Consider the following 57,671-nt stretch of genomic DNA (forward strand, 5'->3'; position numbering starts at 1 on the left):
CAATGCTTCAAGTGCATCATCAACTACAACAACGTCTTCTGTAGTGGAAAGTACGACCTCATCAGAAGTATCATCAACAAAAGAATCAAGTACGGAGCCTGAAAGCACTACTCAGACAGAATCAGTAGTAGCAAGTACACCACAAAGTACTACTGTACCAGAGGAAACAACGCCTTCGACAACGTCTACTTACCAACAAGAAACACAACCAACTAGCACGGTAGAAGAAGCGACAACACCATCCTCTTCGGCTGCTGCAGATGGATCAACAGTGACTGTTCAACCAGGTGACGGACCTAAACAAGTAGCTGAACGTGCCGGGATCACTATTGATCAATTATTTGCATTAAATGGTTTAGATCCAAATAATTATATGATTTATCCTGGACAACAATTAAAAGTTAAATAATCTTAGCCGCGATCTGCGGCTTTTTTTTTGAAAAGGGAGTTATAGCATGACACAAATCAGTATTGCAATAGATGGACCTGCTTCGTCAGGTAAAAGTACTGTTGCAAAAATTTTGGCAAAAGAATACAACTATATTTATACCGATACAGGCGCCATGTATCGTGCCATTACGTATCTAGCGATAAAACATCAAGTACCTTTTGGAGATGAAGAGCAACTCGTAAAGCTGATCCAAGCCTATCCAATCTCTTTTATCCAAGAGACAGACGGTCAACACGTTTTGGTGGCAGACCAAGATGTAACTACAGAAATTCGTCAGCCAGATGTGACCAAGGCAGTTTCTGAAGTTTCTGCTCATCAAAAAGTACGTGAAGCACTGGTTTCGATCCAACGTAAAATTGGTGAACATGGTGGGGTTGTAATGGACGGCCGAGATATTGGTACTTCTGTTTTACCTCAGGCAGAAGTGAAAATATTTTTAGTAGCAAGTGTAACAGAACGGGCACAAAGACGCTATAAAGAAAATATTGAAAAAGGGATACCAACAGAGTTGGAAACTCTTACGAAGGAAATCCAAGAGAGAGATCATTATGATTCTACAAGAAAAGTATCCCCTTTAAGACAAGCGGATGATGCCATTCGAATCGACACTACTGGAAAATCGATTACGGAAGTTGTCCAATCCATCAAAAAAGTGGTCACAGAAAAAGGCTATCTTTTGTAAAAAGGGAAAAACTCAGGATTTTTAGGGTAAACCAAACGAAATCGCTTTATTTTTTTTTAATAATCAATTAAACTAAAATTAGTACCGTTGTTACGGCAGAATGTTGGTTAGGAGGACAAATGTTATGACAGAATTTGAACAAAATCAAACAGAAAACAGTCAATCAATGGAAGATGCAATGAATAGCGTCCAAGAAGTAAACGTTGGAGACGTTGTATCCGGCGAAGTTTTAGTAATCGAAGATAAACAAGTTGTGGTAGGAATCGAAGGTGCCGGAGTTGAAGGCGTCGTTCCTGCTAAAGAATTGTCTACTTCACCTGTTGAAGATATCAACGAGGTAGTAAAAGTAGGGGATACTCTAGAACTTGTAGTTATCAGTACTATCGGAAAAGATAAAGAAAACGGTAGCTATTTGCTTTCAAAACGCCGTTTGGATGCCAAAAAAGTTTGGGAAGATATCGAAAAAGATTTCCAAGCAGGTAATATCATCGAAGCACCTGTGACGAATGTCGTAAAAGGCGGCTTAGTCGTTGATGTAGGTGTTCGTGGTTTTGTACCAGCTTCAATGGTGGAAGATCATTTTGTTGCTGATTTTTCAGAATACAAAGGTCAAACATTGGCGTTCAAGATCGTTGAGATCGAACCTTCAGAAAACCGTTTAATTCTTTCACACAAAGCAGTTGTGGAAACGGAAAAAGAAGAAAAGAAAAAAGAAATTCTAGCCAATATTCACGAGGGAGACGTTATCGACGGACGAGTAGCTCGTATTACTGATTTTGGTGCTTTCGTTGATTTAGGTGGAATTGATGGATTGGTCCATGTTTCTGAGATCTCACATAGCCATGTGGCGAAGCCTAGTGATGCTTTAGCAGTTGGGGATGAAGTAAAAGTAAAAGTTCTTTCGATTAATCCTGAACAAGAACGTGTTTCTCTTTCAATTAAAGACACGTTGCCTGGGCCTTGGACTGATATTGAAGAAAAAGCCACTGTTGGTTCAGTTTTAGATGGAAAAGTGAAACGTTTGACAAGCTTTGGTGCATTTGTAGAAGTATTCCCAGGGGTAGAAGGTCTGGTTCATATTTCTCAAATCTCTCACAAGCACATCGCTACACCTCATGAAGTACTTCATGAAGGGGATGAAGTGCAAGTAAAAGTTTTAGAAGTACATCCTGAAGAACATCGTATTGCCCTTAGTATCAAGGCTTTAGAAGAAAAACCAGCATCGGAAGTAGAACCAAAAGATGTTGAAACCTATGAATTACCAGAAGAAAATACTGGTTTCACAATGGGTGATCTTTTAGGTGATGCTTTGAAAGAAGAAGTCGAAGAAACGACTACTGATGATTCAGAAAAATAAAATTTTGAGTGTTCATTTTAAAAAGACTGAAATGAGACAAAAAGATCAATCAATGTTTACAACATTGATTGATCTTTTTCTGTTATTATCATTAGAACTAGTTAAACTCACAAATTGAGTGAAAGATAAAACCAACTGCTGTGAGAAGGGCTAAGGAATACCTAATAAAGTACATCGTTTAGACCATACCCAATGGCTGTGCAAATGCCATATTGTATTCACAATTGGAGATATTAGATAGATGATTTGCTTAAACTATTTATCAGAGCTGGAGATTTCTGTCAAACTACTATCAAAACTCTATCATTGTTTAATTAGAAGCTATTTTTTGGGCTAGCCCTAAACAACCGATAATTCCAGCTTGATCTCCTAATTTTGGAAAAACAATATATTCTTCTATTTTCGGATGAGCAACATAATTCTGATTAAGTTTTGAAAATTCACGATGAATTTTCTCTTGTAAGTGTACTTGTTTCATTACACCGCCACCTAGAATGATAATATCCGGTGAAAACATCATTGTAGTATTATGAATGCATTGGGCAATGTAAAAAGCTTCCATGTCCCAAAAAGGATGATCTTCCTTTAAATCTTGGCCTTTAATTCCTATTCTCTTTTCGATAGCAGGTCCTGCTGCCATACCTTCTAAACAATTTTGATGATAAGGGCAGTTACCCTTAAAGTGATCGTCAGGGTGATTACGTACAATCATATGTCCCATTTCCGGATGACTGAATCCCTCGATAAATCTTCCATTTTGCAGTGCACCACCACCTATACCTGTGCCAACTGTATAATAAACAACTAATGAATGGTCTTGACCATGTCCAGCTATATATTCTCCATAAGCTGCAGCATTGACATCAGTTGTCCAATAAAAAGGAATTTTCTCAAAATTTCTTTTTAGATAACCAATAAAATCAAAATTTCTCCACGGTATTTTAGGTGTTGAGGTTATATATCCATATGTTTTCGATTCAGGATGGATATCAATAGGTCCGAAAGAACCAACAGCAATGCTGGACAATTCTGTTTCATATTTTTTGAAAAAAGAAACAACTTGTGGCATTGTTTCTCCTGGATTCAAAGTTTCAAAACTCACTCTCTCAATAACCTCTAATTGTGCATTACCAACTGCACAGACAAATTTTGTTCCTCCTGCTTCAATTGCACCGTATAGCATAAAACATTTCTCCTTATAGTTAAAGATGATTTCATGGGCAGTTATGCATTTAACCAATTTATTGTTCAGATTTTTAAAGAATTTCACTCGTTTATTTGTTATTTTCTTTTGAAAAATCGCTATTATTCCAGTTAATACATACATCAGATCGCGCATTGCCCTTTAAATTATCCGTTTATTGATGTTTTGGTTAGAAAGAATAATCAGTACTATTGACTATTACATTATTCAACTTCAAGTAACTCAGTAGTAGCGGTAACTGTTCCTTTAATAAGTGGTGTCACTTTTGAATAATCTGCGGTATTTGTCACAATAACCATTGTTGTATCATCAAGTCCTGCTTCTTTAATTAGCGTACGATCAAACGTTCCAAGGATATCTCCTTTTTTTACTTTTTGATTAGCAGTAACTTTTTGTATAAATCCTTTACCGCCCATCGATACGGTGTCAATACCAATATGAATCAGTATTTCAGCGCCGTCATTCGATTTAAGACCGTAAGCATGTCCAGTCTCAAATGTAACTTGAATAGTACCATCTACTGGAGAATAAACAGTGTCCCCAGTTGGTTTAATCGCAATACCTTTTCCCATAGTCTCTGAAGAAAATACTGGATCATTTACTGAATCAAGTCCAATCACTTCACCAGCAAGGGGACTAACGATTGTTTCTGAAGAATGATTTGTTTTAGTAGGTTCTCCAGAAGTAACTGTGGATTGTTGGGTGTTTTCTGAATGATTCATTACTGTTTGATCCGTAAGAGCTTCTGCTGCAAAGATGCCTGAAGCTTTTGTTTTTCCATAAAAGTAAGTAATTGCAAAAGCAATCGCAAAGCTAATTAATTCACATAGTAAATAAAATGGGATAGAGGTTGCATTAATTGAAAGAAATCCAAGAAAACCTGCTGAACCAAGTGATACAGCAACTACTTTCAGTAGACCTGCTACTGCAGCGGCAACTCCGGAACCAATTAAAGCACAGAAAAATGGGAAACGATATTTTAAATTGACACCAAACAGAGCTGGTTCAGTAATTCCAAGAAGAGCTGATACCCCTGCAGAGGAAGCAAGACTTTTTGTTTTAGCATTTTTAGTCAAGAACCAGATAGCAAATGTTGCAGCACCTTGGGCAACGTTCGCCATAGAAGCAACTACAAATATAAAGTCTCCATGTCCAATACCATTAGTCCATGCTGAAAGTAACTGCGTTTCAATTGCAGGAAATGATTGATGAAGACCTGTCATAACGATTAACGAGTAAGTTCCACCAAAAATACCCATTCCAATAAATCCGGTTGCATTATATAGCCAAACGATCGCATCTGTAATCCCGTTAGAAAGTAATAACATGACAGGGCCGATGACTGTGAAGGTTAGAAAGCCGGTAATGATTACAGATAATAAGGGGGTAAATGTAAAGTCAACGGATGATGGAAGTTTTTTGTGAAAAAACTTTTCCAGTATTGATAATAGCCAAACAGCTGCTAACACAGGAATGACTTGATAAGCATAGTTAGTTTGTGAGACATGATAACCAAAAATATTCCAATATTCCATAGAACCACCAAGTTGTGGTGTTGTCATAATCATTCCAATTGCAGCACCGAGGAACTGGTTGGCTCCAAAACGTTTAGCAGCGGAAATACCAACTAGAATAGGCAAAAACATAAATGGTGCAGCGGACATCAGTTGGATCATTGAGGAAATACCTTCAATCGCAGGATACATTTCTTCAATTGATTTTGGTCCAAAAAGTCCAGCAGCTGTTAAAAAGTTTTGTAATGCCATTAATAAACCACCTGCAACAAGGGCAGGTATAATTGGAACAAAAATATCTGATAATAATTTAATTAATGCCATAATGGGGTTGAATTTTTTATCTTTACTAGCAATTTGTTTTAAATCATCTGTTGAAATTTCTGAAAGTCCAGTTTTTTTGATAAGTTCGTCATAAACGAAATTAACATCACCTGCACCGATAATCACTTGATATTGCCCATCAATTTTAAATGTGCCTTTCACATCTGGATTTTCGTCTAAAGCTTTTTGATTCACTTTCGTGTCATCTTTTAGTACGAGACGAAGACGTGTAGCGCAGTGTGCAGCTGCAATAAGGTTATCTTTTCCGACCGCTTGTATGACGTCGGAAGCTACTTTACTGTAATTCATTCGAATCACTCCTTTTTTATTTTTACGTGAAAACGGTTCACTGAAATGCAAATTTATTTTAGCATATCTTAAAAATATGTCAAACGTTTGTCATATAATTTATTTTTTTAAATGAAATGATTGATTTTTCAACGGAAAACGTTTACCATACTAGTTGTAAAAAGATAAATTGAAGGAGTAAAATATGAACTTACCTCGAGAAATACGATATCGTGCTTATTCTGATTGGACTAAAGATGAGATGGATAAAATTAAGGATAATGTAAAACGATCACCTTGGCGTGCTAGCTATCATATCGAACCTAAAACAGGATTGTTAAACGATCCTAATGGTTTTTCTTTTTTTAACGGAAAATATACGCTTTTTTATCAAAATTGGCCATTTGGAGCTGCTCATGGTTTGAAAGAATGGGTACACACTGAATCAGATGACTTAGTTCATTTTCATGTAACAGGAGCAGAACTTCTTCCAGACACAAAACGAGATAGCCACGGCGCTTATTCCGGTTCTGCATATGAAATAGAGGGGAATCTATTCTTACTCTATACAGGAAACGTTCGAAATGAAAATTGGGAACGTGATACACTTCAAATCGGAGCATGGATGGATAAAGACTACAACATTACGAAAGGTGAGAATGTTCTTATTCATCCACCTGCTGATGTAACTGATCATTTTCGTGATCCACAAATGTTTAATTATGAAGGACAATTGTATGCGATTGTTGGAGCACAAAATTTAGAAAAATCAGGCTTTATCAAACTTTACAAAGCGACTGACAATAACGTGGAAACATGGGAAGAAGTTGGCAACCTTGATTTTGGCGGCACTGGTTCAGAATACATGATTGAGTGTCCAAATCTGGTATTTGTAGACAAAAGACCTGTTCTTATTTATTGTCCTCAAGGGTTGGATAAATCTGAGCTAAATTATGGGAATATCTATCCGAATACTTTTAAGATCTGTCAATCGCTTGACATAGAAAAAGTAAAACTTGTGGGTGCTTCAGAAATTCAAAATCTTGATTATGGATTTGAAGCGTATGCGACTCAAGGATTCAATACTCCTGATGGTCGTGCTCTGATTGTCAGTTGGATTGGACTACCTGATATCGATTATCCAACTGATAAGTATGATTATCAGGGAGCAATGAGTCTTGTAAAAGAACTTTCAATAAAAGATGGTAAACTTTACCAATATCCAGTAGAAGCTATTACATCATTACGTGCTAGTTCTGAACAATTTACAGCAAAAGCAGAAACAAATAATACTTATGAGCTTGAACTAACGTTTCCTCCAAATCAGAAATCGGAGTTACTTCTTTTCTCTGATAGTAAAGGAAATGGACTTAGCTTGATTGTAGATACCAAAGAAGGAAAAATTATTTTAGATCGCAGCAAAGCAGGCATTCAATATGCCACTGACTTTGGTACGATTCGTGAATGCTCAATTGATACTAAAGAAACAATTGCTAACATTTTTGTAGATAATTCAATCATTGAGATTTTTATTAATAAAGGAGAAAAAGTATTTACTAGTCGCGTATTCCCTGAGAAACACCAAAATGGTATTCAACTTAAATCAGGTGAACCGACTGGAAAATACTTTGAATTAAAATATTAATATGGTAGCAAAATTATCTGATGTCGCTGAACTAGCTGGAGTTAGCCCAACTACCGTTTCACGTGTCATTAACAATAAGGGATATCTATCGGAAAAAACAAAACAAAAAGTTCATGAAGCTATGAAAACTCTTGGTTACAAACCTAATAATCTAGCACGTGGACTTCAAGGAAAGTCACCCCAACTTATTGGGCTTATTTTTCCTAATATCAGTAATATCTTTTACTCTGAACTGATTGAGTATCTGGAAATCGAATTATTCAAACATGGCTATAAAACAATTATTTGCAATAGTCAGAACGATCCTGCTAAAGAGCGGGAATATATTGAAATGCTTGAAGCGAATCAAGTTGATGGGATTATCTCATCTAGTCATAATCTTGGAATTGCTGATTATGAGCGTGTGGGAGCACCTATTGTCGCTTTTGATAGAAACTTAGCTCCCAATGTTTCCATTGTTTCTTCAGACAACTTTGAAGGTGGAAAACTGGCTGCTAAAACGTTACAAAAAAATGGTTGTCAAAATAGTATTATGATTACAGGAAATGACAATACGGATTCTCCAACAGGGTTACGTGCGCTTGGTTTTTCTTTTCAAAATCCAAATGGCAAAGTTTTCAAAATTCCTAATAATCTCTCTACGATTCGTCGAGAAATGGAAATCAAGTCGACGATCCTAAGTCACAAACCAGATGGTATTTTTGTTTCTGATGATCTAACAGCCATTCTTACTATGAAAATTGCTCATCAGCTTAAACTTAATATCCCAGAAGATCTAAAAATTATTGGCTATGATGGAACATCTTTTGTTGAGAAATTTTTCCCACAATTGACCACAATCAGACAACCAATTGATGAAATCGCAAGTCTAATTGTTGATGTTCTTCTGAAAAAAATGAAGAATGAAAAGACAAGCAAGGATTACATTTTGCCAATCTCATTACTTCCTGGAGGGAGCATTTAACGTCAAATTCTTTTCTTGATGTTTATCACATTCGTTCAAAAAAATTTGGAGCTGATCGCTTCTTTCATGACCTTATCCACATGGTTCAAGAAGTTGCTTTGACAAAAAATTGCCGAAGAATACCAAAAATAGGAGGAACTATTTTTGGATTCTTTGGCTTATTTCTCATAGCTAGATATGGCACAACCTTTCCGACTGTAGATTAATGAAATATGCATGTCCAGTTTTACAAGCTATTTAAAAGAAAAAGGGCGTTAATAATTTCTAATAAGCATGGAAATGTTAATTTGAGTTTGAAAATCAACATTTTTGGGCATCAGGCTATATTGTAGGCACAGTGGGACTAATGAAGTGACCATAAGAAAATACAGGCTAGAATAAGGAATTAGGATATTGCGCTAGATAAACTGAGAGTTTGAGAATATGAAGATCGTGGAAAGAATGAGAGTGAAGAAAAGAGCTTTCACATATCATGAAACAATAAAAAGAGTAGAAAATGAAAACGAGAGAAACAAATTATGCTATAATCAAATGTCACTGATCGATTTTAAGTTCAGTAGTGTGTGAATATTTAGGCTAACGCTCATCTAGCGGTTCTGAATATGGTTTTTAGGGTTATTCGAACAATGTAGTTCTTTAACCAAAGAAACAAGAATAAAAGATGGTTTCCTAGGGTTCAATATTCACTTTGATGTTTTATGAAAAAAAGTTGTCCAATGAATAAATACTTGCGTAATTTTAGCGAACAATGCTTGAAAGTTCGCAAAGCTTTCGTTACACTAAGTAAGATTGGAAACTTGTGAGGAGGAAAAAATATGGCAAATCCAACAATTGCAATCGTTGGCCGCCCGAACGTCGGTAAGTCTACGATTTTTAACCGCATCGCTGGCGAGCGTATCTCGATTGTCGAAGATACTCCAGGAGTAACTCGCGATCGTATTTATGCTAAAGGCGAATGGTTAGGTCGAGAATTCAGTGTGATCGATACAGGTGGGATTGATTTAGGTGACGAACCATTCATGGATCAAATCAAGCATCAAGCAGAAATCGCGATTGAAGAAGCAGATGTCATCATCTGTGTTGTCAGCGGACGTGAAGGAGTCACCGATGCAGATGAAGTAGTAGCAAAAATTTTATACCGCAGTAATAAACCTGTGATTTTAGCAGTTAACAAAGTGGATAATCCCGAAATGCGAAACGATATTTACGAATTTTATTCATTAGGATTGGGTGATCCATATCCAGTGTCAGGGAGTCACGGTTTAGGGATCGGCGACGTATTAGATGAAGCAATTAAACACTTTTCAAATGATGGGGAAGAAGAAGAGGATGATACGATCAAATTTAGTTTGATCGGCCGCCCAAATGTTGGGAAATCTTCATTGATTAATGCGATTCTAGGAGAAGAACGAGTGATCGTTTCGGATATAGAAGGAACGACTAGAGATGCTATCGATACTCACTTTGTATCTGATAACGGTCAGAAATTTTTAATGATCGATACTGCAGGAATGCGTAAGCGTGGAAAAGTATATGAAAATACCGAAAAATACAGTGTGATGCGTGCGATGCGTGCCATTGACCGTTCCGACATCGTTTTGATGGTTTTGAATGCTGAAGAAGGAATCCGTGAGCAAGACAAACGGGTAGCTGGATACGCACATGAAGCAGGACGTGGTGTGATCATCGTGGTAAACAAGTGGGATCTTGTCAAAAAAGAAACCAATACGATGCGTGATTTTGAGCAAGAAATTCGTGAAGAATTTCGTTATTTAGATTACGCGCCAATCGTCTTCGTATCAGCAGTCACAAAACAACGTTTAGAACGTTTACCTGAAATGATCGAAGAAGTAAGCATGAATCAAAACTTGCGTGTGCCGTCTGCTGTCTTGAATGATATCATCATGGATGCAGTAGCGATCAACCCGACTCCAACAGATAAAGGGAAGCGTTTGAAGATTTTCTATGCTACGCAAGTGGCTGTAAAACCACCAACCTTCGTCGTTTTTGTTAACGAAGAAGAGTTGATGCATTTTTCTTATGAACGTTTCTTAGAAAATCAAATTCGTAAAGCATTTACTTTCGAAGGAACTTCGATCCGAATCATTCCAAGAAGACGAAAATAGGCATTTTACCACATCGGCAGATTTTTTTCAAAAAAAATAGGTGGTTTTGTTTATTACGTTTTTATGACTAAAAAAAGCACGTGAAAAATGGTAAAAACCTTGCTATTAAGCGGTTTATATGATATCGTGATAACAGAATATTGAACTAGATCAATATTTCTTTTAAACTTCTGGACCACTCAGAATGTTTTTAACTAAACTGATGTTTTACATCATATCTCTTGTGGAGGAGGTGAATCTATCCATGGCAAACAAAGCAGAATTAATCGAAAAAGTTGCTTCAGCTACTGACTTAACTAAAAAAGATGCAACTGCAGCAGTCGATGCTGTATTTTCAACTATTCAAGATGCTTTAGCTAACGGCGAAAAAGTTCAATTAATCGGTTTTGGTAACTTTGAAGTTCGCGAACGTGCTGCACGTAAAGGACGTAATCCACAAACTGGTGAAGAAATCGAAATCCCAGCTAGCAAAGTACCTGCATTCAAACCAGGTAAAGCATTAAAAGACGCTGTTAAATAATACGGCTCATAAAAAAGCGCTTGTGGCTTTAAGCTGCAAGTGCTTTTTTATATTTCCTATTGTTTTGAGTTTTAGAGTGAAGAAATTAGGAGACGAAGGGTACTTTGCGTCTCCGTTATTTATGAATCTGAGATATAAATCTTATTTTTTAGTTTAAAATGAGTAATGGTCTACAAGAAGCAACTTCTCAGCAATAAGCGATGATTTTCTAAAATAGGAGAAGCTATTTCAAAAAATCTTTTCTCATTGTCATCGAAGCTCCCGATGCTTGCAAAACCTCTGATTTACGCTCTTTTCACAACCTTACTTTAAACAATAATAAAAAAATCTGAGGCAGAATACGGTTCATTCTGTCCCAGATTTTTTAATACAAAACTTATCAGTCATTATTGACGAAAAGCTATTTTTTCAAGTTATCCTAATGAATAAGATAGTCGTTATTTTTACAACCTCTTATTTATTCAAAGTTGCTTGCTTCGCTCATTGTCTCATTTTTCTATCTGGCTGTTTAGAAAAAATCTTTTGCTCATCGGTTATTGCGTGCGTTTGTTTTTACTGAAAAATTTGCATCGTTTGCTCATATAGTAAGCAATGATGATACCCACTGTTAATATTCGGATATAAATAGCTGATCTGAATAGTTTACTTGGTTTATATCCTACAATAATTTCATTTGTACCAATCTTTGGAGAAATTCTTAGAGCGCCTATTGAAGTCAGTGAATATTGTGCTTCACTTCTAGATTTTCCATTGATTATGAGGGAACTATTGTGGTAAATGATTACTGGTAAAGTTATTTTATTTGTATCTTTAGCAGTGAAAGTTAGATGTATATTCCCTTGTTTGTCAATTGATCTTTTAAGAGGGATAGAATTGTGTAAAACGTCCTCTTTATATGCTTTGTAAGGATCTTCCAATTGTCCACCACTAGCAGGTAAATAGTCAGCCATCGGTTTTCTGTGTATTTGTAAAGCAGCAGATAGATCAACATTGCCTCCAAATAGGTGACGAATATTACTTGCATTACTTTCTAAGGTTTCAGCAGCACTGGTGTCTTTAGAAAGTGGGGCATCACTATTCCAGATAGCTGCTGTATCCGAAATTAAAGCATAGCCACCTGTTAAATTTAACAATGAAAAAGTCAGTAATAGTGGCACACTGATTTTTAAAACCGATTGTTTCTCTAAAGTTACAAAGGCTTTTTGAATGGTAAAACCGAACCCTAGTATTAATAAGATACATGCGATGCAACCCAGTCTTTGTGGAAATTGCATTTTGCGAACAAATGTAAAATAATTGCCGATATCATTCCAAGGAATGTATTTAGAAGAGACAAGTAAAAAGAATGCTCCGACTAAGTTGATTGTTTTTTCCAACACATTGAGTTTATTAAAGTGGACGATAGTAAACACAAGTTGAAAAACAAATATCATAGAAAGGATTAGTCCAAAGTTTGTCCAGCCAATTGAACCAAACGAAAGTGAAGTACTATTCGATAATAGATCAGTTACTGCGTATGGTGGAATCAAGGTATCATTGGACAAATCCAGAAAAGCAGTAAACGTATTGAAAGAAAGACCGATAGCGATCACCACTGCTAGCAGAGCCTGTTTGATTATTACTAGTTTTTTGTTCGAGTGAAGAAAACCCACAAGGAAAAAGGGAATCAAAGCGGCTACGGCTAGTAAGGTTGAAAACATATGGACAGATAGCAATAATGAAATGGTTCCTCCTAGCACCACAGGTTGGATTGGGTTTTCCCGATTTCTTATCATTCTAACAGCTGGAATAAAAATAAGAGGTAAAAAGGCAGCACCCCAACCAGAAAAATTTTGGGCAAGAGTATAGTAAAAAATGGTAGGTGTACCCATGTATAAAATAGCCATCCCAGTAGCGATTTTTTGCTCTAAATGGCAGTACCGTCCAAGGAAATACATCGATGTACCGGCAGTGAAGTAACACAGAAAAGTAGATACAAGTTGGAATCTGAACCAAGTTTTAAAAATTAAAAGTAACAGTCCATGTAAATAGGCAAAGTCGGTTCCATAAAGGGCATTGATGACTCTTCCCGATTGGCTAAAACCGTAGATGGATTGGAAATAATTAAACGTGCCATTTTTTAATTGCATAGCCGTGTCATAGAAACGGTTCATATGAAATACCCAGTCATTTGAAACAATGAGTGCATGTTTATAAATTTGAGGTGAAACCATAAAAAAAGCACATAGGGAGATAATTAAAATTGCTGTAACTGATTTTTTATTTATTTTTGACAAAACTTATCCCTCATTTTTGATGAAATTTAGTTGAATAAAATTGCTTAATCCATTTCTCCGTTTTATAAAATGAAAAGCAAAGTCCTATATAATCTTTTACTTCGTATTACAGTATACCATGCCCGATTTATTACACAAGAATTCTTTAAATAGGTGCTCTTAAATGTAGGTGAATTACGAAGTTTTTCTATATTCTCCCAAGAATTTACCCTATTCTTTTCCGATTTTACTTACTAATGGTAAAATAAAGAAAAGGAGGGGTGCTTATGGAAATCGACTATCAAGGACAAGAAGAACAAACAAAAATCTATTATGGGGAAACGTTGGTCAGCCAGCTGAAAACAATAACGATTGATCAGCCTGTTTTATTTTTGACGAACCAACGGTATTACGATTTGTTTGTTGAGAAAATCAACCAACAGTTTCCTAACCCAAGTGAGATTGATTGGTATATCTGTGCCAATACTCAATGTAATCACTTAACAGAACTAAGTAATCTTGTGACATTTGCAAAACGATATCCTGAAAACCAATCCTTACTTATCATTGGGTTTGGGAATGAGGGAATCATGGATTTAGCAGGTTTTTTCCAGAAGCATACCTCACTTGCATCAACATTATGGCTAATTCCAGTATCGATTCGTTCAATGGCCCGGGCATTAACTCCTCAACGAAATATTTTACAATTGCCAAATCAAGTCGTCTTGCGAACGACCAACCTTCCAGAACGAATCGTTTACGATCAAACAATCAGTGAAAAACAAGGAGAAGGGAAACAAATAGATTTTTTGACTTTGATAACATGTGGTTTAGTTTGTGATTATCATTTTTTACAAAATCTCTATAAAAACTATCCGCAACCAAGGCAGTTATCTCAGCGGGCTTTTACGGGGATGCTGGAAGAAATGATTAGTTTTTACCAAGTAGATGCGGAAAATCTCTCAAATTATGGTAAACTATTTGAACAAGCTTTTTACCTAACAGAAAATGGTCATTTGTTATCAGCTAGTATGAAAAAACTATTAGGAATGCTTTTTCATCTTACTTGGAATGTAGGACTAGCGGATATGTCCTTTCAATTGAAAAATTTTTTTATCTGGTTGAAACATCTGGGTTATCCTATCGATTGGCCAGAACAATTATCAAAAATTGATTATTTAGAAAATGTCTTGCTTCTAGCGGAAAAAAGCAAAAAAATTCTTGTTTTGAAAAAAATTGGTATAATAGAGAAATATCAATCGCCAAAGGAACAAGAATTAATACAAACAATGAAATCTTATGACGAGATTATTAGTGAGATTAGAGGGATTTAAATGAATACAAATAGTGAAAAAATGTTACAAGCATTGTCAGAGGAAGATTTGGCGCAAGCTCAGTTATATCTGACACAAGCTTTGAAAGAAGATCCGGCCGATGTTTTGGCTGAATTAGGGGAAGAACTCTTAGCGATTGGTTTTTTAGAAGAAGCAAAGCAAATTTTTGAACAGTTAGTGAAACAGTACCCCGAAAATGATGAGTTGTTCATTCCATTGGCGGAAATTGCGATTGAAGATAATGAAATCGATCAAGCATTTGAATATCTGGAAAACATTTCAAAAGAAAGTGACTACTATCCTCAAGCTTTATTAGCAATTGCTGATTTATATCAAGTAATCGGTATTCCTGAAGTCAGTGAAGCGAAATTGAAGGAAGCAGCTGCGTTGTTGCCTGATGAACCATTGATCCAATTTGCTTTAGCCGAACTTTACTTTTCAGTCGATCGTTTTGCCGAAGCTGCAACGATCTATCAACTATTATTATCAAGTAATATTGATGAGATTTCTGGTATCTCTATGCAGGAACGTTTAGGACAATCTCTAAGCATGCAAGGAGAGTTTGAAGTAGCAATCGAACCATTGGAACAAGCATTGCAAGAAGAACGGACAGATGATCGCTTATTCCAGTTAGCTTTTACCAATCTGCAGCTAAAAGAAAATGAAAAAGCGATCAATTATTTACAAGAATTGAGAGAAGTAAATCCCCAATATCAATCTCTTTATCTTTATTTAGGTCAAGCATTGCAAGAAGAAGAATTGATTGAAGAAGCGCAGAAAGTTCTTGAAGATGGGATCAAAGAAAATCCTTATCAAGTAGAACTCTATCACTTAGCTTCTGAAAATGCGTATCGCCTACATGACAAAGAAAAAGCAGAAAAACTATTATTAAATGCGTTGGAATTAGGTGAAAAACAAGACGAAACATTATTAACATTAAGTAATTTGTATTTAGATGAAGAACGTTACGAAGATGTAATCAAGAGTATCGATCAAATGGAAGAAACTGCAAATCCATATGCGGAATGGAATTTAGCCCATGCCTATAATGAATTAGAGGACTTCACGCTAGCAGCTGTTCATTATGAACAAGCGTATCACGAATTGGAGCATGAACCTGATTTTCTAAAAGAATACGCCTTATTCTTACGAGAAGAAGGACAATTGACAAAAACAAAAGATCTACTTACTCATTATTTAGAATTGGAACCTGGAGATTTGGAGGCATTGTCAGTATTAGACGACCTAGCAGAGAGGTGAGTAAAATGCTAATAGATGTAAAGGAAAAAAAGAATTTCTTAACTTGGATGGTCAATCATGTTTCATTTAGTCGCAGAGAGGTTTTTTGGATTTTGAATTACTTGGCTAATCATGAAGCAATCTTAAGTAATGTTCATTTTGTTGAAGGAGCGAATCAAGCAAATCGGGGATTACAAATCAGTGACCTTTCTTTCGATGGAGAACCAATGAAATTATTTCTCGAGGGGAAAGAGTTTACCGATACTGATCAAATTTTTCATGAAATTCGATTAAATTGGAAAAGACCGCTATATGTAGAATGCCTTTTTGAAAATGCTTGGCAGACGAAAGAGTATTTAATGGTTTTAGAAGAGAACCCCTTTGCATCTTGGAACGACTCTATTAGTGAAGAAGATCTTGAACTAGTCGAGCAATATCTCAAAGAGAAAGAACAAGCAGCCCATCTCAAAATGCTTTACTTACAGATTGATCAAGCGCTTGAAAAAGGGGATAAAGATGCTTTCCTGGAATTGTCCGATGAAGTTAATCGTGAAATATTAAGCAAGAACCAAGTAAAAGGCGAACATGCAGGAAAGAATCCTAACTAAGGATACTTTTATCTAACCGTTTATTCGTTTTTAAAGATACTAAAAGAGACTGAGGCAAGTTGATATGCTCCCCCTATATAGGACACTGAAATATAAAAGTCCTGTATAGGGGGATTTTGTATGCCAAAAAGAAAGATGAAACTCACTCCAGAAAAACGAGTAGAACTAGGAGAGAGCTATATTCGCTTAAATAACTTAGACTGTGGTTTAAGATAAGTGAATCCTTCTCCTTCGACCTCATGGACATTGATGATCGATAGAAAGGCTTTTTCATCGATTTCATGGACGATTCGTTTCACTTCATTCAATTCACTCGAACTAACCACCATATAGATAATTTTTTTAGAATGACCAGAAAACCCACCTTCACCACTTAAAAAAGTAACGCCACGTTCTAATCCAGTCATCAGCAGTGGGGCAATTTCTTCATTTTTGTTTGAGACGACTAAAATCCCTTTAGCTGAGTAACCGCCATCTAAGATTGAATCAATGACACGGCTGAAAACATAAGAAACAATTAACGTATACATCATGCGTTTCAAGTCAATGTAAGTCAATGAAGCCAACAAAACGATAACATCTAATACCAGTAAAGATCGACCCATTGAGATCCCATAATTCTTTTCTAATATACGAGCAATGATATCACTTCCACCGGTAGTTCCACCCATCCGATAGACCAGACCACTTCCAGTTCCGGCAATTAAGCCAGCCAATAATGAAACGATCAGTAAGTCATGTTGAAGATTGATTTGTAAAGGAACACGTTGCCAAATCCATAAAAAGGCAGACAACGAAACTGTTCCTAAGACGGTATAAGCGAGTGAACGTTTTCCTAAAATTTTTCCCCCAATCAAAATCAAAGGTATATTGATCAAAAGTGTAGAGTAGGCAGGATCAATCCCAAAAAGTGCGCGTAAGATCAAAGTGATCCCTGAAACGCCACCTTCTGCTAAATGATTCGCAATATTTAAATAAACGAGTCCAAACGCATAAATACTTGTACCAACCATAATCATTACGACTTCTTTAACTGTTTTCATTGAGATCATCAAACCACTCCTTCGATAAACCGACTAATATTTTCGCAATATTTCATTCTTTTTACATCACATTACTCAATGTAGCACGTAATCTTTATTTTCTCAATCGCTCTTGCCTAGGATTTGGACGTAGTTTTTGGTAAGATAAATAGGAAAGGTGGAGAAGAAATGACAAAAGAACGTTCTTTAAGAAGTATGCAACAGGAAGTAGATGACTATATCCAACAGTTTAAAGTAGGCTATTTTTCTCCATTAGCTCAAATGGCACGCTTAACAGAAGAAGTCGGGGAGCTGGCTCGAGAAGTCAATCATACATACGGTGAAAAAGCGAAGAAAGAAACGGAGCCCAACAATTCTGTAGCAGAAGAATTAGGTGATGTTTTATTTGTCACTATGATCATGGCAAATTCCCTGGAAATCGATTTAACGGATGTATTTGAAAAAAATATGGAAAAATTTAATCGCAGAGATCACAATCGCTTTGAAAGAAAAGAAGCAAATAAGGATGATAAAAAAGCGTAAGCCATCAAGTTGGAAGAGGGAAAACAATGAAACTAAAACAATTACCAAGAGAATACCAAAAAGCGATTCCTGTCTTGAATAAATTGGAGCAAGCGGGTTTTGAAGCTTATTTTGTCGGGGGAAGCGTCAGAGATATCTTGTTGGATCAACCCATCCATGATGTAGATATCGCAACAAGTGCATTCCCAGAAGAAATCAAACAACTTTTTCCGAAAACCATTGATATCGGCATTGAACATGGCACCGTTTTGGTCTTGGCTGAAGAGGAACAATATGAAATCACGACCTTTCGGACAGAATCGACCTATCAAGATTATCGTCGTCCAGATCATGTCGAATTTGTCCGTTCACTTGAAGAGGATCTAAAAAGACGTGATTTTACGATCAATGCATTTGCATTAAAAGAAGATGGTCAAATCATTGATTTATTTGACGGGTTAGCTGATTTAGAAAACCAGATCCTTCGAGCAGTAGGCGATCCACAGGAACGGTTTCATGAGGATGCTTTGCGTATGATGCGTGGGATTCGATTTGTTAGTCAAATTGGGTTTACACTCGAGCAAGAAACAGCTGCGGCCATTCAGGCCAACCATTCATTATTAGGAAAAATTTCTGTCGAACGGATTAATGTGGAATTTATCAAAATGTTATTAGGGAAAGAGCGTTCTACAGGATTGAGAACATTCGTTGAGACGCAATGTTATATTTATTGTCCAGGTTTAAGAGACTATGGTGAAGCCTTGTTACGTTTTGCCGATTTACCAGATGAACCATTGCAAACTGAAAGTCAGGCGTGGGTATTGCTGATCGATCAGTTAGGGCTTCAAGAAAGTGAGATCCGACCTTTCTTAAAGGAATGGAAATGTTCCAACCAAATGATTCGAGAAGTTCAAATGATCGTTCATGGATTGATTCAACGTAAAAGACAGATGTTGGAACCAATGGTACTCTATTGTTTGGGAAAAGAGAACGCTTTGAAGACAGAAGAACTCATGATTTATTTTGGTGAAACACCTCAACTAGAACAAGTAGCAAAGCGCTATGATCAATTACCGATTACATCCATGCGAGAGTTAGCAATTGATGGGAAGAAACTTCTTAGTGTGAGTGACAAGAAACCAGGGAAATGGGTCAGTGATGCACTTCAAGCTGCAGAAAGAGCAGTGGTAGAGGGAAATTTAGCAAATGAAGCAAGTGCCCTTGTTGATTATCTCCAGCAAAATAACCATTTATAGATTTCGATGAATGTCGGAGTCGCGCTTTAATAGAGATTCTGAAAGAAGCAATCAGCTCTGAGTAATAAGTGAGGAATTTAAAAACTTCTCCTATTTAGAAAATCCTCGCTTATTGCTGGGGAGTTGCTTCCGGATTTTTTTGTCAATAGTGGAACGCTTCTAAAGTTTCACATCTTTGAAAAAACTTTAGATGTGACCTTCACGTGGGATGTGTGCTAAACTAAAAGGGAACCAGAATAAATGACGTCAAAAGGGGATTTTTTTATGAGTAAAGAAATGACAGCGCTAAAATTTTATTTCCGAAACGGCGAAACGTGGACGATCAATCGTCGCCATATTGGTGATTTGTGGATCAAACAAATAACAACGAGTTTTGGACGAATCAATGGTAGTGAATTTATGGAAATCCATCCTTGTGCTGGATTTAAGATCGAAATTTTTCACGAAGGTGATTCCGTAGCAACTCACGACATCAACTTAGGTGGATTAGAGATGGGTATGTTCAACCGTGCATTAAAATATGAAGATATTGAACGGATGGAGATCCTTTATCGCAATGGTACACCTGACCTAGTTTATTTCCCTTATCTTGATAAAGGAACAGAAGGATTGGATAATCAATACCAATCAACTAAAATCAGTGAAAAAACAGGTAATTTATACATCGTGATCAATCCGGATCAACGTGTTGAAGATATCTATGGCGAGTTTTTTGAATAAAACCAAAGTTTAATGGATAGCTGAGAAAGGAGCGGAAATGGTTTCCCAGCTCCTTTTTTGGTGTGTTTTCCGCACTTGATATTTTCTTCCATTTGGAATAGAATGAGTTTCTGAAATTCAAGCAAACTTATTCTTCGAATCCAGCTGAACTTGTCTAATAAAGGGGAATCCTTTTCCTTTTAACGTTCAGTGTTTCATGAAGATCAAGTTTGCATTTAGGAGATCTTAAAAATGAGGAAGAGCTTTGAAGAACAAAAGAAACTGTTGCATGATCGTTATGGTGCGTTTTCAATGGAAGATCGTCGGCAAATCCTTTGTAAGCTGCGGAAGAAAAATATCATCATGTACCGTCAGCTTGAGCGATTGAAACATGATTTGCTACGTTTAGAATCAAAGCGAGTACAGTGTGAATTAGAAGGTAACAATGTACAAGCAGAAGTGGTAGAAAACAAAATATTGAAGAAAAAAGAACAATTTCTAAAGGTACTCGCTCAAAATAAAAAATAAAGGGGACGGACCATGGAATTTGCTGAGTTAGTGATCGTATTTGCTGTAACGATCACCTTATCTAATATAGCTAGCCGCATTTTACCTATGATCCCAGCTCCACTGATCCAAATATTTCTTGGTATCATCTTAGGCTTAACAGAATGGGGCCAATCGATCAACTTTGAACCAGAACTCTTTCTAGTGATGATCATTGCGCCGTTGCTTTTTCGTGAAGGAGAAAAAGCCGATGTATCCTCGATCCTGAAAAACTTTGATACGATTTTATTTCTGGCTTTTGGAGGGGTAATCCTGACATTAGTCGGGGTTGGTTTCACGCTGTCGTTTTTATTACCCAGCGTGCCATTAGCTGCTTGTTTTGCTTTTGGAGCGGCTCTTGGACCAACCGATGCTGTCGCTGTCAGCTCGCTCTCTGGACGGGTGAATATCCCAAATAAAGCGATGCATATTTTAGAAGGCGAAGGATTATTGAATGATGCTTCAGGTGTTACCGCCTTTCAATTTGCATTAGCTGCATTGATCACAGGTTCTTTTTCTGCAGTCAATGCAGGATTTACACTTGTGTTTTCTAGTATAGGAGGAGCCGTCGTTGGCTTTTTACTTGTCTGGGTCAAACGAAAAGTGATTAATCTGATTGAGAAGGCTTCTGCCAGAGATGTGACAGGTTACTTGTTAATTGAATTGCTATTACCGTTTTTAGCGTATGTTTTAGCAGAAGTATTTGATGTTTCAGGGATTATTGCCGCAGTAGTAGCTGGGGTGTTGCAAGCTTCGGGATTTAGAAAAATCTCGGTGTTTGATGCGGAGTTATCAAGTTTGTCCGATAGTACATGGACAACAATCACATTTACGCTGAATGCGTTAGTTTTTATCTTTTTAGGAATTGAATTAACCCAAGTATTTTCTCCAGTTTGGGGAGATGGGCTTTATTCAAACTGGTTGCTGTTAATCACGATTTTGTTGATCTCAATGATCTTATTTATGATTCGCTTTGTTTCGATCAGTCTTTTTTATTTATTTAAATATAAAGGAAAAGAATTCAAGGAACAATTGAATGAGATTTTGATTTTAACTTTTGGTGGTGTGAAAGGAACGGTTAGTTTAGCAACGATTTTCATCTTACCTTTTACGATTAACCAAATGATTTTTTATCAGCGCTCTTTATTATTATTTTTGACGGCAGGAGTTATTTTGGTAACACTGATCGTAGGAATCGTGGTTTTACCCCTGTTGACAGAAACGGAAGAGGTAGTGAAAACAGATTTGAATGCTTTAATGATCCTAGAAGAAGTCATTGAAGTATTGAAATCTGAAATCAAAACGTTAGATAAAGATTCAAAAGAATATTTAGCAACTGAAGCAGTGATCGAAAACTATCAAGAGCGTATCCGTGATCTTTATTTAAAAGATCTTTCTGATGATGAAAAGCAAGAAGTACAAGAAATTCAAGCATTGATTTTATCCATCGAACGTGATGGATTAGATAAAAGTTATCGTTCTGGTAAGCTTTCCTCAAATGGCTATCGTTTTTATTCACGATTTCTTGCTAATTTTGAACACTCTATTACTAGTCAGGTACTGTCGTTTGTCGGCTTCTGGTTTATTTTTGTTCGACGGTTGATTCGGATCATCTTACATCCCAAAATGTTCTGGCAACGACAAAAATCAGATCGAAAGACACTGATTTCCGAAAAAGATATTCAAGAAATTCGGGAAACCTATCAAAAAAACACACAATTGATCATTGAGAGTTTAGAAAACCTAACCGATGTCTATGATGAAACAATGGTCAACTTTTTCATCCAACAACGAAAAATGGAAGGCATCAAAATGGCTTCAGGAAATTTGATCTCCTCTTGGATGATCCAACAAGACAGTCTTTATTCCAAAAAAATGTTGCGTGGCTATTACTTAGAGCGCAAAATCGTTGATGAGTATGAAGAAGCTGAGAAGATCACGACTTTTTCTGCTAATAGTTATCGGAAAAATATTAATTTACTGGAATCCTATACTATGAATAAGCCAGTTGATGATTTTTCATTTAAATTCGCATTGCGGGCAAGAAAACGTTCGCTTCCGGCTAAAAAAGTTGAGTAAGTGCTCAGCGTGATCAAATCTGGGTCAGAATGAACCTCATTCTGTCTCAGATTTTTTGTTATTTCACGTTGATTCATTGATGGTATGAATGATAACTCATGGTATAGTTTACTCTTGCAGCAAAAAGGCATACCAGTAAGTTTGTCCTTAGGTAGAGTCCAAACCCCAACAACATCTGTGATCTATCAATTGCAAGAAAAGATCAGGAACGTAAAAAAAAACCTTACTTTGAAGGAAAAGCCCAGATAATCGCTTAAAACGGAGAGTTTTGTGCCAAGCTTGATCCGAATGAAACTCAAACCACACAAGAAGCATTTGAAGCGTATTTAAAAGAAAATGGCTTTCAATTAGCAAACAGCTTTAGTGATAGTAGAAGAGACTGAGGCAAGTTTTGTCCCAGTCTCACAAATGACAATAGATTCTTCAATTTAATTAGCTAACTAGTTTTAGGCCAATCACAGAAAATAAAATAATAATCATGGAAGCAAATTGTAGCCAGTTCATTTTTTCTTTAAATAAAAATACTCCAAGGATCATTGAACCAATGGAACCAAAAGCTACCCAAATACTATAGCTAACCCCAGCTTCTAATGTATTCATTGAATGCGATAAAAGGAGTAAACTAGAGGCTGCAGAAATAATAGTTATAATACTCCAATTTATTTTTTTAAATCCGTGTGAATTTTTAAGAGAAAAGACCATTATGATCTCTGCTATTCCTGCTAGTATAAGATAAAGTATATCCACAGATTATTCCTCCTTTGTTGTGATTTTTAGACCCAAAATTCCTATAACTAATAATGCAGAAAACAATATTTTTTGCACAGATACACTTTCTTTCAGAAATAAAATACCAAAAATGATTGTTCCGACTGCACCTATTCCAGTAAACACTGTATATGCTGCTCCAGTAGGTAAGCTTTCCATACCTTTAGCAAATAAATAAAAGCTAATAACAACGAGCAAAATCGTCAAAATGGAATAGAAAAAATGATGGAAATTCTCTGATTTTTTTAAACAAAGTACCCAAAAAATTTCTAAAAAACCTCCGAAGATAACGTAAAACCAGTTCTTCTCCATTTCGTACCTCCTTAAGAAAAATTAGATATCAGAAGACAAAAAAGGGATTGGATAAGAGTAATCTTATCCAATCCCTTAGGATCCTCCGATATTCGAAAAAATTGTAATATATTTTTCTATTAATGTAAAGAAGATATTTCTTCTAGTCTCGAAAAATCAAGTAAAGTATACTATGTTGGACTTCCACATTATAAAATCAATAGGATAAATGACAGTTATTTTTCAAGATTTTCTTCACCTTTCTAATCGTTGTAAACTGATAGAAGCATCGTTCTTAACGTTTATCCTTTATTTAATGACATAATTCATTGATTGTCCATCAGACTATCACTATAAAAAATAAATTCAAAAATCATCAAAAAAAAGTAAAATAGAAAATTTTTTTTAGTTAATATTAAAACTTAGATAATCATTCAAGGAGTTGTTAGACATTGAAATTAGTTGACTTAAGTATAACTATAGAAAATGATTTGCCCAGTGATCCAGAGGAAATGATACCTAAAATTTCATACATTGATCATGAACAAAGCGTCAACGATATGCTTCGTTTCTTTGGAACAGCAAAAAAAGAACACTTGCCTGCTGGTTTAGCATGGGCGATCGAAAAAATTCACTTGACTACGCATTCAGGTACTCATTTAGATGCTCCTTATCACTACCATCCAACAATGGATAAAGGTAAGCCAGCTTGGACAATTGAGCAAATTCCTCTTGATTGGTGTTACGGTAATGGTGTTGTATTTGATTTTTCAAACAAACCAGACGGATATCGATTAGAAATCGAGGATTTTAAAGAAGCTTTAGATGCGATGGACTATCGATTAAAAGAAAAGGACATTGTTTTAATTCGGACTGGAGCAGATCAATATTGGGGAACATCAAATTACTTAATCAGTGGGTGCGGTGTAGGAAGAGAAGCAACTTTATGGCTACTCGAACAAGGAATAAAAGTGGTAGGTACCGATGCTTGGTCATGGGACAGACCTTTACCATTCATTGCAAAAGAATTTGATAAGACCGGAGACCCTTCACTTATTTGGGAAGGGCATTTTGCAGGAATCGAGAAATCTTATTGTCAGCTTGAAAAATTAACCAGTCTTGATCAATTACCTTCCACGGGGTTTAAAATCAGTTGTTATCCGATAAAAATTAAAAATGCTAGTGCTGGTTGGGTTAGAGCAGTAGCTATAATCGAATAATTAACATCTTTCTAATTATTTTTTATAATAGGAACGTTATAGATAGTCAAAACATAAAATTTTTTTTATTTTATAGATACAAAAAAAGCACACTCCTTTGATTTTTGTTTAGGCACTTTAATCATACAAGGTTGTGTGCTTTTTGTGTACCTTAAAAAAATGAGGCAATAATCAGATTTTTTCTAACTATTATCCCACTCTAATGAAAAAATCAACACTATCTTATTTTCTCCCTTTATTTTGTCTAAGATGACAATAGAAAAATATCCGTAATTAAATTATTTTATGATACAATAACCAAGATGAGGAGGGAATGGATTGAAAGAATTAAAAGTAACTGACCTCAATAAAACGTATGGTGAAAAAGAACTATTTAACCAGATTTCTTTTTTGATCCACGAAAAAGACCGAATCGGTTTGATTGGAACTAATGGAACTGGAAAAACAAGTTTATTAAATATTTTAGCAGGTATCGACAGTGGGGATGGAGATCGACCAACAGTTTTTTATCCGAATGATTATCGAATTGGATATTTGTCACAGACAACCGAATTTTCTGATGAATTGACTGTACTTCAAGCGGTTTTTCAAGGAAATAGTCCATTAATCCGTACCGTGAGAGAATATGAGGAAGCTTTGCTTGTATTAGCTGAGAATGGCGAGGACGAGAGCGTTCAGAGACGTTATGCCAAGGCAGAAGAACAAATGAACAAAGAAGATGCTTGGACCACAGATACAAATGCTAAGATTATCTTACAAAAATTAGGCATCAGTGAATTAGACAAAAAGATTGGCGCACTGTCAGGTGGACAAAAAAAACGTGTAAGTTTAGCACAAGTCCTAATCGATGAGCCTGATTTATTATTATTAGATGAACCCACGAACCACTTGGATTATGAAGCGATTGAATGGTTAGAAAATTACTTAAAACAGTATCGTGGATCGTTATTAATGGTCACCCATGATCGTTATTTCTTGGATCGAGTGACGAATCGCATTTTTGAACTATCATTTGGACAACTACACGAGTATCGAGGGAATTATGAAGCTTATATTTTAGAAAAAGCTGAAAGAGATCGCGTGGAAGTGGAACAAGAAGAAAAACGAAAGCGCCTGTACAAACAAGAATTAGCCTGGATGAGAGCTGGAGTTCAAGCACGCGGAACGAAGCAACAAGCACGCATCAATCGTTTTGAGGATCTTAAAGAAAACTTGTATCAAGTCAATCATGAAGCAGACCTCGAATTGAATATCGCAACGAAACGTTTAGGAAAAAAAGTATTAGAGATCAAAGATGGAACATATGCTATTGAAGGGAAACTGCTGATCAACCATTTAGATTTGTTGATTCAATCACGAGAACGTTTAGGGATCACTGGGAAAAATGGTGCCGGTAAATCAACCTTACTGAACATTTTAGCGGGACGTATTCCTTTAGATAATGGTACGTTTACGGTTGGTGAGACTGTTCGTATCGCCTACTATACACAAGAAAATGAAGAGATGAATCCCGAAAAACGCATGATTGCTTATTTGCAAGAAGCAGCTGAAGAAGCTCAAACGGCAGAAGGTATGCAAATTGGTGTGGCTGAATTATTGGAAAGATTTTTATTTCCTCGATTTATGCATGGCACATTGATCAAAAAATTATCTGGTGGCGAAAAACGTCGACTATATCTATTGAAATTGCTGATCCAACAACCTAATGTTTTACTCTTGGATGAACCAACGAATGATTTAGATATCGCCACACTGACCATTTTAGAAGATTATTTCAAGAGTTTCCCAGGTGCCGTGATTACTGTATCACATGACCGTTATTTCTTAGACAAAGTAGCAGAAAAATTATTAGTTTTTCAAGGAAATGCTAAGCAAGAATTATATTATGGGGATATGTCGAGTTATTTATTGACACAAAAAGATACAGCGCCTTTAGGTAAAGAAAAAATGAATGAACCAACGAAGCCGGCTGCTGACGGTAAAAAGGAAACAAAAAAGAAACTTTCTTATTTAGAGCAAAAAGAATGGGAAACGATCGAAGATGAAATCGCTGAATTAGAAGAACAGATTTCAGAGCTGCAAGAAGAAATGAATCATCAAGGAGATAACTTTACTCGTTTACAAGAATTACAAGCAAACGTTTCACAAGCAGAAAGCAAATTAGATGAGAAAATGGCTCGTTGGGAATACTTAAGCGAATGGGTAGAAGACTAGGAGGAAAAAAATGGAGCAAGCATATCTTGATTTAGGCAGGAAACTACTAGAAGAAGGACATGAAAAAGGCGACCGAACAGGCACCGGTACACGCAGCATTTTTGGCTATCAAATGCGGTTCGACCTACAAAAAGGATTTCCATTATTAACAACGAAACGGGTTCCTTTTGGGTTGATTAAGAGTGAATTGTTATGGTTTTTAAAAGGGGATACGAATATCCGTTATCTTTTACAAAATAACAATCATATCTGGGATGAATGGGCGTTTGAACGATATATCAAAAGTGATGAATACCATGGGCCAGATATGACTGATTTTGGCCATCGAAGCATCTCTGATCCTGAGTTTAATAAACAATATCAAGAACAAAGTCAGCTATTTTGTGAAAGAATTTTAACTGATGACGCATTTGCTGAAAAATATGGCGATTTAGGTCACATCTATGGGTACCAGTGGCGCCATTGGGAAACGAAAGATGGTGGGTTTATCGATCAAATCAAGGAAGTGGTCGAAGCAATCAAAAAAACACCTGATTCAAGACGCTTGATCGTGTCTGCTTGGAATCCAGAAGATGTTCCTAGTATGGCGTTACCGCCTTGCCACACGATGTTTCAATTTTATGTTCATGATGGGCGTTTAAGTTGTCAATTGTATCAACGGAGTGGTGATGTATTTCTAGGTGTGCCTTTCAATATTGCCAGTTATGCTTTGTTAACCCATTTGATTGCGCATGAAACTGGATTAGAAGTTGGTGAATTTATCCATACTTTAGGTGATGCTCATCTCTATTCAAATCATGTGGAACAAATGAAAGAACAACTTTCAAGAGAAATGCGTGCGTTTCCTAAATTAGTTTTAAATACAGAAAAAAAATCTGTGTTTGACTTTGAAATGGATGATATCAAGGTTGAAGGCTATGAACCTCATCCAGCAATCAAAGCGCCAATCGCAGTATGAACACAGAAAGGATGATGAAATGTTAGCTGCTATCTGGGCACAAGATGAAAATGGGTTGATCGGTAAAGAAGACCAACTGCCTTGGAGATTACCCAATGATCTGAAGTTTTTTAAACAAATGACTGAAGCGAATACTTTAGTTATGGGAAGAAAAACATTTGAAGGTATGGGAAGTCGTCCGTTGCCTAACCGTCAAACAATCGTGATGACAAGAGATCGTGATTACCAAGCTGACAATGTCATGGTTATGCACGAGATTGAAGAAGTATTGGATTACGCAAAGGAAAACGATGGTATTTTGTTCGTTGCGGGAGGATCAGCTATTTATAAAGAATTTCTTCCTTTTTGTTCGGTGCTGTATCGCACAGTCATCCATCATTCTTTTACAGGGGATACTTATTTTCCAGAAGTTGATTGGGATCAATGGTCATTAATCAATATCAGCCAAGGGGAGATGGACGAAAAAAATCCTTATGCCCATCAATTTGAAACATATCAACGAAAAAGAAAATAAATAACCGATGAAAAAAGGTATTTCCTGAAAGCTTGTTTAGCACATTTTGGGAAATATCTTTTTTAATAAAGTTGAAAGGATCAATACCACATCTTTGGATGAAAACGGAATCGTTCGTAGAGGTATTTAATGAAAAAACGTCTGTTGTCTGTTATACTTAAAAAAGAAATTGCCTTTATTAGTACTTGTTGTAAACCAAAAGGCATCTTGTTAAAGGAAGAGTGAGATAGTATGACAAATGTAAAAATCGTAACAGATTCTTCTTGTACAATGGAAAAAAGTGTGCGAGATAACTTAAATATCCAGGTGATGCCGCTAGCTATCATGATCGATGGCGTGGTCTATCCTGATGACGATCAATTAGGTGGAGAAAAATTCATGGATATGATGGCTCAAGCTAAATCATTACCAAAAACGAGTCAACCGCCAATCGGTGAATTTATTTCAACCTATGATCAACTTGGCGAAGATGGCAGTGAAGTTATCTCGATCCATATGACTAAAGGTTTGAGTGGAACGGTTGAAGCGGCCCGTCAGGCAAGCAATCTGACTAAAACGAAAGTGACTGTCATCGATAGTGATACAACCGATCAGGGGCTGTCCTTCCAAGTAATCCGTGCTGCTGAACTTGCACAAGCAGGAAAAAGTGCTGATGAGATTCTTGAAGAAATCAAAAAAGTACAAGAAAATACAAAATTATATATTGGGATCTCTACATTAGATAACTTAGTCAAAGGTGGGCGCATTAGCCGAGCAACTGGTTTATTGTCAAGTGTATTGAACATACGTGCTGTGATGAATTTCACTCATGGAGAGTTGATCCCAGTTGCTAAGGGTCGAGGAAAGAAAACTTTTGACAAATGGTTCAATAATTTGAAGAAAGAATTAAAAGAACTACCAAATGTTCGTCAAATTGGGATCTCTCATGCAGATGCTCAAGAGCTTGCTCAAGAATTTAAAGAAGGACTACAAGAATTATTTCCTGATATGACGATTCCTGTTCTACACACGAATCCAGTTATTGCAACACATACGGGGAAAAACGCCTTTGCAATCATGTATTACGTTGACTAAATCAAGAGGATAAATCATTGGTCAGTTAGCCATTGATTTTATCCTTTTTTTCTTTATAATAATTCTTATTTTTTTCAGAAACACTACCTTTTTATTTTAATTTTTGATAACATAAGAAACAATCGAATAATATGAGGTGAATGATATGAAATTAACAAAACGACAACTATTGCTCGTTTTGTTCCCATTACTTATCGCTATATTTGTATATTTAGGACTATCTTTATCGATTCCAAAAGCTAAACCGCTATTAAAACCAGCAGCGACAGTTAGTCAAAAGACGGATCAAAAAGAAAAAATCCATTATGTAGCTATCGGCGATTCGTTAACTGAAGGAATAGGAGATCAAACGAAGCAAGGTGGTTTTGTTCCATTAGTAGCCAACGATTTAAAAGATCGCTATGATCTGACTGCTGTTGAAATTGAAAACTATGGGGTAAACGGTGAACGGAGCGATCAAATTTTAAAACGGCTCAAGAAAAATTCAGAGATTCAAACAAACATTAAATCAGCTGACTTTATCACTTTGACAGTGGGCGGAAATGACTTAATGAAAGTGATTCAAAACGATCTATTTGGGATCAGTATCCAATCATTTAAGCGACCATTACAAAAGTATCAGAAAAATGTTGAACAATTGATCGAAGAAATTAGGAAGTTAAATGGTCACGCACCGGTTTACATCTTAGGTATTTATAATCCATTCTATTTGAACTTCCCTGAGATTAAAGACATGCAGACGATTGTGAACAACTGGAATGCTGGGACTGAGTCTGTTGTCAAAAATGCGGACAACTGCTATTTTATCCCAATCAATGATTTGCTATATCAAGGGTTAAACCAAAAAGTTGGCGTAACTGAAGAAGGAACGAATCAGTCAAGTACTAGCGAAAGTACGTCAAATAGCAAAAATAATGTATTGTATGAAGAAGATCATTTTCATCCTAATAACTTAGGCTATCAATTGATGGCAAATGCTGTACGAGATGAATTAATTGAAACGCAAGACCAATGGTTGCCAAGGGAGGATCAGAAATAATGGAAAAACGCTCAAAAAAGGTTTCGACACAAACGAATACTGAAATTCAAAAGAAAAATTATTGGAAATGGGCTTTTTTGATCCTTTTAGGAGTTGTTCTTGGATCAAGCATCTTTTTAGGCACTCGGATTTTTGCGAATCGAGAACCGGATTTTGCTAAGGTGCCAGCGATCACCCAAAGACAAGGAGATCCAGTCTTGACCATCAACACCAATAAAGAAAAGGTCAATCAAATGATCAGTTTTTTCTTGACAGATTATCAAAAAGACCAAGGTATTCAATATAAATTTTATCTTGAAAATGAAGCGATGTTGAATGGTACGTTTGAAGTATTAGGATTTCCAATCAACTTTTATCTGTACTTTGATCCATATGTGATGGAAAATGGAAATGTCCAATTAAAAGCGAAGAGTCTTTCGATCGGCACATTGAGTTTACCGATCAAAGATATCATGAATATGATCAAGCGAAATTATAAGTTGCCTGATTGGATTGAAATCAATACGGATGATTTGACGATCATGCTACGTTTAGATCGCTTCCGTATGCAAAATGGTATGTACATCAAAGCAGATAAAATTGATTTAGTGAATGATGACATTCGTTTTAGTCTATATCTACCTAAAGAAACTGGTGAAAAGACAACGAGCAATAAAACGACAAAGAATACTGATACCACCGACACGAGTGTAACGAAGTAAACAGTGGGTCATTGATGGGAGAGAGAAGGATGGAAAGAGCAATTTTTGCTGGAGGATGCTTTTGGTGTATGATTCAGCCCTTTGATACGCTACCAGGGATTCATACGATCATGTCTGGCTATACAGGTGGACATGTGCCATCTCCAACCTATGAACAAGTCAAATCTAAAACGACTGGTCATACAGAAGCGGTAGAGATCATCTATGATCCAGAGAAAATATCATATCAAGAATTAGTGGAAATCTATTGGCAGCAAACCGATCCAACGGATGCATTTGGGCAATTTGAAGATCGTGGCGAGAATTATCGGCCGGTTATTTACTTTACGACAAATGAACAGAAGAGAATCGCGGAAGAAAGTAAAAATCGATTAGCGGCTAGTGGTCGGTTTACAAAACCGATCGTGACCACGATTGAAAAAGCACAACCATTTTATTTGGCTGAGCCAGAGCATCAAGATTATTATAAAAAAAATCCTGAAAATTTTGAGCGAAACCATGCAAGAAGAGCGGCTTTCGTCAAAGAAAACTGGGAGGAAAGAATGTGAATCAAAGCTTCTATCATTATTTAATGACTCTTCGTGGCGGTAAACAAGCAGATCAACAATCTGTTTTCGCCACAGAAGCAGGGAAAGATATCCAGTTTCCTAAACATAGTACGAGTTATGAAGAAATTTCCGATTATCTAGAATTGAATGTGGATTATTTGTCATCTATGGATATATTTGATGAGGTGTGGGAAAAATATTTAGAAAACAGCCATTGATTCTGCGTTTGTTTTCTTCATTTTTTAGAAAAGATCAAAAAGGAAACATCTAGTCGCATTTTTTGTTTTTTTTTTCTATAATAGAGAAAGAACGATAACCTTGAGAGTGGAATGATGGATATTGACAAAAAAACAACGCTATATCGACCGTTTTTGGCTTATAATCAAATATGTACTTTGCTCCATCTTGATCGCTTTTATTTTAAGAGGATTTCTTCTTATTCCAGTGCCAGTGGAAGGTAATTCGATGGAAAACGTCTTGAAACAAGGTGACATGGTTGTAATGGAAAAATTTTCTGAAATCAGACGGTTTGACGTAGTTGTTTTTCAATTGGCTGATGGAACGATTTATATCAAACGAGTGATCGGGTTGCCAGGAGAGACAATTAGCTATGAGAATGATCAGCTGAAAGTGAATGGAAAAGTGGTCGAAGAACCTTTTCTAACGAAAAATAGAAAGTCAGATCATGAAAGTAGTCCTTATACAACGGACTTTACTCTGGAAGAATTAACGAATAAGACAAAGCTGCCAGCCGACAGTTACTTTGTTTTAGGGGACAATCGACGTGTTTCGAAAGACAGTCGCTCCTTTGGTATGATTACAGGAAGCGAAATATTGGGTAAGGCTCGCTTTGTTTACTATCCTTTGAACGAGATAAAATGGATTGGGTAAAGAAAAGAGATCATTCAGGATGATTTCAAGGCGCTAATGCCACCGCTTATTTGTTTTAGAGTGAAGAGGGAAGCGACCTCCAAAAGTTAGATTTTCTGTTCTAACTTTTGGAGGTCGCTTTTTTACTTGATTAAAAGAGTACAATTAAGATATAAAATGATCTAATTTCTTGCCATTTTATGTTCTAAAAGAGATGATAGGAGAAAAAGTAAGAAGGGATAAAAGTGCGCTATCATATCATGGAAAGTTTAGATATTCGGAGAAATCTAGCAACAGAGGAATATCTTATGAACAGTTTTGACAGTGATGAACCTTTGTTTTTACTATATATTCAAAAACCTTGTGTGATTATTGGACGAAACCAAAATAGTTATGAAGAAATCGATCTCAAGTATTTAAGGGAAAAAAACGTGACACTCACTCGGCGAACCTCAGGTGGAGGAGCTGTATATGATGACTTAGGAAATCTAAGCTTTAGCTTTGTGACCAGCAAAAATGCAATGAAATTTGGTGAATATGAATCCATTACCTCGCCTATTATCACAGCATTAAGAAAAATGGGCGCAACCAAAGCAGAAGTTGGTGGACGTAATGATATGTATATCGAAGGAATGAAATTTTCTGGTAATGCCATGTATACGAAAAAAAATCGGTTATACTCACATGGTACATTAATGTATGATGTTGATTTGTCCGTTCTTGATAAAATTTTGACGGTTTCCAAAGAGAAAATTGAGTCTAAAGCAACGAAATCAGTAAAAAAAAGTGTGACGAATCTGAAACCATTTTTAAAAGAAAAATATCAATTTGAAAAAACCGCTGACTTTAGAGATGCACTGATTTGTGAAGTCTATCAGGTCGATGATCTGCAAAAAATTGAAGATAAAAGGATAGATTTGACGAAGAAAGATGAACAAAACATTGAACAAATCGTCCAGAATCGTTATGCTAATGATGATTGGGTCTATGGTGAAACACCAAGGTTTTCGGTGAAACGCAGAATCAGGCTCCCAAAAGTTGGAATTGTGGATGTCCGTTTGTCGACACTGCATGGGAGAATCAATGAGATTCGTTTTTATGGTGATTTTTTTGGACAAAAAGATGTAAGTATTCTTGAACAACAATTACTTGGTCAAAAATTTATTTATGAAGAAATAAAAAACGCATTAAATGATATGACTGTTTCAGATTATATCTTTCATTTTAATAACGAAGATCTACTAGCACTACTATTTTAGTTAAACAAGCCAAAATAAGTGCATAGGAGACCAAGATAATTTATCTAAAAAAGCCTTCCATCTGTTTTTCTAATGGAGGGCTTTAAAAAATTTACATTTTCATCCAGACAGGTTCTAATGTATTTCCATCTAAATCTTGGACTTCAAGTGAAAACATTTCTTCTTCAGACATGCCCATATCGACTTCATGGTAGCTTCCGCCATTTTCTTTCGCCGTATTCGCAAACTTTTTAACTTCATCCGCATTTGCTACGCTAAAAGAAATCAAAGCACCACTCGTTTTTTTATTGTCTGCAATTTCTTTGTCTTTTAAGAATTTTTTGTAAAAACCGTGAGAGAGTAACATGATCCAAAATGTGTCGTCCCAAACCACAGCGCTTGCTTCGTCAGTTGAAAATTCTTCATTTTTCTTAAAGCCCAATTTTTCATAAAAAGCAACAGACTTGTCTACATCTTCAACGGGGAAATTAACAAAAACCATACTGTTCATTTGTACCTCTCCTTTCTTTTATCCTATCATCTATTAAAATGTAAACGTTGTCAAAAGATGCGTGCTGAAAGAATTCTTCTTTACAGTTTTATAAACGTTCATTGAATATATTTATCGGCAGAATACTAGAAAAAACGATTAAACCCAATCGAATGTCGTTCATCATTAAAGACAGGAACATTCTTCATTTGAAGAAGCAGGGTACACCTGGATAGGGAGGAAGTATTGAAATGTTTCCTATCTCTTGCAATCTTCTTGCGAAAAAGTGCAACCTCATGGAAAGGAATTGAATATGGTATGCGTACGGCTTAAACTGAGAGTATCAAAGCAAGGAGGAGAAAATTTGAGAATAAAATTTGGAATTGATAATCACATTGCACAGGATACAGTGAAGGTAACTACCCATTCTTCTTGCGAAAAAACGTGGGGGAGAATAAAAGAAGCTATTCTGACTACGGAGCAAACAATCGTAGTAATTGATGCAAAAACAAATAAGAAAGTTTCCAGGCTATTAAGTGATGTCTCCTCAATCGAGTCAAAAGAACAGATGTGTCATGTCGTTTTTACATCAAATGAGAGGTATCTATTAGCTGTACGGTTAAAAATAGTTGAGAAGCAATTTACAAGTTACGGATTTGTGCGGATCAACATTAGTACGCTGGTTAATCGATCTTTTATTAAAGCTTTTCGTTCTACGGATAATGCACGGGTTGAAATTGAAATGAAAAATGGTTCTAAATTTATTGTGAATCGTCACTATGTAAAAAAATTTAAGGAGATGTGGGTATGAGTAAACAGATAAAACATAATTTTTTTCAAACGTTCTCGTTAAGCAGCATCTGGTTGATATTTATAATAACAAGCTTCTTTGCGAAAGGACAGATGATCCATGTTTATTTTCTTTGGCACGTAATGGGTGCTAGTCTAGTTTGTGCATTAGTCTTTGGTGTGATGTATGATGTGCTTTGGAATCATCTTACGCTGAAACCAGTCAGTAATATTTTGATTGCGACTATTGGAAATACAGTTGCGGGTTTAGCGATTTTCAATTTGCTTTCATTCAAACTGCCTTTGGCAATTTCACCAATTAATCTTTTGACAATTTATCTTATTTTAAATTTGATCTTACACACCATTGCTTTTTATCTATACGCAAAAAATGAGAGCAAAAAGCAAGCAAGAGTGTTAAATAAAAAAATAAATAACTCAATCGATTAAACGTTAGAAAGCAAGTTGGAAGTTTTCCACTCATTTTTAACTGAAAAAGGATAATCGATAGTTGATGATTCCAAAACTCAGAATCGATAATAAAATGAAAAAATATCTAAAATTATATTGAGTAATGGATCACGAAGAAGTCTTAAAGGATGTGTTATCTCACCAATTTGTAGCATGGAGGAATCAAGAACCCAGAGAACGGAAAATGCCAAAATGAGAGTGCGATTAGTAGGGAAATATGATAAAATACGGAACAGACACCTTTTTGTTATTTATAATGATGTATTTTCTTTTTATTAATAGTAATAAAAGTACAAAACATGTTTGATAAAGAAAAATACCCTAAGGCGTTGAGATTTAGTATCATGATAGAAGGATTATTCTGCCGAACCACTGATGAATAAAAAGCGGTATCCACTTTAAAAAATTGTAAAGTCAGGATAAATGCATAAAAATAATCGCTGATCTTAGGTTCATGGTAGTATGGATAGTTGCAGAGCTGCTTTTGAAAGAGTCTACCCAATAGTTGTTTTGAATAATATAAGGAAAATGAGCCTAATCAACTTACTTGATGGTAGTAGACTTGTATGCATAGATTTACTAAGGTTAAATATGATAATGTAAGAATAAGGTTTGAAATCCTTATATGAAAGGAATGAATTTATTCTATGACGATCCAATGGTTCCCAGGGCACATGGCAAAAGCCCGTCGTGAAGTTTCTGAGAAAATGAAATATGTCGATATCGTCTTTGAATTAGTCGATGCACGATTACCTTTGTCTTCACGTAATCCAATGCTTGATCAGATCATCCAACAAAAGCCAAGGTTGGTATTATTAAATAAAGCTGATCTAGCAGACCCCCAACAAACGAAGTTATGGCAAACGTATTTTCAACAACAAGGTCATCAAGCATTAGCGATTACCGCTCAAGAAAGTAAAGGGATCAAAGCGTTGATTCCAGCAGCCAAAGAAGCACTGAAAGAAAAAAGAGCACGTGATGCCGCTCGAGGGATCAAACCACGAGCAATCAGAGCCATGGTTTTAGGTATTCCAAATGTCGGGAAGTCAACATTGATGAACCGCTTAGTGGGAAAAAAAATTGCGCAAACAGGTAATAAACCTGGTGTGACAAAAGGACAACAATGGTTGCGCCTAGGTAGCGAATTAGAGTTATTAGATACGCCAGGAATCTTATGGCCTAAATTTGAAGATGAAGAGATCGGTAAAAAACTAGCACTAACCGGAGCCATTAAAGACCAGTTAGTTCATTTAGATGATCTCGCTATTTATGGCTTAGATTTTTTCGCTCGTTACTATCCAGGAAGAATCGCAGAGCGCTATCAGTTGCCAGAAGAAGCAGAACAACAATTAGCACCTGAATTATTGATGACGATTACTGCAAAGCGTGGCTATAAAGATGATTATGATCGTGGTAGTGAAGTGGTAGTCTTCGATATCCGTCAAGGAAAACTTGGGCGCTACACGTTAGATCGATGTGAAGAAATGGGGAAAACAAGCGATGAGTGAATCGATCCAAAGTATCAAGGAACGATTAAAAACAGTGACGTCGTTAACTGATCCCTTCATTGCCGAACTAAAGCAAGATCAGCGAAAAGGGGTACAACAAGCGCTTCGATCCTTTGAGAAACAAGTAAAAAAAACGGCATTGATCCAAGAAAAATATTTGGAAATGTCATTATTTGAGAAGCAGGCATATGAACAAGGATATGAATGGATTGCGGGGATTGATGAAGTAGGGCGTGGGCCTTTAGCAGGGCCAGTAGTAGCGGCCGCTGTCATCCTACCTAAAGACGAACCGATCCTTGGATTAAATGACTCGAAACAATTATCAGAAAAAAAACGAGAACTGCTTTATGACCAAATCCAACAAAAAGCACTTGCTATCGGTATCGGCATCATTGATGAAAAAAAGATTGATGAGGTCAATATTTATGAGGCAAGCAAACTAGCAATGATCCAAGCTGTAGAAAAGCTGGCGATACGTCCAAATTATCTCTTAATTGATGCCATGACACTGGATTTGCCAATCCAGCAAGAAAAATTGATCAAGGGAGATGCTCGTTCAGTTTCTATTGCGGCAGCAAGTATCATTGCAAAAGTTTATCGTGATGATTTAATGAAAAAATATGATGAACTATATCCAGGTTATGGGTTTGGCCATAATGCTGGTTATGGAACGAAAGAACATCTACAAGGCTTAGCAACACAAGGAATTACCCCTATTCATCGGCGCTCTTTTGCACCGATAAAAAATTATTTATCTTAAGATGTTTGACCGTCTCTTGCGTATTTTATTTAAAAGTAACTTCGAGAGGCGGTTTTCGTTCATGGATCAGATTGAAGGATTTTTACTTAAATTAGCTTATGCGAAAGGAATTAGCAGTCAAGGAAAATGGGCGGTTGTCCAGGCTTTATTGGAAGCTCAAACAAGCGAGTTGTCTTCTTATGAAATCATTGAAATCGCAAAAATTGTTCGTCATCGAGAAAAATTTCAAGAAAGTTGGCGGCAAATCAATCAAAATTTTGCGAAATTGAAAACAGCTCAGTCATTCATTACTTGTCTTGACCCGTGCTATCCCCCGCAACTTTTTCATCTTGCGACACCACCGATTCTTTTATTTTATTCTGGTGATCTTTCTCTACTAAAACAAAAGATGCTCAGTGTGGTTGGGGGCAGGAAGACCTCGGTCTTGGCAAAAAAAGTTGTACATGAACTTTTAACTCCGGTCATAGATGCTAACTATGTCATCGTTAGTGGCTGTGCCAAAGGAATCGATACATACGCACATTTGGCTGCGATTAAAAATACTGGAAAGACGATTGCGGTAATCGGTACAGGAATTAAAAAAGCCTACCCAAAGGAAAACCAATTTCTTCAAGCAGAAATTGGAAAGAATCATCTTTTACTTAGTGAATATCCACCATATGAAGGACCAAAACAATACCGCTTTCCCATGAGAAATCGAATCATTGCTGCTTTGTCACAAGGCACTTGTGTCATTGAAGCAAAGCAAAAGAGTGGTTCTTTGATAACAGCACAACAAGCGTTAGAAATCGGTCGAACTGTTTTTTCTGTACCTGGAAATATTTTGACACAATACTCAACTGGCTCCCATCAACTAATTCAAGATGGTGCTGTTTGTGTGATTTCTGGTGAAGATTTATTGTTCGAGTTGAAAGAATAACAGGAACTTCTCATTTGATTTTCTTGACAAACGTTTTCTGAATGGATATGATAAGCTACGATTTGTATGAGTCCGCTTAATATAGTAGGAACATGTCAATGGAAAGGAGTCCATTCAGTAATGGCATATAAATATTTAGTGATTGTGGAATCACCTGCAAAGGCCAAAACCATTGAAAAATATCTTGGTCGTAATTATAAAGTAATGGCCAGTGTCGGTCATATACGTGATTTACCTAAAAGTAAAATGGGAATTGATGTCGAAAACAACTATGAACCCCATTATATTTCAATTCGCGGAAAAGGCGATGTGATCAAAAGTTTAAAATCAGCAGCAAAAAAAGCGCAAAAAGTTTATCTTGCAAGTGACCCGGATAGAGAAGGGGAAGCAATTGCTTGGCATTTAGCCTATTTACTAGGTTTAGATTTATCAGAAAAAAATCGTGTGGTTTTTAACGAAATTACTAAGGAAGCGGTAAAAGCAGCCTTCAAGGAACCAAGAACGATCGACGTGGATTTAGTGGATGCCCAACAAGCAAGACGGGCGTTAGACCGCTTGGTGGGCTACTCCATCAGTCCAATCCTATGGCGCAAAGTCAAAAAAGGATTAAGTGCTGGAAGAGTACAGTCTATTGCATTAAAAATTATCATTGATCGTGAAAAAGAAATCCGTGATTTCATTCCAGAAGAATACTGGAGCATTGACGGTAATTTCAAAAAAGCACGTAAAAAATTTAAAGCAAACTTTTGGGGAATTGATGGCAAGAAAAAGAAATTGCCTGATGCCCAATCCGTAAAAGAAGTTACTGATCGTATTGATGGACCAGATTTCACCGTTCAAAAAGTTGAAAAGAAAGAACGGAAACGAAATCCAGCAAACCCATTTACTACGAGTAGCCTACAACAAGAAGCTGCTAGAAAATTGAACTTTAGAACACGGAAAACGATGATGGTTGCACAACAATTATATGAAGGAATCTCCTTAGGTAAGCAAGGGACTGTAGGTTTGATCACTTATATGCGTACCGATTCAACACGGATCGCTGAGACTGCGAAAGCAGAAGCGGCTACCTTCATCGAAGAAACTTACGGGAAAGAATTTTCTAGTCATGCACAACGTAAAATCAAAAATGCGCAAGGTGCGCAAGACGCCCATGAAGCAGTTCGCCCGACAAGTGTCCTACGTACTCCTGAGGAAATCAAACAATATTTAGACAAGGACCAATTAAAACTCTACACCCTTATTTGGTCACGATTTGTTGCTAGTCAAATGACACCAGCGATATTAGATACCATGAAAGTTACCTTAGAACAAAATGGCGTACTTTTTATTGCTAATGGCTCTAAAGTTAAATTTAAAGGGTTCATGCAAGTCTATGTTGAAGGCAGAGATGATGGGAAAGAAGATAAAGAAAATATCTTACCAGAACTAGCACAAGGGGACATTGTTCAATCAGTGGACATTGAACCGAAGCAACATTTTACGCAACCGCCAGCAAGATTCAGTGAAGCAACTTTAATCCGTGCTTTGGAAGAAAATGGTGTGGGACGCCCTTCCACTTATGCGCCAACGCTGGATACGATCCAACGACGTTACTATGTTAAATTGACACAAAAACGCTTCGAACCAACTGAATTGGGTGAAATCGTCAATTCTTTGATTTGTGATTTCTTCCCCCAAATCGTCGATATCCATTTTACCGCTGAAATGGAAGGTGATTTGGATAAAATTGAAGAAGGAAAAGAAGCATGGATCGAAGTGGTGGATCGTTTCTACAAACCATTTGAAAAAGAATTGACCAATGCAGAAGAAAAAATCGAAAAAATTCAAATCAAAGATGAACCGGCTGGATTTGACTGTGATATTTGTGGGCATCCGATGGTTATAAAATTAGGAAAGTATGGTAAATTTTATGCATGTAGTAATTTTCCTGATTGTCGAAATACGAAACCAATTGTTAAAGAGATCGGTGTGACTTGTCCAGTTTGTCATGAGGGTCAGGTGATTGAACGCAAGTCTAAGAAAAACCGAATCTTTTACGGGTGTTCACGTTTTCCAGACTGTGACTTTACTTCTTGGGACAAACCAGTAGGTCGAAATTGTCCGAAATGTGACCAGTATTTAGTTGAAAAGAAAGTCAAAGGCGGAAAACAAGTCGTATGTATCAATGGCGACTATGAAGAAGACATTCAAAAATAAAATGAGAAGAGGTCTTTATTTGAAAACTGTTAATGTAATAGGTGCAGGATTAGCTGGAAGTGAAGCAGCTTGGCAAGTCGCTCAAGCAGGTGTTCCTGTTCGTTTATACGAGATGCGCCCAGTGAAATCAACAGAAGCACACCATACAAGTAATTTTGCAGAGTTAGTCTGTTCCAACTCCTTGAGAGGGAATAGTTTAGCAAATGCAGTAGGTTTATTAAAAGAAGAAATGCGACGGTTAAATTCAGTCGTGATCACTTCAGCTGATGAAACAGCTGTTCCAGCTGGCGGTGCCTTAGCAGTGGATCGGGATTCTTTTTCTGAGACGATCACACGTAAAGTCAAAGAACACCCGCTAGTAACAGTCATCAATGAAGAAATCACTGAAATTCCAGAAGGCATCACGATCATTGCTACTGGTCCCTTAACCTCTCACCCGTTAGCTGAAAGTATTAAAGCATTCAATGGTTCTGACGGATTCTATTTTTATGATGCAGCAGCACCGATCGTAGACAAAGCAACGATCGATATGGATAAAGTCTATTTAAAATCACGCTATGATAAAGGGGAAGCAGCTTATCTAAACTGTCCAATGACTGAAGAAGAGTTTAAAGCATTCCACGAAGCTTTAACAACAGCTGAAGTAGCCGAACTTAAATCATTTGAAAAAGAAAAATACTTTGAAGGCTGTATGCCGATCGAAGTGATGGCTCAGCGTGGCTTTAAAACAATGCTGTTTGGTCCAATGAAACCAGTTGGATTAGAAGATCCAAAAACCGGTAAACGCCCTTATGCGGTGATCCAGTTACGTCAGGACAATGCCGCTGCCTCATTGTATAACATCGTTGGTTTCCAAACGCACTTAAAATGGGGAGAACAAAAACGGGTTTTCCGTATGATCCCAGGTTTAGAAAACGCAGAATTTGTCCGTTATGGTGTAATGCACCGCAACAGTTTTATGAATTCACCAGAATTATTGAAACCAACTTATCAATCAACGAAGCGTGAAGACTTGTTCTTTGCAGGACAAATGACTGGTGTGGAAGGTTATGTTGAAAGTGCAGCTAGTGGTTTGCTTGCAGGGATCAATGCTGCTCGTTTAGCTAAAGAAAGTGAGCCGATTGAGTTTCCACGAGAAACAGCGATTGGGAGTATGGCGTATTATATTACACATGCTGAAGGAAAACATTTCCAACCAATGAATGCGAATTATGGTTTGTTCCCTGAATTACCCGAGCGCATTCGTGACAAAAAAACACGTTATGAAGCGATTGCTCAAAGAGCACTTCAGGCAAATGAACAAATAAAAAAAGAATTAATTGATGAAGTAACAGCTCAGTAACATGAAGTGAGCCCGGGACAAAGGTGTTCCGGGCTCTTTACTAGGCATAAAATAAATATGCGACACATCTTTTATTTGTAGTGTTCCAAAAGGAATTTTTTCTTTTGGTAAAAAATGAGTAAATATCAGATTAAAAAAAAGGTCGTAATCTAAGAAATTTGTCAAATTAATTGTTTCAATTGTGAACAAACTTAGAAATATTGATTAAATTCTGACAATTTATTTGTTTTTTTAATTTTGCTATGCTAAATTTATCTCTGGGATTAAAAGGAAGGTGATAAAATGCTAGAACAAACGTGGAAAGATAAGTTTTTGCGTTATTTAATCGTGGAACGTGGTTACTCTGAAAAAACACGAGAAGCATACGAGGAAGACCTCACTAATTTTGAAAGATTTCTTACAGAATCAGGAGAGGATGATTTATTAAAAATCAATCACTTAGATGTTCGAGTGTATTTAAGTTACCTAACTGATGAAAGATATAGCAGAAATTCGATCAGTCGTAAGATTGCAAGTCTGCGCTCTTTTTATCAATACCTTTTAAAAGAAGAAGTGATCAAAGAAAATCCTTTTTCTTATGTCCACCTAAAAAAGAAAAATTTGAAACTACCTCGCTTTTTTTATGAGAATGAAATGCAAGCATTATTTGACAGTGTCAAAGGAGAAAAACCTTTAGATTTGAGGAACCAAGCGCTATTAGAAGTTCTTTACGGTTCGGGGATTCGATTAAGCGAGTGCAGTAATTTGAAACTAGCAGAAATCGATTTCGACTCCGAAGTCATGTTGATTCATGGTAAAGGGAATAAAGAACGGTATGCACCACTTGGTTCATTCGCACAAGATGCCTTACAAGAGTATTTTGAAAAAGGGCGAAAGGTGCTGATGGATAAATACCACAAGAGTCATGACTATGTTTTTGTGAACCATCATGGTGAACCAATTACGCCAACAGGGATCGAGTATGTATTGAATCAAGTGATTAAAAAGAGTAGTTTAGATAGTTCGATCCATCCACATATGCTGCGGCATACCTTTGCTACACACTTGCTGAATAATGGTGCAGATATGCGGACAGTTCAAGAGCTGTTGGGTCATGCTAATCTATCTACTACACAGATCTATGCTCACGTGACAAAAGAAAGTTTACAAAAAAATTATCGCTCGTTTCATCCAAGAGCGTAATAGAAAAGGATCAGTAATCTTAATTGGGAGGAAATAACTATGGTAGAATCACAATTTCATTCAACGACGATTTGTGCCGTTGAAAAAGATGGAAAATTTGCAATGGCAGGTGACGGTCAAGTTACAATGGGCGAATCCGTGGTGATGAAAGGAAGCGCAAGAAAAGTCCGTCGAATCTATAATGATGAAGTCATCGTAGGATTTGCTGGAAGTGTCGCAGACGCATTTACATTGGAAGAAAAATTTGAAGGCAAATTAAATGAATACAATGGTAATTTACAGCGAGCTGCAGTGGAATTAGCGCAAGAATGGCGGACACAACAGTCCATGCAAAAACTAGAAGCAATGTTGATCGTAATGAATGAAAAAGAAATGTTATTAGTTTCAGGTACTGGGGAAGTGATTGCACCAGATGATGGAATTTTGGCAATTGGTTCAGGAGGGAATTTTGCATTAGCTGCTGCTCGAGCAATGAAGAACTACGCACAAAACGACATGAGTGCCAAAGAAATCGCAGAGAATGCATTGAATATTGCAGCAGACATTTGTATCTTTACAAATCATAATATTATTGTGGAAGAATTATAGAGGTGAAGAAGAATGTATGAATTAAAACAAACACCAAGACAAATCGTTAATGAATTAGATCAATATATCATTGGACAACAAGCAGCTAAAAAATCAGTTGCGGTCGCTTTGCGCAATCGCTATCGCCGTTTACAATTAGATGAAAAAATGCAACAAGATATCACACCTAAAAATATGCTGATGATCGGACCAACAGGGGTAGGGAAAACAGAGATCGCTCGCCGATTGGCAAAAATCGTCAACGCTCCTTTCGTGAAAGTAGAAGCAACGAAATTTACAGAAGTAGGTTATGTTGGTCGAGATGTGGAGTCGATGGTTCGTGATCTAGTAGAAAATGCGATCCAGATCGTTGAAAAAGAACAATATAGTCGTGTATATACTGAAGCTAAGAAAAGAGCAGAAAAACGATTAGTAAAAGTGCTGGTTCCTGGAATTAAAAAAGAACAAAAACAAACAGGAAATCAATTTGAACAAATGATGAACATGTTCAATGTTGCGCAACAAAATACAGCAGAACCGCAAGAAGAAGTGACTGAAGAAATCCGTGTCAATCGGAAAACGGTTCTAGAACAATTACAAAAAGGTTTACTTGATAACCGTCAAGTAACAATCGAAATAGAAGAACAAAAGAAACCAGCTCCAATGATGAACAATGGTTTGGAACAGATGGGCATTGATTTAAATGAAACATTAGGGGCGCTAACACCGAAGAAAAAGGTTGAGCGCACGTTAGCAGTAAAAGATGCACTTGAACTGTTGATCAAAGAAGAATCAAGTAAACTAGTCAAAGATGCTGACATCCATAGTGAAGCCATTCAATTAGCACAATCAAGCGGGATCATTTTTATTGATGAAATCGATAAAATCACTTCAAAATCACAACAATCTGGTGAAGTATCACGTGAAGGCGTCCAAAGAGATATCCTGCCAATCGTTGAAGGTTCACAAGTGAACACGAAGTATGGAGTTATCCAAACGGATCACGTCTTATTTATTGCTTCTGGTGCCTTCCATTTATCAAAACCAAGTGATTTGATTCCAGAATTGCAAGGACGGTTTCCAATACGTGTAGAATTAGATGATTTAACTGCAGATGACTTTATTAAGATCTTGACTGAACCAAACAATGCACTAATCAAACAATACGTAGCATTAATTGGTACAGAAAATGTTTCAGTGGTCTTTACGAAAGAAGCAATTGAGAAAATCGCTCAAATCGCTTATGATGTAAATCGCGATACAGACAATATCGGAGCTAGACGTTTGCACACGATCTTAGAAAAATTGTTAGAAGACTTATTGTTTGAAGCACCTGACATGCAAATGGGAGAAATCACGATTACGGAAGCTTATGTAGAAGAAAAATTAGGTTCGATTGTAGCAAATGAAGATTTAAGTCGTTTTATTTTATAAAATCGGAGGAAGAAAATGACGGATTTATTAACAAAAACCCGCAATATCAACAAATTATTACAACAAAAAAATACTTTCGATCTGCGAGCTGATTTACCTTATGATAAAATGGCTGTGACATTAGGTGCTATTTTAGATAGTAACGTCTATATCATCAGCAGTGAAGGAGTCTTATTAGGCTATGATGAACGTCATGATGTCAACAATGAACGGATAAAAATGATGTTTGTTGAAAAGCAATTTCCCGATTCTTATACTGACACAGTTGATCAATTGAACAAAACGGAAGCCAATATTCCGATCAGTAGTGAAATGACTGCTTTTCCTTTTGAAGCAAGAGAAAAATACCCATTTGGTTTGACGACAGTAGTCCCTATTTTTGGTGCTGGCGAGCGGTTAGGAACCATTATTTTATCAAGGATGGAACAAGCCTTTACCGATGAAGACCTAGTGTTAGCTGAATATGGTGCGACGGTAGTCGGTATGCAGATCCTTTATCAAAAATCACGTAGTATTGAAGCGGATGTCAGAAGTGCAACAGCTGTCCAAATGGCAATCAATACTTTGTCTTACAGCGAATTGAAGGCAGTTCAAGCGATTTTCGATGCCTTAGAAGGCGATGAAGGACGTTTAACAGCATCCAATATTGCGGATAAAATTGGGATCACTCGCTCAGTGATCGTCAATGCATTACGTAAATTAGAGTCAGCTGGGATCATTGAATCACGCTCCCTTGGGATGAAAGGGACGTATTTAAAAGTTCTAAATTCCAGATTCAAAGAAGAATTAACAAAACACAGTTACTAAAAATCTATGACCGATTGATTAGATGAATCTATTCAGTAGGAACGAAGTAAACAAAAAGAGTCTCCTTTGGGTTTTCTTTTCGCTGAAACACACGAGTAATGCCAAGGATGATTCGGATACTTCTTGTTGGAAAAAATAAGAATAGCTTAGGACCTGAGACTAGCTATCTCAGGTCCTAAGATTTAACGGTGGAGGAATTATAATGACTGTAATCATTCAAAATGATCAATTGATTGCTGAAATTGCTGAACATGGAGCAGAATTGGTCAGTTTAAAATCAAAGGATAATAATCTTGAGTATATTTGGCAAGCTGATCCAGCGTATTGGGGAAGACATGCGCCCGTTTTATTTCCATTTGTTGGAAGATTAAAGGATGACCAATACACGTACCAAGGAAAGACTTATTCAATGGGGCAACATGGCTTTGCGAGAGATATGGATTTTGAAGTAATCGAACATGGTCAAGAATTAGCCAGCTTTTTGTTAAGAAGCACACCCGAGACCAAAAAAAATTATCCTTTTGATTTTGAATTAGTGATTTCTTATGAATTAGGTGGAGATGGGATCACCGTTCATTATCAAGTGGCTAATACTGGAGAAGAAGAAATGTTCTTTTCGATTGGGGGTCACCCAGCCTTTAATGTTCCTCTGGAAGAAGGATTGACTTTTGATGATTTTTATCTTGCGTTTTCACCTAAAAAATCACGTTTGCGTTTACCTTTAAGTGGGCCATATATCGATATGGAACAAAAAACACTTGGACAAACAAATACCAACCTTGCATTAGTACACGATCTTTTTGAAAATGATGCACTAGTATTTGAAACGAAAGGATTGAACGCTTATGCCATTCGTAGTGAAAAATCTAGCCACAGTGTGACATTGAGTTATAAAGATATGCCATATGTTGGGATTTGGTCACCTTATCCAAAAGAAGCGCCTTTTGTTTGTATCGAACCTTGGTGTGGTATTGCAGATACAGTAAACAGCTCGGGAGAATTGATGGAAAAAGCTGGAATCAATCAACTAGGCGCACATGAAATTTTTCAAACAAAATATTCGATTACGGTAAAATAGTGGTTATCCTAAAGTTGTTTGATTTCAATTAATCAGAGGAAATCAGGTATAATGATTCATGTTCCCTTTATTTTGCTAATCGTTTCTTTTCGCTTCTTAACGAATCAATCATTTAAAAGCAAAAAAACAGTTGGCTGATTAGTCAACTGTTTTTCTCTCAGGTCAATTTTTTTTCTTACTACTATTCAATCCGAAGGGGATACGACTTTCTGTATGGTTTTTGATTCGTAGGATATTCTCTTTATGGCGATAGAAAATAAAGGCAGAAACCAAAAATGCAATGATCGTCAATAGCCAGTTTTGCTTAGGCAAGATACCAGGTGCGATGTAAGGAAGGATAATCGTTGATAAAGTGATCAAAGTTGCACTGATCATACTTGTTAAACTTACCATACTAGTACAAAAGAGCGTAACAACGAAGATGATACTGGAATAGATAAAAAATAGAGGATTGAATCCAAGTAACATTCCAGCACTTGTTGCAACTGCTTTGCCTCCTTTGAAGCCAGCGAAAATAGGGAACGTATGACCTAAGATCGCACAAACACCAAACCATAGGGGATTAATGGTTGTAACATGGAAAATAACTGGTAAGCAAGTTGCCAAGGTTCCTTTCAAGATATCCATGAACAACACAATTGTACCTGCTGTTTTTCCTAAAACTCTAAAAGTATTGGTGGTGCCAGTATTTCCGCTACCATGTTGGCGGATGTCTTTTTTGAAAAATAATTTACCTATCCAAACCCCCGAAGGAATCGAGCCTAGAAGATAGGCAAGTACCAATAATAAAATTAATTTCATTGTTCTACCTCTTTCAATTTGAAACTAATATTTATTTTATCATGAATAAAGTACGTGAACAATTGGAAATACTTGAAAGAGTGAACGAAAGGGAGTATTATTTATGTCATTTGAAAATCCAACACAAGAAAAAATCTTCGATTATTTAAAAACAGCAAAAACGATTGCAATTGTTGGTTTGAGTAATAAGGAAGAACGAACAAGTTACCAAATTGCTCGATTTCTGCAAGAACGGGGATATCGTATCATTCCGGTGAACCCATTATTAGCAGGAGAGATCATTTTAGGCGAAAAGGTCTATGCGTCGCTACAGGAAATCCAAGAACCGATCGATATCGTGGATATTTTTCGGCGTAGTGAATTTTTGCCAGAGGTAGCTGCTGACTTTTTACAGACTCAAGCAAAAGTATTTTGGGCGCAATTAGGTATCGCAAATGAAGAAGCAGCAAACAAGCTTCAATCAGCAAATCGCAAAGACATCGTCATGGATCGTTGTATAAAAATCGAGTGGAACAATATGAACGAAAAAGATAACTAAATGTTTGCATTTTAAATAACGTGAAATATTTAATCGACAAGACAAAAGCGAACAATAGGATAAAAAAGATGGTATTCTCAAAGGTTAGTTAGTAATTAAGTTTTAATTCTTTCCTAACCTCTTTTTTTTCATGCGTATTTCTAGTATGATTATCGTGATGCGGTTTTAACCGTAAAGTATTATTGAAGGAGCGTTTGCCTTGGCAAAAAAAGTAAAGAACGAATATAATGATGCATCGATCCAGGTTCTTGAAGGATTAGAGGCAGTTAGAAAACGACCAGGAATGTATATCGGGTCAACGGATAGCCGGGGCTTACATCATTTAGTCTATGAGATCGTTGACAATGCGGTTGATGAAGCTTTATCTGGATTTGGAAATGAAATTGATGTAACCATTCATGAAGACAATAGTATCACTGTGACAGATAGCGGTCGTGGTATGCCAGTTGGGATGCATGCTTCTGGTATCCCCACAGTTGAAGTGATTTTTACTGTACTACATGCCGGCGGAAAGTTCGGTCAAGGAGGATACAAGACCTCAGGGGGACTACACGGTGTCGGAGCAAGTGTGGTCAATGCTTTATCAAAATGGTTGGTTGTTACAATCGTCCGTGATGGGATTGAATACCAACAAAAATTCAGCAATGGTGGTAAGCCTGATGGTACACTGAAAAAAATCGGGAAAACCAAGAAATCCAATGGAACGACAGTTCATTTCTTACCAGATGACACGATCTTTTCCACTACTAAATTTTCTTATGATATTTTATCTGAACGTTTGCGAGAATCAGCTTTTCTTTTAAGAGGAGTAAAAATCACACTTTCTGATCTGCGTGGTGAAGAGCCAGTCAAGGAAGTTTTTCACTATGAAGAAGGAATCAAAGAATTTGTTGATTACCTAAACGAAGAAAAAGATACGTTGACACCAGTTGTTTATTTTTCTGGTGAAAAAGACGGTATCGAAGTTGAAGTTTCGTATCAGTACAATGATGGATATTCAGAAAACGTGTTGTCATTTGTGAATAATGTCCGAACGAAAGATGGAGGCACCCATGAAGTCGGCATGAAGTCAGCGATGACGAAAGCCTACAATGAATATGCCCGAAAAGTGGGATTACTGAAGGAACGAGATAAGAACCTCGAAGGTAGTGATTTTAGAGAAGGTTTGGCAGCCGTCCTCTCCATTCGGGTACCTGAGAATCTCTTACAATTTGAAGGACAGACAAAAGAAAAATTGGGTACACCAATTGCCCGTACAGTAGTAGATAATGTCATTGGAGAACAAATGGGCTTTTATTTACAGGAAAACAGTGAAATGAGCCAAATGCTGGTGCGAAAAGCAATCAAAGCCCGAGAAGCTCGTGAAGCTGCCCGAAAAGCCCGAGAAGAAAGCCGTAATGGGAAAAAACGTAAAAAAGGCGAATCATTACTTTCAGGGAAACTGACACCTGCCCAATCGCGAAATCCGAAGAAGAATGAGTTATACCTCGTGGAGGGAGACTCTGCTGGTGGTTCAGCAAAACAAGGAAGAGACCGTAAATTCCAAGCCATCTTGCCTCTTCGTGGGAAAGTGATCAACACTGAAAAAGCAAAAATGCAAGACATCTTGAAAAACGAAGAAATCAATACGATGATCTATACGATCGGTTCAGGTGTTGGACCTGAGTTTTCAATTGAAGATTGCAATTATGACAAAATTATTATCATGACCGATGCGGATACCGATGGTGCACATATTCAAGTGCTATTACTGACGTTCTTTTATCGTTACATGAAACCATTGATCGAAGCAGGAAAAGTGTATATCGCATTACCACCGCTTTATAAGGTTTCTAAAGGTCAAGGAAAAAAACAAGTGGTCGAATATGCTTGGACAGATGATGAATTAGCAGCGACCATCAAAAAAATTGGTAAAGGCTATATGTTGCAACGCTATAAAGGTCTTGGAGAAATGAATGCAGAACAATTGTGGGAAACTACCATGGACCCAGCCTCTCGAACGTTGATTCGTGTGAGGATAGATGATGCTGCTCAAGCGGAACGTCGCGTGACGACATTAATGGGGGACAAAGTTGAACCTCGCCGAAAATGGATCGAAAATCATGTGCAATTCACGTTAGAAGAAGATGGTAGTATCTTAGATAAAAAAGAAGATATTGAAAATACAGCTACGTCCAATGAATTGTTCGATGAAGAGAAACAATCTGAATTAGTAGAAGAATAGGAGGTCACCTAATGGAAGAACGTCAAGAAGTCCAAGAACTAACCCTAGAAGAAGTGATGGGTGACCGCTTTGGACGTTACTCAAAATATATTATTCAAGAAAGAGCATTGCCAGACATCCGAGATGGATTGAAACCCGTTCAAAGACGAATTTTATTTGCGATGAATAAAGATGGCAATACTTTTGATAAAGGATTCCGTAAATCTGCCAAATCTGTCGGAAATATCATGGGGAATTATCATCCTCATGGGGACAGTAGTATTTATGAAGCCATGGTTCGGATGAGTCAGGATTGGAAGCTAAGAGAAGTACTTATAGAGATGCACGGAAATAACGGTAGTATGGATGGTGACCCACCAGCTGCTATGCGTTATACAGAAGCACGGCTCTCCCAATTAAGTGGTGAAATGTTGGCAGATATTGAAAAAAATACGGTTGATCTTGTATGGAACTTTGATGATACTGAAAAAGAACCAACTGTGTTGCCAGCGAGATATCCAAACCTATTAGTCAATGGTTCAACGGGAATTTCCGCTGGTTATGCTACGGAGATCCCTACCCATAACTTAGCAGAAGTCATTGATGGTACGATTTACCTCATTGATCATCCCCAAGCGAGTTTAGAGAAACTAATGGATTATATCCCTGGTCCTGATTTTCCTACTGGGGGAATCTTACAAGGAAAAGCAGAGATCAAAAAAGCTTATGAAACTGGACGTGGAAAAGTCATTCTGCGATCAAAGACTAAAATTGAAGCGATTAAAGGGAACAAGCAGCAAATCGTGATTTCCGAGATCCCTTATGAAGTAAATAAAGCCACATTAGTGAAGAAAATGGATGAAATCCGTTTAAATAAAAAAATCGATGGCATTGCAGAAGTTAGAGATGAAAGTGACCGCACTGGATTACAGATCGTGGTTGAATTGAAAAAAGATGCTAACGCACAAGGTATCCTCAATTATCTGTTTAAAAATACTGAACTACAAATCAATTACAACTTCAATATGGTAGCTATTGATCACATGACACCGCATCAAGTGGGGTTAAAAGATATTTTAAGTAGTTATATTGATCATCGAAAACAAGTGATCACGAAACGAAGTCAATTTGATTTAGAAAAAGCACAAAAGCGCCAGCATATCGTAGAAGGTTTAATGAAAGCTTTGTCGATCTTGGATGAAGTCATTGCTACGATTCGAGAAAGTAAAGATAAGAAAAACGCGAAGCAAAATTTAGTCGAAGTTTTTCAGTTTACGGAAGAACAAGCTGAAGCAATCGTGACGTTGCAACTATATCGTCTAACAAATACGGATATTACAGAATTACGTAAAGAATCAGAAAGCTTAATAGCACAAATCACTGAATTGAACAAAATTCTATCTAATGATAAAGAATTATTCTCGGTCATGAAGAAAGAACTTCGTGAGGTCAAGAAAAAGTATGCTAATGTACGTTTAACGACAATTGAAGACGAAATCGAAGAAATCAAAATTGATACAAAAGTGTTAGTAGCACAAGAAGATGTGATTGTCAGCGTAACGAAGGAAGGTTATGTGAAACGGACTAGTCTACGTTCATATAGTGCTTCTAAACCAGAGGAAATCGGCATGAGAGAAGGGGACTATCTCTTGTATTCTGGTGAACTAAATACCTTGGATCATGTGTTGTTGATCACCAATAAGGCAAATGTCATTTATCGTCCTGTCCATGAATTGCCAGATTTAAAATGGAAAGATGCTGGAGAACATATTTCACAAACGATTGTCAATCTTTCGGTTGATGAATCGATTCTAGCTGTTTTTCCATACAAAAAAATCGAAGCAGAAAAAACATTGGTCTTCATCAGTAAAAATGGCTGGGTAAAACAAACTCGAATGACTGAATTTGAACCATGGCGTACTTATAAGAGTCGTCCGTTAAGTGGCATGAAACTCAAAAGTGACGATGATGAATTAGTTGCGTCTTACTTGGTAGAAGGTCAAACGGATTTAGATCTCTTTTTAGTCACCTACCAAGGGATGGGGTTACGATATCCATTAGAAGAAGTACCTGTGGTAGGAGCAAAAGCTGCTGGCGTTCGTTCAATCAACCTCAAAGACGAAGATACTGTCGTTAACGGGTTACTCGTTTTGACAGAAGGAGATACGCCAATCATCATCGTCACTCAACGTGGTGCGGTAAAACGGATGCTTGCGCAAGAAATTAGTCAAACCTCTCGAGCAAAACGTGGTGTTACGGTTCTACGTGAACTAAAGAAAAACCCACATCGAGTTATTCATATGTCTGAAGGAAACGCTAAAGAAATAATAATCATCAATCAAAAAGGTCAAGAGCTAATGATTGACCCAACGGATTATCCGATTGGCGATCGAACGTCTAATGGCTCATTTGCAGTTGACGAGAAAAAAGGCGGCGAAGTGATTAAAGTCATTGAGCCACCTGAAGTAGCCATTACCGATTAACTGTTATAGTTTTTTGAAAGAAGGTAGATCTGTTTTAATACAGAACTACCTTCTTTTTTCTGATTATTAAAAAATTATAAATATTAAGATAAAAAAATATGAAAGTGTTCACAATTGCTAAAGCTTGGTATATTAGCGTTTGTTGATATAAGTGAATAAAAACGCCATCTTTTGTTAAATAAAAAACAAGAAAACCCTTGCAAAGATGCTCGTCTGTGTTATACTAATCACGTAAAAACTGTTACATAAAACAGATAACGGGAGGTCCATACAATGGAGCAATGGAATGGATTTAAAGGAACGAAATGGAAAGAAGGCGTAGATACAAGAGACTTCATCCAAAATAACTACACTGAATACCGTGGAGACGACAGCTTTTTAGAAAAACCAACTGAAGCAACAGAAAAGCTTTGGGCAGAATTACAAAAATTAAATGATATTCAATTTGAACGCAATGGCGTTTATGACATGGACACAGAAATCGTTTCAACGATTACCTCACATGATGCAGGTTATTTAGACAAAGATCTTGAAAAAATCGTTGGTTTACAAACAGATAAACCATTGAAACAAGCATTTATGCCATTTGGTGGTATCAATATGGCTAACAATGCATTAACAAGTAATGGTTACACACCTAATGATGAGTTGACACATATCTTTAGCGATTGGCGTAAAACACATAACCAAGGTGTATTTGATGCCTATACAGCTGAAATGCGTGCAGCACGTAAAAACAAAATCATTACAGGCCTTCCAGATGCTTATGGACGTGGACGAATCATCGGAGACTACCGTCGTATCGCATTGTATGGTATTGACTATTTGATGGAACAAAAGAAAAAAGACCATGATATGACAGGTTTCCATACAATGGATGAAGAAGTCATTCGTCTTCGTGAAGAAATCACAGAACAATATCGTGCTTTAGCACAAATGAAAGAAATGGCTGCAAAATATGGCTATGATATCTCTAAACCAGCTGCTAATGCAAAAGAAGCAGTACAATGGTTATACTTCGGTTATTTAGCAGCAATCAAATCACAAAATGGTGCAGCAATGTCAATCGGACGTATCTCTGCTTTCTTAGATATCTATATCCAACGTGACTTAGATAATGGCGTGATTACCGAACAAGAAGCACAAGAATTGATCGATCACTTAGTCATGAAATTGCGTATGGTGAAATTTGCCCGTACACCAGAATACAATCAATTATTCTCAGGATTCCCAATCTGGGCGACTCTTTCAATCGCTGGAATGGGCTTAGATGGACGCTCATTAGTAACTAAGAATGATTTCCGTCTATTGCACACATTGACTAACATGGGTCCTTCTCCTGAACCAAACTTAACAGTTTTATATTCAGAACATTTACCAGAAGGCTTCAGAACTTATGCAAGTAAAATTGCAATCGAAAGCTCATCTATCCAATTTGAAAATGACAATCTTCTTCGTGAACAATGGGGTTCAGATGATTGCGCTATTGCATGTTGTGTATCTGGAACAGTTGTTGGAAAAGACATGCAGTTCTTCGGTGCTCGTGCGAACTTAGCAAAAGCATTATTATACGCAATCAACGGTGGGGTTGATGAAGTAACTGGTGCTCAAGTTGCTCCTGAATATCGTCCAATCACAGCTGATGTATTAGACTTTGAAGAAGTAAAACACAAATTTATGAATGTGATGGACTGGTTAGCTGAATTATATGTGAATACATTAAACATCATCCATTATATGCATGATAAATATTCTTATGAAGCAGCTCAACTGGCATTGATGGATTCAGATTTGAAACGTACATTTGCAACAGGGATTGCTGGAATCTCTCATGCAGCGGATAGCTTGTCAGCAATCAAATATGCAGATGTGAAACCAATCCGTAACGAAAAAGGAATTGCCGTTGATTTCGAAGTAACTGGCGACTTCCCTAAATACGGAAATGACGATGATGCAGCAGATGAGTTAGCAGAATGGATCTTAGAATACTTTATGACACAAATCAAACGTCATAAAACATACCGTAACTCCACACCAACAACGTCATTATTAACAATCACATCAAACGTGGTTTATGGTAAAAACACTGGTAACACACCTGATGGACGTGAAGCAGGTAAACCTCTTGCTCCTGGGGCAAACCCAAGTTACAATGCAGAACAAAATGGATTGTTGGCAAGTCTTAACTCAACTGCTAAAATCAATTATGGTTATGCACGTGACGGGATCTCTAATACGCAAACGATCAATCCTTCCGGTCTTGGAAAAGATGAAGAAACACGTATCGGCAACTTGCGTAATGTATTAGATGGTTACTTCTCTAAGGGAGCGTACCATTTGAACGTCAATGTATTTAGTAATGATCTATTACGTGACGCTATGGAAAATCCAATGAAATACCCTAACTTGACGATCCGTGTCTCAGGTTATGCTGTTAAATTCCGTGATCTAACGAGAGAACAACAATTAGACGTATTGATGAGAACATCACACGATAGAATGTAAAGCGGAATAAATAATACGATCTATCATTAAAAAGAACGATTGAAAAAGGTTGAGGGCAAGGCGGAGGTCTTTGCCCTCGTCTTTTCCTAGCAATCGGTTGATTCAAGTGTCTTTTGAAATAAAATGAAATCAAAGAAAAGAAGTGATCCTTATGGAAGAAAAAACAATTGGCTATGTTCATTCGATCGAAACGTTTGGTTCTGTAGATGGACCAGGCGTTAGATTCGTCGTTTTTATGCAAGGTTGTCGCATGCGTTGTGAATTTTGTCATAATCCTGATACATGGAATATAGGCGGAGGAAAAGAATATACGGCGGATGAACTATTAGACCAAGCAGAGCGCTATCGTTCCTATTGGGGTTCAGAAGGCGGTATCACTGTTAGTGGAGGCGAACCTTTATTACAGATCGATTTTTTGATCGAACTGTTCAAGAAAGCGAAAGAGCGTGGTATGCATACTACGCTAGATACTTGTGGGAAGCCTTTCACGCGTGACGAACCATTCTTTTCTCGTTTTCAAGAATTGATGAAGTATACTGAATTGTTACTGTTTGATATCAAACACATCGACAACGAAGAGCATAAAAAGTTAACACGTTGGGATAATGAAAATATTCTGGAGATGGCGCAATATCTTTCTGAAATCAATAAGCCAGTGTGGATCAGACACGTATTAGTTCCTGAACGCAGTGACTATGATGAATACTTGATTCGGCTAGATGACTTTATCAAGACATTGAACAATGTAGCTAAAGTAGAGATTCTACCTTACCATACGATGGGGAAATATAAGTGGGAAACACTTGGCTTAGATTATCCACTAGAAGGTATTGAACCGCCAACAAAAGAAAGAGTCGAGAATGCCAAACGACTACTTCACACAGAAGACTATCGAGGATATCTCAGCAATAAGAACTGAGTAGCTGTGTAAAATCAAATCTGGGTCAGAATGAATCTCATTCTGTCTCAGATTTTTTGTTTCGCACAAAGCGCACGAAAATGTGACTGAAGAATCCTCCAGTCACATAAATGATAGAGCCAATTAAGCAATGACCTAAATGCTATATGTTCATTTTTTAGCGATACTAAAACACTTTTGATAGCGGATTGTCTTGTTCGATGATCTGTGAATGTAGGGTAATCCATAATAGTTTGATGTAGGTGTGCTGTTTCTTTTGATGAAGCAAATAAGTGCTGTTTGAGTCACCTGCTTTTTGAGAAGAAAAAGGGTGAGTAACAAGGGCGTTTATTTGGCTGGTTGCAAAAGTTCTATCAACAAGTTGAACAATGAGAAATATTGGATGCTCCAATCGTTTTTTGTCCATTTATATTTCTCATTCAGTGGGATACACCAAGTGAATGTCATTTTTTTCAATGATTTTATGATAAATCTTAGGCGGTTTTTTATTGGTAACAATCGCATCATAATCATAATAATCACCTATCTTGAAAAAATGAGTAGAGTCAAATTTCGTTTCGTCAGCCAATAAAACAATCTCTTGTGCTTTATTCATCATTTCTTTTT

The 57,671-nt window shown here is 36.8% G+C and carries 53 protein-coding genes and 2 pseudogenes (2 of these 55 running past the window's edge); 45 read left to right on the forward strand and 10 right to left on the reverse strand.

The features are described from left to right. The 3 genes from IGJ11_RS04820 to rpsA form a co-directional block, all read left to right on the forward strand. A protein-coding gene (locus IGJ11_RS04820; protein WP_010719570.1) for an SAG1386/EF1546 family surface-associated protein crosses the window boundary here: on the forward strand, nucleotides 1-409 show its 3' portion. 218 nt of this gene lie to the left of the window's left edge; 409 of the gene's 627 nt are visible here — the last part of the coding sequence; its start codon lies off the left edge, out of view; the stop codon is at nucleotides 407-409. Between the two features lie 46 nt (nucleotides 410-455). Further along, nucleotides 456-1,133 carry a (d)CMP kinase gene (cmk, locus tag IGJ11_RS04825; RefSeq protein ID WP_010719569.1) on the forward strand — a complete coding sequence of 226 codons (678 nt, stop codon included), beginning with the start codon at nucleotides 456-458 and terminating at the stop codon, nucleotides 1,131-1,133. A 124-nt stretch (nucleotides 1,134-1,257) separates the two neighbouring features. Next, nucleotides 1,258-2,490 carry a 30S ribosomal protein S1 gene (gene rpsA, locus IGJ11_RS04830; protein WP_207432447.1) on the forward strand — a complete coding sequence of 411 codons (1,233 nt, stop codon included), beginning with the start codon at nucleotides 1,258-1,260 and terminating at the stop codon, nucleotides 2,488-2,490. Nucleotides 2,491-2,800: 310 nt separating this feature from the next. On the opposite strand, the gene IGJ11_RS04835 is transcribed toward rpsA, so the two are convergent. Continuing rightward, on the reverse strand, nucleotides 2,801-3,673 hold the full coding sequence (locus IGJ11_RS04835) for an ROK family protein (protein ID WP_063626910.1): 873 nt from the start codon (nucleotides 3,671-3,673) through the stop codon (nucleotides 2,801-2,803). Between the two features lie 224 nt (nucleotides 3,674-3,897). Then, nucleotides 3,898-5,841, reverse strand: a complete 1,944-nt coding sequence (locus tag IGJ11_RS04840; protein WP_207432445.1) for a sucrose-specific PTS transporter subunit IIBC — start codon at nucleotides 5,839-5,841, stop codon at nucleotides 3,898-3,900. A 184-nt stretch (nucleotides 5,842-6,025) separates the two neighbouring features. On the opposite strand from IGJ11_RS04840, the gene IGJ11_RS04845 reads away from it, so the two are divergent. From IGJ11_RS04845 to IGJ11_RS04865, 5 genes are all read left to right on the forward strand, one after another. Beyond that, nucleotides 6,026-7,465 carry a sucrose-6-phosphate hydrolase gene (locus IGJ11_RS04845; RefSeq protein ID WP_207432443.1) on the forward strand — a complete coding sequence of 480 codons (1,440 nt, stop codon included), beginning with the start codon at nucleotides 6,026-6,028 and terminating at the stop codon, nucleotides 7,463-7,465. Between the two features lies 1 nt (nucleotide 7,466). Continuing rightward, nucleotides 7,467-8,429, forward strand: coding sequence for a LacI family DNA-binding transcriptional regulator (locus IGJ11_RS04850; RefSeq protein WP_010737356.1), 963 nt, complete (start codon nucleotides 7,467-7,469; stop codon nucleotides 8,427-8,429). Between the two features lie 80 nt (nucleotides 8,430-8,509). After that, nucleotides 8,510-8,635 (forward strand): hypothetical protein, encoded by a 126-nt coding sequence (locus tag IGJ11_RS04855; RefSeq protein WP_438772388.1) that lies wholly within the window; start codon nucleotides 8,510-8,512, stop codon nucleotides 8,633-8,635. Nucleotides 8,636-9,244: 609 nt separating this feature from the next. Beyond that, entirely contained in the window at nucleotides 9,245-10,555 is a 1,311-nt protein-coding gene (der, locus tag IGJ11_RS04860) for a ribosome biogenesis GTPase Der (RefSeq protein ID WP_010719563.1), read from the forward strand. Nucleotides 10,556-10,799: 244 nt separating this feature from the next. Next, on the forward strand, nucleotides 10,800-11,075 hold the full coding sequence (locus IGJ11_RS04865) for an HU family DNA-binding protein (protein WP_002290178.1): 276 nt from the start codon (nucleotides 10,800-10,802) through the stop codon (nucleotides 11,073-11,075). 533 nt (nucleotides 11,076-11,608) lie between these two features. Here the strand turns inward: IGJ11_RS04865 and IGJ11_RS04870 are convergent. After that, nucleotides 11,609-13,288: a hypothetical protein gene (locus tag IGJ11_RS04870; RefSeq protein ID WP_438772390.1), complete on the reverse strand. Its 1,680-nt coding sequence runs from the start codon at nucleotides 13,286-13,288 to the stop codon at nucleotides 11,609-11,611. A 329-nt stretch (nucleotides 13,289-13,617) separates the two neighbouring features. Here IGJ11_RS04870 and IGJ11_RS04875 point away from each other — a divergent pair, with 329 nt between their 5' ends. The 3 genes from IGJ11_RS04875 to IGJ11_RS04885 are packed head-to-tail and all read left to right on the forward strand — an operon-like array spanning nucleotide 13,618 to nucleotide 16,511. Then, entirely contained in the window at nucleotides 13,618-14,664 is a 1,047-nt protein-coding gene (locus IGJ11_RS04875) for a hypothetical protein (RefSeq protein ID WP_010737358.1), read from the forward strand. Next, nucleotides 14,665-15,924, forward strand: a complete 1,260-nt coding sequence (locus tag IGJ11_RS04880) for a tetratricopeptide repeat protein (RefSeq protein ID WP_207432439.1) — start codon at nucleotides 14,665-14,667, stop codon at nucleotides 15,922-15,924. Between the two features lie 5 nt (nucleotides 15,925-15,929). Next, nucleotides 15,930-16,511 carry a ReoY family proteolytic degradation factor gene (locus IGJ11_RS04885; protein WP_010719559.1) on the forward strand — a complete coding sequence of 194 codons (582 nt, stop codon included), beginning with the start codon at nucleotides 15,930-15,932 and terminating at the stop codon, nucleotides 16,509-16,511. Nucleotides 16,512-16,687: 176 nt separating this feature from the next. Here the strand turns inward: IGJ11_RS04885 and IGJ11_RS04890 are convergent, their stop codons facing one another. After that, on the reverse strand, nucleotides 16,688-17,563 hold the full coding sequence (locus tag IGJ11_RS04890) for a YitT family protein (protein ID WP_010719557.1): 876 nt from the start codon (nucleotides 17,561-17,563) through the stop codon (nucleotides 16,688-16,690). 159 nt (nucleotides 17,564-17,722) lie between these two features. Between IGJ11_RS04890 and IGJ11_RS04895 the strand changes: the two genes are divergently transcribed. The 6 genes and pseudogenes from IGJ11_RS04895 to IGJ11_RS04920 all read left to right on the forward strand — a co-directional run. Further along, nucleotides 17,723-18,076 carry a nucleotide pyrophosphohydrolase gene (locus IGJ11_RS04895; protein ID WP_010719556.1) on the forward strand — a complete coding sequence of 118 codons (354 nt, stop codon included), beginning with the start codon at nucleotides 17,723-17,725 and terminating at the stop codon, nucleotides 18,074-18,076. Nucleotides 18,077-18,102: 26 nt separating this feature from the next. Beyond that, nucleotides 18,103-19,311, forward strand: coding sequence for a CCA tRNA nucleotidyltransferase (locus IGJ11_RS04900; protein WP_207432437.1), 1,209 nt, complete (start codon nucleotides 18,103-18,105; stop codon nucleotides 19,309-19,311). A 264-nt stretch (nucleotides 19,312-19,575) separates the two neighbouring features. Next, nucleotides 19,576-20,031, forward strand: a complete 456-nt coding sequence (locus IGJ11_RS04905; RefSeq protein ID WP_010751262.1) for a hypothetical protein — start codon at nucleotides 19,576-19,578, stop codon at nucleotides 20,029-20,031. Nucleotides 20,032-20,262: 231 nt separating this feature from the next. Next, nucleotides 20,263-20,538, forward strand: a complete 276-nt coding sequence (locus IGJ11_RS04910) for a hypothetical protein (RefSeq protein WP_010719553.1) — start codon at nucleotides 20,263-20,265, stop codon at nucleotides 20,536-20,538. Between the two features lie 12 nt (nucleotides 20,539-20,550). Further along, a complete protein-coding gene (locus IGJ11_RS04915) occupies nucleotides 20,551-22,635 on the forward strand; it encodes a cation:proton antiporter (RefSeq protein WP_010719552.1) in 2,085 nt (694 codons plus the stop codon). Between the two features lie 84 nt (nucleotides 22,636-22,719). Then, nucleotides 22,720-22,985: pseudogene (locus tag IGJ11_RS04920) on the forward strand (type IA DNA topoisomerase); the annotation flags it as partial. An 82-nt stretch (nucleotides 22,986-23,067) separates the two neighbouring features. Here the strand turns inward: IGJ11_RS04920 and IGJ11_RS04925 are convergent. Beyond that, nucleotides 23,068-23,382 carry a DMT family transporter gene (locus IGJ11_RS04925; protein ID WP_010737364.1) on the reverse strand — a complete coding sequence of 105 codons (315 nt, stop codon included), beginning with the start codon at nucleotides 23,380-23,382 and terminating at the stop codon, nucleotides 23,068-23,070. Nucleotides 23,383-23,385: 3 nt separating this feature from the next. Continuing rightward, complete coding sequence (locus tag IGJ11_RS04930; RefSeq protein WP_053766436.1) at nucleotides 23,386-23,715, reverse strand: DMT family transporter; 330 nt, start codon at nucleotides 23,713-23,715, stop codon at nucleotides 23,386-23,388. 431 nt (nucleotides 23,716-24,146) lie between these two features. Between IGJ11_RS04930 and IGJ11_RS04935 the strand changes: the two genes are divergently transcribed. The 11 genes from IGJ11_RS04935 to IGJ11_RS04985 all read left to right on the forward strand — a co-directional run bounded on the left by IGJ11_RS04935 (nucleotide 24,147) and on the right by IGJ11_RS04985 (nucleotide 34,091). Continuing rightward, nucleotides 24,147-24,914, forward strand: coding sequence for a cyclase family protein (locus IGJ11_RS04935; RefSeq protein WP_010737366.1), 768 nt, complete (start codon nucleotides 24,147-24,149; stop codon nucleotides 24,912-24,914). Between the two features lie 318 nt (nucleotides 24,915-25,232). Then, nucleotides 25,233-27,128, forward strand: coding sequence for an ABC-F family ATP-binding cassette domain-containing protein (locus tag IGJ11_RS04940; protein ID WP_123874867.1), 1,896 nt, complete (start codon nucleotides 25,233-25,235; stop codon nucleotides 27,126-27,128). A gap of 10 nt (nucleotides 27,129-27,138) precedes the next feature. Then, nucleotides 27,139-28,086 carry a thymidylate synthase gene (locus IGJ11_RS04945; RefSeq protein WP_034700291.1) on the forward strand — a complete coding sequence of 316 codons (948 nt, stop codon included), beginning with the start codon at nucleotides 27,139-27,141 and terminating at the stop codon, nucleotides 28,084-28,086. 19 nt (nucleotides 28,087-28,105) lie between these two features. Then, a complete protein-coding gene (locus IGJ11_RS04950) occupies nucleotides 28,106-28,600 on the forward strand; it encodes a dihydrofolate reductase (protein WP_010719546.1) in 495 nt (164 codons plus the stop codon). Between the two features lie 231 nt (nucleotides 28,601-28,831). Beyond that, nucleotides 28,832-29,674, forward strand: coding sequence for a DegV family protein (locus tag IGJ11_RS04955; RefSeq protein WP_010719545.1), 843 nt, complete (start codon nucleotides 28,832-28,834; stop codon nucleotides 29,672-29,674). A 145-nt stretch (nucleotides 29,675-29,819) separates the two neighbouring features. Beyond that, the gene (locus tag IGJ11_RS04960) at nucleotides 29,820-30,713 is read left to right on the forward strand and encodes an SGNH/GDSL hydrolase family protein (protein ID WP_010719544.1); all 894 of its coding nucleotides are present in this window, start codon (nucleotides 29,820-29,822) and stop codon (nucleotides 30,711-30,713) included. Then, nucleotides 30,713-31,414, forward strand: coding sequence for a YpmS family protein (locus tag IGJ11_RS04965; RefSeq protein WP_010737370.1), 702 nt, complete (start codon nucleotides 30,713-30,715; stop codon nucleotides 31,412-31,414). The genes IGJ11_RS04960 and IGJ11_RS04965 overlap by 1 nt, the downstream gene beginning before the upstream one ends. 29 nt (nucleotides 31,415-31,443) lie before the next feature. Beyond that, entirely contained in the window at nucleotides 31,444-31,962 is a 519-nt protein-coding gene (gene msrA / locus IGJ11_RS04970; RefSeq protein ID WP_010737371.1) for a peptide-methionine (S)-S-oxide reductase MsrA, read from the forward strand. Further along, on the forward strand, nucleotides 31,959-32,180 hold the full coding sequence (locus IGJ11_RS04975; protein WP_010719473.1) for a YozE family protein: 222 nt from the start codon (nucleotides 31,959-31,961) through the stop codon (nucleotides 32,178-32,180). The genes msrA and IGJ11_RS04975 overlap by 4 nt, the downstream gene beginning before the upstream one ends. A gap of 121 nt (nucleotides 32,181-32,301) precedes the next feature. Beyond that, nucleotides 32,302-32,853 (forward strand): signal peptidase I, encoded by a 552-nt coding sequence (lepB, locus tag IGJ11_RS04980; RefSeq protein ID WP_034700293.1) that lies wholly within the window; start codon nucleotides 32,302-32,304, stop codon nucleotides 32,851-32,853. A 224-nt stretch (nucleotides 32,854-33,077) separates the two neighbouring features. Next, the gene (locus tag IGJ11_RS04985; protein ID WP_251849627.1) at nucleotides 33,078-34,091 is read left to right on the forward strand and encodes a lipoate--protein ligase; all 1,014 of its coding nucleotides are present in this window, start codon (nucleotides 33,078-33,080) and stop codon (nucleotides 34,089-34,091) included. Nucleotides 34,092-34,182: 91 nt separating this feature from the next. On the opposite strand, the gene IGJ11_RS04990 is transcribed toward IGJ11_RS04985, so the two are convergent. Continuing rightward, nucleotides 34,183-34,581 carry a VOC family protein gene (locus IGJ11_RS04990; RefSeq protein ID WP_010737374.1) on the reverse strand — a complete coding sequence of 133 codons (399 nt, stop codon included), beginning with the start codon at nucleotides 34,579-34,581 and terminating at the stop codon, nucleotides 34,183-34,185. Between the two features lie 343 nt (nucleotides 34,582-34,924). On the opposite strand from IGJ11_RS04990, the gene IGJ11_RS04995 reads away from it, so the two are divergent. The 12 genes from IGJ11_RS04995 (at nucleotide 34,925) to IGJ11_RS05050 (ending at nucleotide 47,616) form a co-directional block, all read left to right on the forward strand. Beyond that, nucleotides 34,925-35,371: a LytTR family DNA-binding domain-containing protein gene (locus tag IGJ11_RS04995; RefSeq protein ID WP_034700296.1), complete on the forward strand. Its 447-nt coding sequence runs from the start codon at nucleotides 34,925-34,927 to the stop codon at nucleotides 35,369-35,371. Continuing rightward, nucleotides 35,368-35,799: a hypothetical protein gene (locus tag IGJ11_RS05000; protein WP_207432435.1), complete on the forward strand. Its 432-nt coding sequence runs from the start codon at nucleotides 35,368-35,370 to the stop codon at nucleotides 35,797-35,799. Before IGJ11_RS04995 ends, IGJ11_RS05000 begins: the two co-directional genes overlap by 4 nt. A 668-nt stretch (nucleotides 35,800-36,467) precedes the next feature. Beyond that, entirely contained in the window at nucleotides 36,468-37,328 is an 861-nt protein-coding gene (gene ylqF / locus IGJ11_RS05005) for a ribosome biogenesis GTPase YlqF (protein WP_010719467.1), read from the forward strand. Continuing rightward, nucleotides 37,321-38,088, forward strand: a complete 768-nt coding sequence (locus tag IGJ11_RS05010; protein WP_010737378.1) for a ribonuclease HII — start codon at nucleotides 37,321-37,323, stop codon at nucleotides 38,086-38,088. Before ylqF ends, IGJ11_RS05010 begins: the two co-directional genes overlap by 8 nt. A 61-nt stretch (nucleotides 38,089-38,149) precedes the next feature. After that, nucleotides 38,150-39,007 carry a DNA-processing protein DprA gene (gene dprA / locus IGJ11_RS05015; protein ID WP_063626937.1) on the forward strand — a complete coding sequence of 286 codons (858 nt, stop codon included), beginning with the start codon at nucleotides 38,150-38,152 and terminating at the stop codon, nucleotides 39,005-39,007. 120 nt (nucleotides 39,008-39,127) lie between these two features. Next, entirely contained in the window at nucleotides 39,128-41,206 is a 2,079-nt protein-coding gene (topA, locus tag IGJ11_RS05020; protein WP_063626939.1) for a type I DNA topoisomerase, read from the forward strand. Then, the gene (gene trmFO, locus IGJ11_RS05025) at nucleotides 41,175-42,548 is read left to right on the forward strand and encodes an FADH(2)-oxidizing methylenetetrahydrofolate--tRNA-(uracil(54)-C(5))-methyltransferase TrmFO (protein ID WP_051092533.1); all 1,374 of its coding nucleotides are present in this window, start codon (nucleotides 41,175-41,177) and stop codon (nucleotides 42,546-42,548) included. Before topA ends, trmFO begins: the two co-directional genes overlap by 32 nt. A 282-nt stretch (nucleotides 42,549-42,830) precedes the next feature. After that, on the forward strand, nucleotides 42,831-43,730 hold the full coding sequence (xerC, locus tag IGJ11_RS05030) for a tyrosine recombinase XerC (protein ID WP_010719462.1): 900 nt from the start codon (nucleotides 42,831-42,833) through the stop codon (nucleotides 43,728-43,730). A gap of 39 nt (nucleotides 43,731-43,769) precedes the next feature. Further along, a complete protein-coding gene (gene hslV / locus IGJ11_RS05035; RefSeq protein WP_010719461.1) occupies nucleotides 43,770-44,318 on the forward strand; it encodes an ATP-dependent protease subunit HslV in 549 nt (182 codons plus the stop codon). A gap of 12 nt (nucleotides 44,319-44,330) precedes the next feature. After that, entirely contained in the window at nucleotides 44,331-45,731 is a 1,401-nt protein-coding gene (gene hslU, locus IGJ11_RS05040) for an ATP-dependent protease ATPase subunit HslU (protein WP_063626940.1), read from the forward strand. Between the two features lie 15 nt (nucleotides 45,732-45,746). Further along, nucleotides 45,747-46,538: a GTP-sensing pleiotropic transcriptional regulator CodY gene (gene codY, locus IGJ11_RS05045; RefSeq protein WP_010719459.1), complete on the forward strand. Its 792-nt coding sequence runs from the start codon at nucleotides 45,747-45,749 to the stop codon at nucleotides 46,536-46,538. Nucleotides 46,539-46,740: 202 nt separating this feature from the next. Beyond that, nucleotides 46,741-47,616: an aldose 1-epimerase family protein gene (locus tag IGJ11_RS05050; RefSeq protein ID WP_034700304.1), complete on the forward strand. Its 876-nt coding sequence runs from the start codon at nucleotides 46,741-46,743 to the stop codon at nucleotides 47,614-47,616. Between the two features lie 162 nt (nucleotides 47,617-47,778). Here the strand turns inward: IGJ11_RS05050 and plsY are convergent, their stop codons facing one another. Then, nucleotides 47,779-48,417: a glycerol-3-phosphate 1-O-acyltransferase PlsY gene (gene plsY, locus IGJ11_RS05055; RefSeq protein ID WP_010719457.1), complete on the reverse strand. Its 639-nt coding sequence runs from the start codon at nucleotides 48,415-48,417 to the stop codon at nucleotides 47,779-47,781. Nucleotides 48,418-48,520: 103 nt separating this feature from the next. Between plsY and IGJ11_RS05060 the strand changes: the two genes are divergently transcribed. From IGJ11_RS05060 to pflA, 5 genes are all read left to right on the forward strand, one after another. Beyond that, nucleotides 48,521-48,955, forward strand: coding sequence for a CoA-binding protein (locus IGJ11_RS05060; protein WP_010719456.1), 435 nt, complete (start codon nucleotides 48,521-48,523; stop codon nucleotides 48,953-48,955). Between the two features lie 199 nt (nucleotides 48,956-49,154). Continuing rightward, nucleotides 49,155-51,179 (forward strand): DNA topoisomerase IV subunit B, encoded by a 2,025-nt coding sequence (gene parE, locus IGJ11_RS05065; protein ID WP_207432432.1) that lies wholly within the window; start codon nucleotides 49,155-49,157, stop codon nucleotides 51,177-51,179. 11 nt (nucleotides 51,180-51,190) lie between these two features. After that, the gene (parC, locus tag IGJ11_RS05070) at nucleotides 51,191-53,641 is read left to right on the forward strand and encodes a DNA topoisomerase IV subunit A (protein WP_207432430.1); all 2,451 of its coding nucleotides are present in this window, start codon (nucleotides 51,191-51,193) and stop codon (nucleotides 53,639-53,641) included. 273 nt (nucleotides 53,642-53,914) lie between these two features. Continuing rightward, nucleotides 53,915-56,146, forward strand: coding sequence for a formate C-acetyltransferase (gene pflB, locus IGJ11_RS05075; protein WP_010719453.1), 2,232 nt, complete (start codon nucleotides 53,915-53,917; stop codon nucleotides 56,144-56,146). A 151-nt stretch (nucleotides 56,147-56,297) separates the two neighbouring features. Then, nucleotides 56,298-57,065 carry a pyruvate formate-lyase-activating protein gene (pflA, locus tag IGJ11_RS05080; protein ID WP_010737384.1) on the forward strand — a complete coding sequence of 256 codons (768 nt, stop codon included), beginning with the start codon at nucleotides 56,298-56,300 and terminating at the stop codon, nucleotides 57,063-57,065. Between the two features lie 166 nt (nucleotides 57,066-57,231). Here the strand turns inward: pflA and IGJ11_RS05085 are convergent, their stop codons facing one another. Next, nucleotides 57,232-57,471, reverse strand: a complete 240-nt coding sequence (locus tag IGJ11_RS05085) for a hypothetical protein (RefSeq protein ID WP_207432428.1) — start codon at nucleotides 57,469-57,471, stop codon at nucleotides 57,232-57,234. 9 nt (nucleotides 57,472-57,480) lie between these two features. Then, a pseudogene (locus IGJ11_RS05090) lies at nucleotides 57,481-57,671 on the reverse strand (DeoR/GlpR family DNA-binding transcription regulator); it runs 577 nt beyond the window's last position.

Source organism: Enterococcus sp. DIV0691 (genome assembly GCF_051711145.1).
Taxonomy (GTDB): Bacteria; Bacillota; Bacilli; order Lactobacillales; family Enterococcaceae; genus Enterococcus_B; species Enterococcus_B hirae.

What these genes read in the sequence shown, in the direction of transcription:
- cmk (WP_010719569.1), top strand. Translation starts at nt 456, where the DNA reads ATGACACAAATCAGTATTGCAATAGATGGACCTGCTTCGTCAGGTAAA.
- rpsA (WP_207432447.1), top strand. Translation starts at nt 1,258, where the DNA reads ATGACAGAATTTGAACAAAATCAAACAGAAAACAGTCAATCAATGGAA.
- IGJ11_RS04835 (WP_063626910.1), bottom strand. Translation starts at nt 3,673, where the DNA reads ATGCTATACGGTGCAATTGAAGCAGGAGGAACAAAATTTGTCTGTGCA.
- IGJ11_RS04840 (WP_207432445.1), bottom strand. Translation starts at nt 5,841, where the DNA reads ATGAATTACAGTAAAGTAGCTTCCGACGTCATACAAGCGGTCGGAAAA.
- IGJ11_RS04845 (WP_207432443.1), top strand. Translation starts at nt 6,026, where the DNA reads ATGAACTTACCTCGAGAAATACGATATCGTGCTTATTCTGATTGGACT.
- IGJ11_RS04850 (WP_010737356.1), top strand. Translation starts at nt 7,467, where the DNA reads ATGGTAGCAAAATTATCTGATGTCGCTGAACTAGCTGGAGTTAGCCCA.
- IGJ11_RS04855 (WP_438772388.1), top strand. Translation starts at nt 8,510, where the DNA reads ATGGTTCAAGAAGTTGCTTTGACAAAAAATTGCCGAAGAATACCAAAA.
- der (WP_010719563.1), top strand. Translation starts at nt 9,245, where the DNA reads ATGGCAAATCCAACAATTGCAATCGTTGGCCGCCCGAACGTCGGTAAG.
- IGJ11_RS04865 (WP_002290178.1), top strand. Translation starts at nt 10,800, where the DNA reads ATGGCAAACAAAGCAGAATTAATCGAAAAAGTTGCTTCAGCTACTGAC.
- IGJ11_RS04870 (WP_438772390.1), bottom strand. Translation starts at nt 13,288, where the DNA reads ATGGTTTCACCTCAAATTTATAAACATGCACTCATTGTTTCAAATGAC.
- IGJ11_RS04875 (WP_010737358.1), top strand. Translation starts at nt 13,618, where the DNA reads ATGGAAATCGACTATCAAGGACAAGAAGAACAAACAAAAATCTATTAT.
- IGJ11_RS04880 (WP_207432439.1), top strand. Translation starts at nt 14,665, where the DNA reads ATGAATACAAATAGTGAAAAAATGTTACAAGCATTGTCAGAGGAAGAT.
- IGJ11_RS04885 (WP_010719559.1), top strand. Translation starts at nt 15,930, where the DNA reads ATGCTAATAGATGTAAAGGAAAAAAAGAATTTCTTAACTTGGATGGTC.
- IGJ11_RS04890 (WP_010719557.1), bottom strand. Translation starts at nt 17,563, where the DNA reads ATGATCTCAATGAAAACAGTTAAAGAAGTCGTAATGATTATGGTTGGT.
- IGJ11_RS04895 (WP_010719556.1), top strand. Translation starts at nt 17,723, where the DNA reads ATGACAAAAGAACGTTCTTTAAGAAGTATGCAACAGGAAGTAGATGAC.
- IGJ11_RS04900 (WP_207432437.1), top strand. Translation starts at nt 18,103, where the DNA reads ATGAAACTAAAACAATTACCAAGAGAATACCAAAAAGCGATTCCTGTC.
- IGJ11_RS04905 (WP_010751262.1), top strand. Translation starts at nt 19,576, where the DNA reads ATGAGTAAAGAAATGACAGCGCTAAAATTTTATTTCCGAAACGGCGAA.
- IGJ11_RS04910 (WP_010719553.1), top strand. Translation starts at nt 20,263, where the DNA reads ATGAGGAAGAGCTTTGAAGAACAAAAGAAACTGTTGCATGATCGTTAT.
- IGJ11_RS04915 (WP_010719552.1), top strand. Translation starts at nt 20,551, where the DNA reads ATGGAATTTGCTGAGTTAGTGATCGTATTTGCTGTAACGATCACCTTA.
- IGJ11_RS04930 (WP_053766436.1), bottom strand. Translation starts at nt 23,715, where the DNA reads ATGGAGAAGAACTGGTTTTACGTTATCTTCGGAGGTTTTTTAGAAATT.
- IGJ11_RS04945 (WP_034700291.1), top strand. Translation starts at nt 27,139, where the DNA reads ATGGAGCAAGCATATCTTGATTTAGGCAGGAAACTACTAGAAGAAGGA.
- IGJ11_RS04950 (WP_010719546.1), top strand. Translation starts at nt 28,106, where the DNA reads ATGTTAGCTGCTATCTGGGCACAAGATGAAAATGGGTTGATCGGTAAA.
- IGJ11_RS04955 (WP_010719545.1), top strand. Translation starts at nt 28,832, where the DNA reads ATGACAAATGTAAAAATCGTAACAGATTCTTCTTGTACAATGGAAAAA.
- IGJ11_RS04960 (WP_010719544.1), top strand. Translation starts at nt 29,820, where the DNA reads ATGAAATTAACAAAACGACAACTATTGCTCGTTTTGTTCCCATTACTT.
- IGJ11_RS04965 (WP_010737370.1), top strand. Translation starts at nt 30,713, where the DNA reads ATGGAAAAACGCTCAAAAAAGGTTTCGACACAAACGAATACTGAAATT.
- msrA (WP_010737371.1), top strand. Translation starts at nt 31,444, where the DNA reads ATGGAAAGAGCAATTTTTGCTGGAGGATGCTTTTGGTGTATGATTCAG.
- IGJ11_RS04990 (WP_010737374.1), bottom strand. Translation starts at nt 34,581, where the DNA reads ATGAACAGTATGGTTTTTGTTAATTTCCCCGTTGAAGATGTAGACAAG.
- IGJ11_RS05000 (WP_207432435.1), top strand. Translation starts at nt 35,368, where the DNA reads ATGAGTAAACAGATAAAACATAATTTTTTTCAAACGTTCTCGTTAAGC.
- ylqF (WP_010719467.1), top strand. Translation starts at nt 36,468, where the DNA reads ATGACGATCCAATGGTTCCCAGGGCACATGGCAAAAGCCCGTCGTGAA.
- IGJ11_RS05010 (WP_010737378.1), top strand. Translation starts at nt 37,321, where the DNA reads ATGAGTGAATCGATCCAAAGTATCAAGGAACGATTAAAAACAGTGACG.
- dprA (WP_063626937.1), top strand. Translation starts at nt 38,150, where the DNA reads ATGGATCAGATTGAAGGATTTTTACTTAAATTAGCTTATGCGAAAGGA.
- topA (WP_063626939.1), top strand. Translation starts at nt 39,128, where the DNA reads ATGGCATATAAATATTTAGTGATTGTGGAATCACCTGCAAAGGCCAAA.
- trmFO (WP_051092533.1), top strand. Translation starts at nt 41,175, where the DNA reads ATGGCGACTATGAAGAAGACATTCAAAAATAAAATGAGAAGAGGTCTT.
- xerC (WP_010719462.1), top strand. Translation starts at nt 42,831, where the DNA reads ATGCTAGAACAAACGTGGAAAGATAAGTTTTTGCGTTATTTAATCGTG.
- hslV (WP_010719461.1), top strand. Translation starts at nt 43,770, where the DNA reads ATGGTAGAATCACAATTTCATTCAACGACGATTTGTGCCGTTGAAAAA.
- hslU (WP_063626940.1), top strand. Translation starts at nt 44,331, where the DNA reads ATGTATGAATTAAAACAAACACCAAGACAAATCGTTAATGAATTAGAT.
- codY (WP_010719459.1), top strand. Translation starts at nt 45,747, where the DNA reads ATGACGGATTTATTAACAAAAACCCGCAATATCAACAAATTATTACAA.
- IGJ11_RS05050 (WP_034700304.1), top strand. Translation starts at nt 46,741, where the DNA reads ATGACTGTAATCATTCAAAATGATCAATTGATTGCTGAAATTGCTGAA.
- plsY (WP_010719457.1), bottom strand. Translation starts at nt 48,417, where the DNA reads ATGAAATTAATTTTATTATTGGTACTTGCCTATCTTCTAGGCTCGATT.
- IGJ11_RS05060 (WP_010719456.1), top strand. Translation starts at nt 48,521, where the DNA reads ATGTCATTTGAAAATCCAACACAAGAAAAAATCTTCGATTATTTAAAA.
- parC (WP_207432430.1), top strand. Translation starts at nt 51,191, where the DNA reads ATGGAAGAACGTCAAGAAGTCCAAGAACTAACCCTAGAAGAAGTGATG.
- pflB (WP_010719453.1), top strand. Translation starts at nt 53,915, where the DNA reads ATGGAGCAATGGAATGGATTTAAAGGAACGAAATGGAAAGAAGGCGTA.
- pflA (WP_010737384.1), top strand. Translation starts at nt 56,298, where the DNA reads ATGGAAGAAAAAACAATTGGCTATGTTCATTCGATCGAAACGTTTGGT.
- IGJ11_RS05085 (WP_207432428.1), bottom strand. Translation starts at nt 57,471, where the DNA reads ATGGACAAAAAACGATTGGAGCATCCAATATTTCTCATTGTTCAACTT.